Origin of the sequence: Vreelandella sp. F11, assembly GCF_042466685.1 — a bacterium.
GTDB lineage: Bacteria > Pseudomonadota > Gammaproteobacteria > Pseudomonadales > Halomonadaceae > Vreelandella.
In genome coordinates, this window is the sequence record NZ_CP170448.1 from 4,686,828 (window position 1) to 4,741,964 (window position 55,137).

58 protein-coding genes (2 of these 58 running past the window's edge) are annotated in these 55,137 nt (G+C 55.1%); 24 read left to right on the plus strand and 34 right to left on the minus strand.

Annotation, left to right across the window (positions count from 1 at the left end; genetic code table 11):
- The 20 genes from ACFIOZ_RS21390 to ACFIOZ_RS21485 all read right to left on the minus strand — a co-directional run.
- On the minus strand, positions 1-238 hold the 5' portion of the coding sequence (locus ACFIOZ_RS21390; protein WP_386081148.1) for a PAAR domain-containing protein. 26 nt of this gene lie to the left of the window's left edge; only the first 238 of its 264 coding nucleotides appear in the window; it begins with the start codon at positions 236-238; its stop codon lies off the left edge, out of view.
- Positions 235-1,149: a hypothetical protein gene (locus ACFIOZ_RS21395; RefSeq protein ID WP_386081149.1), complete on the minus strand. Its 915-nt coding sequence runs from the start codon at positions 1,147-1,149 to the stop codon at positions 235-237. The genes ACFIOZ_RS21390 and ACFIOZ_RS21395 overlap by 4 nt, the downstream gene beginning before the upstream one ends.
- Before the next feature lie 31 nt (positions 1,150-1,180).
- The gene (locus ACFIOZ_RS21400) at positions 1,181-1,444 is read right to left on the minus strand and encodes a PAAR domain-containing protein (protein ID WP_386081151.1); all 264 of its coding nucleotides are present in this window, start codon (positions 1,442-1,444) and stop codon (positions 1,181-1,183) included.
- Positions 1,441-2,349: a hypothetical protein gene (locus ACFIOZ_RS21405; protein WP_386081152.1), complete on the minus strand. Its 909-nt coding sequence runs from the start codon at positions 2,347-2,349 to the stop codon at positions 1,441-1,443. Before ACFIOZ_RS21405 ends, ACFIOZ_RS21400 begins: the two co-directional genes overlap by 4 nt.
- Positions 2,350-2,380: 31 nt before the next feature.
- On the minus strand, positions 2,381-2,644 hold the full coding sequence (locus ACFIOZ_RS21410) for a PAAR domain-containing protein (RefSeq protein ID WP_386081153.1): 264 nt from the start codon (positions 2,642-2,644) through the stop codon (positions 2,381-2,383).
- Positions 2,641-3,717, minus strand: a complete 1,077-nt coding sequence (locus ACFIOZ_RS21415; protein WP_386081155.1) for a hypothetical protein — start codon at positions 3,715-3,717, stop codon at positions 2,641-2,643. The genes ACFIOZ_RS21410 and ACFIOZ_RS21415 overlap by 4 nt, the downstream gene beginning before the upstream one ends.
- A gap of 38 nt (positions 3,718-3,755) precedes the next feature.
- The gene (locus ACFIOZ_RS21420; protein WP_386081157.1) at positions 3,756-4,019 is read right to left on the minus strand and encodes a PAAR domain-containing protein; all 264 of its coding nucleotides are present in this window, start codon (positions 4,017-4,019) and stop codon (positions 3,756-3,758) included.
- On the minus strand, positions 4,016-5,047 hold the full coding sequence (locus ACFIOZ_RS21425; protein WP_141440273.1) for a hypothetical protein: 1,032 nt from the start codon (positions 5,045-5,047) through the stop codon (positions 4,016-4,018). The genes ACFIOZ_RS21420 and ACFIOZ_RS21425 overlap by 4 nt, the downstream gene beginning before the upstream one ends.
- Entirely contained in the window at positions 5,032-6,894 is a 1,863-nt protein-coding gene (locus ACFIOZ_RS21430; protein ID WP_141440272.1) for a hypothetical protein, read from the minus strand. The genes ACFIOZ_RS21425 and ACFIOZ_RS21430 overlap by 16 nt, the downstream gene beginning before the upstream one ends.
- Positions 6,891-7,481 carry a hypothetical protein gene (locus ACFIOZ_RS21435; RefSeq protein WP_386081158.1) on the minus strand — a complete coding sequence of 197 codons (591 nt, stop codon included), beginning with the start codon at positions 7,479-7,481 and terminating at the stop codon, positions 6,891-6,893. Before ACFIOZ_RS21435 ends, ACFIOZ_RS21430 begins: the two co-directional genes overlap by 4 nt.
- Positions 7,460-8,263 carry a DUF4123 domain-containing protein gene (locus ACFIOZ_RS21440; protein ID WP_386081160.1) on the minus strand — a complete coding sequence of 268 codons (804 nt, stop codon included), beginning with the start codon at positions 8,261-8,263 and terminating at the stop codon, positions 7,460-7,462. The genes ACFIOZ_RS21435 and ACFIOZ_RS21440 overlap by 22 nt, the downstream gene beginning before the upstream one ends.
- 3 nt (positions 8,264-8,266) lie before the next feature.
- On the minus strand, positions 8,267-10,231 hold the full coding sequence (tssI, locus tag ACFIOZ_RS21445) for a type VI secretion system tip protein VgrG (protein ID WP_386081162.1): 1,965 nt from the start codon (positions 10,229-10,231) through the stop codon (positions 8,267-8,269).
- A gap of 423 nt (positions 10,232-10,654) precedes the next feature.
- Positions 10,655-11,287 (minus strand): protocatechuate 3,4-dioxygenase subunit alpha, encoded by a 633-nt coding sequence (pcaG, locus tag ACFIOZ_RS21450; protein WP_386081163.1) that lies wholly within the window; start codon positions 11,285-11,287, stop codon positions 10,655-10,657.
- Positions 11,288-11,303: 16 nt separating this feature from the next.
- Positions 11,304-12,035: a protocatechuate 3,4-dioxygenase subunit beta gene (gene pcaH, locus ACFIOZ_RS21455; RefSeq protein ID WP_386081165.1), complete on the minus strand. Its 732-nt coding sequence runs from the start codon at positions 12,033-12,035 to the stop codon at positions 11,304-11,306.
- Positions 12,036-12,067: 32 nt separating this feature from the next.
- Positions 12,068-13,237: an alpha/beta fold hydrolase gene (locus ACFIOZ_RS21460; protein WP_386081167.1), complete on the minus strand. Its 1,170-nt coding sequence runs from the start codon at positions 13,235-13,237 to the stop codon at positions 12,068-12,070.
- 11 nt (positions 13,238-13,248) lie between these two features.
- Positions 13,249-14,451 carry a 3-oxoadipyl-CoA thiolase gene (gene pcaF, locus ACFIOZ_RS21465; protein ID WP_386084156.1) on the minus strand — a complete coding sequence of 401 codons (1,203 nt, stop codon included), beginning with the start codon at positions 14,449-14,451 and terminating at the stop codon, positions 13,249-13,251.
- A 26-nt stretch (positions 14,452-14,477) separates the two neighbouring features.
- Positions 14,478-15,251, minus strand: coding sequence for a CoA-transferase subunit beta (locus ACFIOZ_RS21470; protein ID WP_386081169.1), 774 nt, complete (start codon positions 15,249-15,251; stop codon positions 14,478-14,480).
- The gene (locus ACFIOZ_RS21475) at positions 15,251-16,084 is read right to left on the minus strand and encodes a CoA transferase subunit A (RefSeq protein WP_386081170.1); all 834 of its coding nucleotides are present in this window, start codon (positions 16,082-16,084) and stop codon (positions 15,251-15,253) included. The genes ACFIOZ_RS21470 and ACFIOZ_RS21475 overlap by 1 nt, the downstream gene beginning before the upstream one ends.
- A gap of 174 nt (positions 16,085-16,258) precedes the next feature.
- Complete coding sequence (locus tag ACFIOZ_RS21480) at positions 16,259-17,557, minus strand: class-II fumarase/aspartase family protein (RefSeq protein ID WP_386081171.1); 1,299 nt, start codon at positions 17,555-17,557, stop codon at positions 16,259-16,261.
- A gap of 227 nt (positions 17,558-17,784) precedes the next feature.
- Positions 17,785-18,450 (minus strand): TetR/AcrR family transcriptional regulator, encoded by a 666-nt coding sequence (locus ACFIOZ_RS21485; protein ID WP_089691076.1) that lies wholly within the window; start codon positions 18,448-18,450, stop codon positions 17,785-17,787.
- Positions 18,451-18,618: 168 nt separating this feature from the next.
- Between ACFIOZ_RS21485 and ACFIOZ_RS21490 the strand changes: the two genes are divergently transcribed.
- The 7 genes from ACFIOZ_RS21490 to ACFIOZ_RS21520 all read left to right on the plus strand — a co-directional run bounded on the left by ACFIOZ_RS21490 (position 18,619) and on the right by ACFIOZ_RS21520 (position 26,094).
- Complete coding sequence (locus tag ACFIOZ_RS21490; protein ID WP_386081174.1) at positions 18,619-19,659, plus strand: DctP family TRAP transporter solute-binding subunit; 1,041 nt, start codon at positions 18,619-18,621, stop codon at positions 19,657-19,659.
- Positions 19,660-19,747: 88 nt separating this feature from the next.
- Positions 19,748-20,245, plus strand: a complete 498-nt coding sequence (locus ACFIOZ_RS21495) for a TRAP transporter small permease (protein ID WP_386081176.1) — start codon at positions 19,748-19,750, stop codon at positions 20,243-20,245.
- Complete coding sequence (locus ACFIOZ_RS21500; RefSeq protein ID WP_386081178.1) at positions 20,242-21,507, plus strand: TRAP transporter large permease; 1,266 nt, start codon at positions 20,242-20,244, stop codon at positions 21,505-21,507. The genes ACFIOZ_RS21495 and ACFIOZ_RS21500 overlap by 4 nt, the downstream gene beginning before the upstream one ends.
- Positions 21,508-21,535: 28 nt before the next feature.
- A complete protein-coding gene (locus tag ACFIOZ_RS21505; RefSeq protein WP_386081179.1) occupies positions 21,536-23,407 on the plus strand; it encodes a bifunctional sugar phosphate isomerase/epimerase/4-hydroxyphenylpyruvate dioxygenase family protein in 1,872 nt (623 codons plus the stop codon).
- The gene (locus ACFIOZ_RS21510) at positions 23,404-24,282 is read left to right on the plus strand and encodes a shikimate dehydrogenase family protein (RefSeq protein WP_386081181.1); all 879 of its coding nucleotides are present in this window, start codon (positions 23,404-23,406) and stop codon (positions 24,280-24,282) included. The genes ACFIOZ_RS21505 and ACFIOZ_RS21510 overlap by 4 nt, the downstream gene beginning before the upstream one ends.
- Positions 24,283-24,356: 74 nt before the next feature.
- Complete coding sequence (locus tag ACFIOZ_RS21515; RefSeq protein ID WP_386081183.1) at positions 24,357-25,307, plus strand: AEC family transporter; 951 nt, start codon at positions 24,357-24,359, stop codon at positions 25,305-25,307.
- 43 nt (positions 25,308-25,350) lie between these two features.
- Positions 25,351-26,094, plus strand: coding sequence for an SDR family NAD(P)-dependent oxidoreductase (locus tag ACFIOZ_RS21520; RefSeq protein ID WP_386081185.1), 744 nt, complete (start codon positions 25,351-25,353; stop codon positions 26,092-26,094).
- A gap of 1 nt (position 26,095) precedes the next feature.
- Here the strand turns inward: ACFIOZ_RS21520 and ACFIOZ_RS21525 are convergent, their stop codons facing one another.
- The 3 genes from ACFIOZ_RS21525 to ACFIOZ_RS21535 form a co-directional block, all read right to left on the minus strand.
- Entirely contained in the window at positions 26,096-27,601 is a 1,506-nt protein-coding gene (locus tag ACFIOZ_RS21525; protein WP_009286283.1) for a tripartite tricarboxylate transporter permease, read from the minus strand.
- A gap of 27 nt (positions 27,602-27,628) precedes the next feature.
- Positions 27,629-28,135: a tripartite tricarboxylate transporter TctB family protein gene (locus ACFIOZ_RS21530; RefSeq protein WP_039857776.1), complete on the minus strand. Its 507-nt coding sequence runs from the start codon at positions 28,133-28,135 to the stop codon at positions 27,629-27,631.
- 76 nt (positions 28,136-28,211) lie between these two features.
- Positions 28,212-29,198, minus strand: a complete 987-nt coding sequence (locus ACFIOZ_RS21535) for a Bug family tripartite tricarboxylate transporter substrate binding protein (protein ID WP_386081188.1) — start codon at positions 29,196-29,198, stop codon at positions 28,212-28,214.
- 230 nt (positions 29,199-29,428) lie between these two features.
- Here ACFIOZ_RS21535 and ACFIOZ_RS21540 point away from each other — a divergent pair, with 230 nt between their 5' ends.
- Positions 29,429-30,208 (plus strand): IclR family transcriptional regulator domain-containing protein, encoded by a 780-nt coding sequence (locus ACFIOZ_RS21540; RefSeq protein WP_386081190.1) that lies wholly within the window; start codon positions 29,429-29,431, stop codon positions 30,206-30,208.
- On the opposite strand, the gene aroQ is transcribed toward ACFIOZ_RS21540, so the two are convergent.
- Positions 30,201-30,644: a type II 3-dehydroquinate dehydratase gene (gene aroQ / locus ACFIOZ_RS21545; RefSeq protein ID WP_386081192.1), complete on the minus strand. Its 444-nt coding sequence runs from the start codon at positions 30,642-30,644 to the stop codon at positions 30,201-30,203. The two genes, ACFIOZ_RS21540 and aroQ, sit on opposite strands and share 8 nt — an antisense overlap.
- A gap of 294 nt (positions 30,645-30,938) precedes the next feature.
- Between aroQ and ACFIOZ_RS21550 the strand changes: the two genes are divergently transcribed.
- Positions 30,939-31,793, plus strand: coding sequence for a DUF72 domain-containing protein (locus ACFIOZ_RS21550; protein WP_386081194.1), 855 nt, complete (start codon positions 30,939-30,941; stop codon positions 31,791-31,793).
- 154 nt (positions 31,794-31,947) lie between these two features.
- Positions 31,948-33,291, plus strand: a complete 1,344-nt coding sequence (locus tag ACFIOZ_RS21555; RefSeq protein ID WP_386081195.1) for a sodium-dependent transporter — start codon at positions 31,948-31,950, stop codon at positions 33,289-33,291.
- Between the two features lie 94 nt (positions 33,292-33,385).
- Here ACFIOZ_RS21555 and ACFIOZ_RS21560 read toward each other — a convergent pair whose 3' ends face one another.
- Positions 33,386-33,601 carry a PA3496 family putative envelope integrity protein gene (locus ACFIOZ_RS21560; protein ID WP_022521120.1) on the minus strand — a complete coding sequence of 72 codons (216 nt, stop codon included), beginning with the start codon at positions 33,599-33,601 and terminating at the stop codon, positions 33,386-33,388.
- Between the two features lie 239 nt (positions 33,602-33,840).
- Between ACFIOZ_RS21560 and hexR the strand changes: the two genes are divergently transcribed.
- The 3 genes from hexR to ACFIOZ_RS21575 all read left to right on the plus strand — a co-directional run bounded on the left by hexR (position 33,841) and on the right by ACFIOZ_RS21575 (position 38,326).
- Complete coding sequence (gene hexR / locus ACFIOZ_RS21565) at positions 33,841-34,695, plus strand: transcriptional regulator HexR (protein ID WP_022521119.1); 855 nt, start codon at positions 33,841-33,843, stop codon at positions 34,693-34,695.
- Between the two features lie 206 nt (positions 34,696-34,901).
- Entirely contained in the window at positions 34,902-37,100 is a 2,199-nt protein-coding gene (uvrD, locus tag ACFIOZ_RS21570) for a DNA helicase II (protein ID WP_386081199.1), read from the plus strand.
- 131 nt (positions 37,101-37,231) lie between these two features.
- Complete coding sequence (locus ACFIOZ_RS21575) at positions 37,232-38,326, plus strand: TRAP transporter substrate-binding protein (protein WP_386081201.1); 1,095 nt, start codon at positions 37,232-37,234, stop codon at positions 38,324-38,326.
- A gap of 75 nt (positions 38,327-38,401) precedes the next feature.
- Here the strand turns inward: ACFIOZ_RS21575 and ACFIOZ_RS21580 are convergent, their stop codons facing one another.
- Positions 38,402-38,818 carry an acyl-CoA thioesterase gene (locus tag ACFIOZ_RS21580; protein ID WP_386081203.1) on the minus strand — a complete coding sequence of 139 codons (417 nt, stop codon included), beginning with the start codon at positions 38,816-38,818 and terminating at the stop codon, positions 38,402-38,404.
- A 211-nt stretch (positions 38,819-39,029) separates the two neighbouring features.
- Between ACFIOZ_RS21580 and ACFIOZ_RS21585 the strand changes: the two genes are divergently transcribed.
- The 7 genes from ACFIOZ_RS21585 to ACFIOZ_RS21615 all read left to right on the plus strand — a co-directional run bounded on the left by ACFIOZ_RS21585 (position 39,030) and on the right by ACFIOZ_RS21615 (position 45,581).
- Positions 39,030-39,914 (plus strand): PstS family phosphate ABC transporter substrate-binding protein, encoded by an 885-nt coding sequence (locus ACFIOZ_RS21585; RefSeq protein WP_386081204.1) that lies wholly within the window; start codon positions 39,030-39,032, stop codon positions 39,912-39,914.
- A gap of 134 nt (positions 39,915-40,048) precedes the next feature.
- Positions 40,049-41,167 carry an ABC transporter permease subunit gene (locus ACFIOZ_RS21590; protein ID WP_386081206.1) on the plus strand — a complete coding sequence of 373 codons (1,119 nt, stop codon included), beginning with the start codon at positions 40,049-40,051 and terminating at the stop codon, positions 41,165-41,167.
- On the plus strand, positions 41,164-42,588 hold the full coding sequence (gene pstA / locus ACFIOZ_RS21595; RefSeq protein ID WP_386081208.1) for a phosphate ABC transporter permease PstA: 1,425 nt from the start codon (positions 41,164-41,166) through the stop codon (positions 42,586-42,588). Before ACFIOZ_RS21590 ends, pstA begins: the two co-directional genes overlap by 4 nt.
- Positions 42,582-43,397, plus strand: a complete 816-nt coding sequence (pstB, locus tag ACFIOZ_RS21600; RefSeq protein ID WP_386081210.1) for a phosphate ABC transporter ATP-binding protein PstB — start codon at positions 42,582-42,584, stop codon at positions 43,395-43,397. Before pstA ends, pstB begins: the two co-directional genes overlap by 7 nt.
- A 31-nt stretch (positions 43,398-43,428) precedes the next feature.
- Complete coding sequence (phoU, locus tag ACFIOZ_RS21605) at positions 43,429-44,154, plus strand: phosphate signaling complex protein PhoU (RefSeq protein WP_088698318.1); 726 nt, start codon at positions 43,429-43,431, stop codon at positions 44,152-44,154.
- Between the two features lie 78 nt (positions 44,155-44,232).
- A complete protein-coding gene (gene cysZ / locus ACFIOZ_RS21610) occupies positions 44,233-44,949 on the plus strand; it encodes a sulfate transporter CysZ (RefSeq protein ID WP_386081212.1) in 717 nt (238 codons plus the stop codon).
- Positions 44,950-45,086: 137 nt separating this feature from the next.
- Positions 45,087-45,581 carry a copper chaperone PCu(A)C gene (locus ACFIOZ_RS21615; RefSeq protein ID WP_386081214.1) on the plus strand — a complete coding sequence of 165 codons (495 nt, stop codon included), beginning with the start codon at positions 45,087-45,089 and terminating at the stop codon, positions 45,579-45,581.
- A gap of 93 nt (positions 45,582-45,674) precedes the next feature.
- Here the strand turns inward: ACFIOZ_RS21615 and ACFIOZ_RS21620 are convergent, their stop codons facing one another.
- From ACFIOZ_RS21620 to ACFIOZ_RS21650, 7 genes are all read right to left on the minus strand, one after another.
- On the minus strand, positions 45,675-45,998 hold the full coding sequence (locus tag ACFIOZ_RS21620; protein ID WP_386081216.1) for a hypothetical protein: 324 nt from the start codon (positions 45,996-45,998) through the stop codon (positions 45,675-45,677).
- Between the two features lie 573 nt (positions 45,999-46,571).
- Positions 46,572-46,874 carry a hypothetical protein gene (locus ACFIOZ_RS21625; protein ID WP_386081217.1) on the minus strand — a complete coding sequence of 101 codons (303 nt, stop codon included), beginning with the start codon at positions 46,872-46,874 and terminating at the stop codon, positions 46,572-46,574.
- A gap of 644 nt (positions 46,875-47,518) precedes the next feature.
- Complete coding sequence (locus ACFIOZ_RS21630; protein ID WP_386081219.1) at positions 47,519-47,827, minus strand: hypothetical protein; 309 nt, start codon at positions 47,825-47,827, stop codon at positions 47,519-47,521.
- Positions 47,828-48,132: 305 nt separating this feature from the next.
- Positions 48,133-49,419, minus strand: a complete 1,287-nt coding sequence (phoR, locus tag ACFIOZ_RS21635) for a phosphate regulon sensor histidine kinase PhoR (protein WP_386081220.1) — start codon at positions 49,417-49,419, stop codon at positions 48,133-48,135.
- A 2-nt stretch (positions 49,420-49,421) separates the two neighbouring features.
- The gene (gene phoB, locus ACFIOZ_RS21640; RefSeq protein ID WP_386081221.1) at positions 49,422-50,111 is read right to left on the minus strand and encodes a phosphate regulon transcriptional regulator PhoB; all 690 of its coding nucleotides are present in this window, start codon (positions 50,109-50,111) and stop codon (positions 49,422-49,424) included.
- 126 nt (positions 50,112-50,237) lie between these two features.
- On the minus strand, positions 50,238-51,128 hold the full coding sequence (gene ubiA, locus ACFIOZ_RS21645) for a 4-hydroxybenzoate octaprenyltransferase (protein WP_386081223.1): 891 nt from the start codon (positions 51,126-51,128) through the stop codon (positions 50,238-50,240).
- A 35-nt stretch (positions 51,129-51,163) separates the two neighbouring features.
- On the minus strand, positions 51,164-51,787 hold the full coding sequence (locus ACFIOZ_RS21650; protein ID WP_386081224.1) for a chorismate--pyruvate lyase family protein: 624 nt from the start codon (positions 51,785-51,787) through the stop codon (positions 51,164-51,166).
- A 107-nt stretch (positions 51,788-51,894) separates the two neighbouring features.
- Here ACFIOZ_RS21650 and ACFIOZ_RS21655 point away from each other — a divergent pair, with 107 nt between their 5' ends.
- From ACFIOZ_RS21655 to ACFIOZ_RS21670, 4 genes are all read left to right on the plus strand, one after another.
- The gene (locus tag ACFIOZ_RS21655; RefSeq protein WP_386081226.1) at positions 51,895-53,085 is read left to right on the plus strand and encodes an NAD(P)/FAD-dependent oxidoreductase; all 1,191 of its coding nucleotides are present in this window, start codon (positions 51,895-51,897) and stop codon (positions 53,083-53,085) included.
- Between the two features lie 101 nt (positions 53,086-53,186).
- Positions 53,187-53,459, plus strand: coding sequence for an HU family DNA-binding protein (locus tag ACFIOZ_RS21660; protein ID WP_064232353.1), 273 nt, complete (start codon positions 53,187-53,189; stop codon positions 53,457-53,459).
- Positions 53,459-53,815 carry a hypothetical protein gene (locus ACFIOZ_RS21665; protein ID WP_386081228.1) on the plus strand — a complete coding sequence of 119 codons (357 nt, stop codon included), beginning with the start codon at positions 53,459-53,461 and terminating at the stop codon, positions 53,813-53,815. The genes ACFIOZ_RS21660 and ACFIOZ_RS21665 overlap by 1 nt, the downstream gene beginning before the upstream one ends.
- 13 nt (positions 53,816-53,828) lie before the next feature.
- Entirely contained in the window at positions 53,829-54,743 is a 915-nt protein-coding gene (locus ACFIOZ_RS21670; protein ID WP_386081230.1) for a LysR family transcriptional regulator, read from the plus strand.
- On the opposite strand, the gene epsC is transcribed toward ACFIOZ_RS21670, so the two are convergent.
- Positions 54,740-55,137 carry the 3' portion of a serine O-acetyltransferase EpsC gene (gene epsC / locus ACFIOZ_RS21675; protein ID WP_386081232.1) on the minus strand. Its footprint extends 157 nt past the window's final position, so 398 of the gene's 555 nt are visible here — the last part of the coding sequence; the start codon falls outside the window, past its right edge — the gene reads right to left on this strand; it ends in the stop codon at positions 54,740-54,742. The two genes, ACFIOZ_RS21670 and epsC, sit on opposite strands and share 4 nt — an antisense overlap.

Sequence of the window (55,137 nt, forward strand, 5' to 3'; positions counted from 1 at the left end):
ACGCCGTAATAATCTCGCCACCATGATCGGTTTTGCAGCCCAAGTACGCGGTGGGCTTACCATCGTGATTGGAGTGGCTGGAACCTTCGATGATGGTGGCGCCGCAGCCGGTTTTATCACCCACCCGCGCCACGGGCTGGCCCTCTACGTTAGAGGGCGAACCGGTGACAATTTCCGTGGTGCCGTGGCCGGGAATGGGGCAACGGTGGAGGTCGCCTTTACGGGCAACGGGTTTCATCGGCAGATTTCCCACTGACCATCGCGTTGAATAAAGTAGAGTCTTACGTTTGAGACTTGTTCATCACTTCCTGCATGCCCAAATCGAATCGGCGCTGCTACCCCCTCACGGGTAAGCCAGGCCACACGATTATCCGCTCTCAAATTCAATGTCATCGGCTCTTCTGGAAAAGGATCTAGCTGGAAAAGGTTAGGATTATCAAAGAACATGGTGAAACTTGCTCGCTGGCGCACGTAGGCTTCGGATTCTCCTGAAGCTAAAGCAAGCTCTTCAATCATGGTTTTCGATGCGTCTATTAGCGCATTGTTATCTTGGGCCTCAAAGAGTGTATATAGTCGGCGATATTCACGGGCCAGGCTATCGCGGGTAGCGTCACTGTCGCTTAATACGTCGCCCTCTTCCCAGCACCAAGTGGGCATCGGCTGTCGGTTATTAAAAGGCACCTCCAGTCTGAAATAGTCATCATCCCAATGAATGGCACTAGCCACCACACGCAATGGAGCTTGATCATCTACGTTAGTAACTTCTGGTTTAAAACCTTCCAGACCAGGTTGTATAACAACCTCGAAGGCGGTTTTGGCTTCAGTATTGGGATTTTGCCCTGGCCCCCAATACTCCATGGAGAGGCGCAACTCATGCTGCTCGTCAAATGGTTTGTCAGAGGGCACTGGCCAGGCATAAAATTGAATTTCATTACGACCATTACGTATATATTGTGATGCTGGCAGCATCGTATTCTGATGTCCCGGCACTCCTGAGAAATTGAGCATTATCTCTTGCATGTCCACTGAGGATGCTAATCCATTAACGCTCCAGCGTACGCCAAACTGGTACTCGGTTTCCTGTGCAATTAAGGGCACGCTAATCAGCGTCAGCGCAACAATCCAAAAGTAAGCCACCCATTTTTTCATGCTGTTATATACCTTCAACTGACGTGATGCACTAAGGCTGAACCTTGGCACTGCTCGACGCCGTAATAATCTCACCGCCGTGATCCTTTTTGCAGCCCAGGTAGGCCGTAGGCTTTCCATCATGGTTGGAGTGGCTGGAACCTTCGATAATAGTAGCGCCGCAGCCGGTTTTATCACCCACCCGCGCCACGGGCTGGCCCTCTACTTGAGAGGGCGAACCGGAGACAATTTCGGTGGTGGCGTGGCCGGGTATGGGGCAGCGGTGAAGGTCACCTTTATGGGCAACGGGTTTCATCGGCAGATTTCCCACTGACCATCGCGTTGAATAAAGTAGAGTCTTACGTTTGAGACGTGTTCATCACTTCCTGCATGCCCAAATCGAATCGGCGCCGCTACCCCCTCACGGGTAAGCCAGGCCACACGATTATCCGCTCCCAAATTCAATGTCATCGGCTCTTCTGGAAAAGGATCAAGCTGGAAAAGGTTAGGATTATCAAAGAACATGGTGAAACTTGCTCGCTGGCGCACGTAGGCTTCGGATTCTCCTGAAGCTAAAGCAAGCTCTTCAATCATGGTTTTCGATGCGTCCATTAGCGCATTGTTATCTTGTGCTTCAAATAGGGCATATAGTCGGCGATATTCACGGGCTAGGCTATCACGTGTAGCATTACTGTCTCTTAATACGTCGCCTTCCTCCCAGCACCAAGTGGGCATTGACTGACGGTTGTTAAAATTGACTTCTAGCGTGTCGTATTCTTCATAGCGGTTAAAGCGAATATCATTCTGCAGCGGCTGCAACGGCGCTCCAGGGTCTAGAAAGACAACTTCAGGATCAGCATTATCTTCTCCAGGCATCATAACTACTTCAAAGGCAGTGCTGGCTTCGGTATTAGGATTTTTACCGGGCTGCCAGTAAAGCAATGAAACCTTCAACTCACTATCGGGTTCATATTCAAGTGGCCATGAATTTAAATTAATTGTATTCTTACCATTCTTAATATACTGGGAAATTGGCAATCGTGTATCTAAATGGCTCGGTGTCCCTGAAAAATTCAACATGATGTTATGAATGCGTAACGAGCTAGGAACTCCATTCACAGACCAGCGTACGCCGAAGTGGTACTCTACTTCTTGTCCCATGGAAGGCGCACTAATCAGCATCAGCGCAACAATCCAAAAGTAAGCCACCCATTTTTTCATGCTGTTATATACCTTCAACTGACGTGATGCACTAAGGCTGCACCTTGGCACTGCTCGACGCGGTAATAATCTCGCCACCATGATCGGTTTTGCAGCCCAGGTACGCAGTGGGCTTACCATCGTGGTTGGAGTGGCTGGAACCTTCGATAATGGTAGCGCCGCAGCCGGTTTTATCACCCACCCGCGCCACGGGCTGGCCCTCTACTTGAGAGGGCGAACCGGTGACAATTTCCGTGGTGCCGTGGCCGGGTATGGGGCAGCGGTGGAGGTCGCCTTTGCGAGCGATGGGTTTCATGAAGCAACCGTTGCGAGACGCCAATCGCCTGATGCTGTGCGATAAAACACAACTGGCAGTCGATGGAATCGATCAGGCTCATTGGGGTATGACCAGCGGATTGGGGTGGGTAAGATGCGAACTAAACGCCCATTACCCATAAATTCTAAACTATCACCAGCAGGATCGTCAGCAAGGCGCAACGGCTCTAGCTGCGGAGAACCAGGCTCCTCACGGAGACCTGCAAGCTGTGAGGCGATAGGGAGAGATTCTGTATATTCTCTGGCGTTTTTCCCCCCAGCCATTAGTAGCCCAGCGCGATCCCACATTGCCTCACCTTCACGTAAGATTGCGTCAGTCTTACCTTCTTCAAATAGGCGATGTAACCGCTCATAGGCTTGGCGTAACTCATGGCGAAGTCGTGGGGTATCTTGCAGCGGCGTGGCCTCATTCACCCAGTGAAAATCGGGAATGGTATCCAGTAAGCGGAAGCTCATATCGACCCGTTCAGCAGCCAGTAAATCACCATTATCAATGACTAATCTGTCTGGCGAGTTAACCTGAAACTCCCCACGTGTACGCAGATGTTCGGTTTGATGTATCGTCTCGCCAAGCGGATTGGCAGGATTGTTGGGGAAATCTACCAGCTCACCAGTATCCATATCGTAACGCAGCTGCAGCGTATTAATGCGTTCCTTCTGCTGGGTGCTAGTATTGATCGCCTCAATGGAGACATCGACATAAAAAGTCGATTTGGGCCCTTGGATAAACTCGCCCGTTTCAGGATCCTGCTCTATTAACGGTGCATAAATGAACGACACCGTATTTTGCCCTTCCCTTAGGCTCGTGCTAATCGGGTACGAAATAGAGTACTGCTCTGTCAATTTATGAGAGCGCACATTTATATCATTAATTCTTAACGTCCACGCGGCACCTTGGGTATGAATATTCACCCAGTACTGGCGATCAATTGGCTGCGCCATGGCGCTGGTCGATAGGCTGACCAAGCAAGCGATGACGAGACAAACGAGGCCCCAAGTGCTGTATTTTCCAAATGAGGCGCCTACCACTAACCGACTAACGACTCCTTTCAAGATATCTCTCCTTGTAACTCCATCGTTCCGCCTAAGCGCTACGGCTGAACCTTGGCACTGCTCGACGCCGTAATAATCTCGCCGCCGTGATCCGTTTTGCAGCCCAGGTAGGCGGTGGGCCTACCATCGTGATTGGAGTGGCTGGAACCTTCGATAATGGTGGCGTCGCAGCCGGTTTTATCCCCCACCCGCGCCACGGGCTGGCCCTCTACGTTAGAGGGCGAACCGGAGACAATTTCCGTGGTGCCGTGGCCGGAAAGGGGACAGCGGTGAAGGTCGCCTTTGCGGGCGATGGGTTTCATATGCCCGTTGCCACGTCAGCGATATGCCACTGACCATCGCGAGATTTATAAAACACTACAGGGAAACTAGTGTAGTTTTCACTACCACTCGGCGGGTACTCCCAGAGGATAGGGGTAGGACGAATACGTACTAGGCGATTATTAGCAAGGAACTCTAGTTGATCCTCTTGCGGTTTTTCTTCCCAATAAAGCGGCACTAGTTCTTCACCATTGGGACCTACTCTCTCAAAAGCTGCCAATCCATTTTCGGTATTTTCAATAAAATCTCGTGCGGAAGTTTGCTCAGTTAGCATGTAACTCGTCCGCCTCCAAACTGGCTCAACTGCACGAAAAATAGCCTCCGTATCATTGCGACTAATCAACCCATGGATATGGCGATAGGCATCACGAAGCTCACTCCGTAGTTCAGGTGTGTCTTCGAGTTCAACCGCTTCATTTTTCCAGTGGAAGGGTGGAATGGGGTCGTCAACGATAAAGGTGATATCCAGTCGGTAGCCATCTAGAGCCCACCCTCCGCCAAAAATGATGTTCTCAAACTCGGACAATTGTGGACGACCATCACTACGAAGATGCGGTTGATTTAATATCCGCTCCTCTCCTCCCGCTGTTTGTTCCAGGTGTTCAAATTGACTTTCTTCTTCGTTGTAACGCATGCGCACTAAATGAATGCGCTCGCGTTCGCCTGTTGTCCATTGATTACGGCCAATGGCAATGTCAATTGTGACACCATCATGCAAAGCGTAATTGTATTCGCCCGTTTCAGGATTTTGCCCCGTTACGGGCGAGAAAAGCAGTGACAGCGTATTTTCCCCTTGACGTAGATTCAGTCCAATGTTGGGTGAGTAATCTGCATAGGCCACCTTGTCATTATCGCGTACAAAAATATCATTAACTCGTAAAGACCACGCGCTTCCCTCAGTATGAATATAGACGTTGTAGCGATTTTCAAAATTATCAGCCATAACATGTCCTTGCCAAAAAGTAGTAAGAAATACCAGTACAGAAAAACGTATTAGTAAGCTTGCCATTGTGGCTCCTGAGGTCGCCAAATAGTATAAGACTGCCCCTCCTTGGGGGGCTCTCCACGTTGTTGGGCAATTTCCTCCGCCTCGTCACGTGAATCGTTAATATGTTGTTCTACATGTTCGAATAAATCAGCGACCTGAGTTTCTGTATTAGACTCATTGCCGATAATTGGGCCTGTTTGCCTAACGCTACTATCTCTATTTCGAACCCTGATTTCACCATAAGCTGTTAGAGTAAGCACCACGCCCTCAAACTCATAGCTGCACTGGCGTTCGCCATCTTGGTTACGCACGGCCCAGCACCAAGATGTATGCAAAGAACCACTGGCTCCGGCACGGGCACTGAATATCCATGCTTTAGCTTCTACCTCTATGGCCAGTTCAGCTTTGCCATTGATTCTGAGTTCTCCGCCAAACTGTTGCTGGATAGCATTATTCACAACATCAAGATCACCATTTGCTGGAAGAATGATGCTCATGCCGCTATCAATCGAATGGGTCAGACTACCGGTGGCTGCTACTTCAAGGTAGGCATCGAGCGTGGCTGTGATGTGCTCACCGGCTGCCATACGTGCTCGCGCCTCACGAATGGCAGAAGCCCCTGGACCAGTAAACGCCATCGCCAGAGCATCTATGAAATCAATTTTCCCCGAAATACCAATACTGAATACAGACCTTAGGCTGGTGATAGAGAATTGCAGGTCTGGTGATCCAGTTTTAGCTTCCAGCTCAAACCCTTTTGGCTCAAAGGTAAGTGACTTAGTCAACCGCACCCCCGAGGCATATTTAGTTCTGTCTAATCTGCGACGTTGTTGATCGCCATCCGCAACATAGCGATCCAATGTGCCAATGATGCGGGCCATAATGCCAATTAGGCCAGGCGCTTCGCCTCCGCTATCCAGCGCCTGCCCCGTATTGGCCGAGCCGCCTGCGGTACCTTGAGCCGATATTTCATAAGAGGCAAACTGTCCCTTCAGGCTACCTTTGGCCTCGGCTGAGGCCGTTACGCCAGCGGTCGTAAACCCGATATGACTAGCCAACTCAAGTTTTCCATCCAGCTTGGAGTAGGGTATGGGAACCACGAGGCAGCGCATGCCCATGGGAGGATCAGTAAGGCACTGCATGGGTGCAAAAGATGCTCCCTCGCCCCCTCTTACAGTAGAAGCAATAGCAAGCATCGCATCCATAGCAAATAGCGCATGCAACACGTTTTCCGGCACATATTTTTTCAATGCCAGTGTCATATTGAGAGCGTGATAATAGCCAGTGGCTACTTCCACTTCTTGCTCTTCAATCTGCTGACGGCCATCTACCAAACCACTTGTAGTCAGTCGAGGACGATCAAGATGTCCTGCTTGGCACCCTTGCCCCTCCCATTTCGCTTGCACCTTAGCGACTAAATGCATGCCTTCCTGCTCCTTTGCGATGACTAAGAGAGTGGTCGCAAAGCGGGGCTGAGGTCCAGCTTCAATACGTTCGGGGGGCCAGGTAACCTTTCGTGAGCTGTCGCTGCTATCCGAAATAGTGCCTGAAATGAAGCAGCAGGGTTCGTTGGAACGACACTCAACACATGCTGCCGCAAAGTCAGGATCAAGCGTGTCACCATCACCAGGCTCTGGAGGCAAAAGACTTCCCGTAATTGGCTGACCATTGTTACCACCCAGCTCAACCCAGCGGTTAGCCCAGGCGTCCATCACAGGTCTCTCGGCGGCACTCGCGCCGTTATCGCCTCTTCGTTGAAGGGCTTTTGTGATTTCATTTTCCACCGTCCGGCGCTCACCTTCCGAGAAGCGGTCACCATCCGACGCTAAGATATATAACAGGTCTTCTGCTGTCGGGTTGTATGTCATGGAGCATTCCCTAGTGAAGAAGCGTCTTGACGCCACGTTATATCGCGTTCACGTGAGGCCGCTTGCCGCTGCATAAAATCATGCTGTAGGCGTGCGCCCGGTAGCCACTGCTCAATCCATTGGCGTTTTTGCCAAGCGAGCTTACTGGCATCGTTCAATACATTGACAACATCTGGATAGTTCTGAGTAAATTCGTTACCAAGTGCTAGAACACACTTTGCTAACGTCTTGGTCTGTTTTTTCGATGTCATACCATGCTGTTTTCCAAAGTGGTATGCCCTTTCAATAGAGGCCAATACATCATCCATTGAGAGCGAGGGATAGTACCCCCATAGCTCACGCGCCATATACAGTTTGGCTCGCCTGTTTTGGAGTTGGCCAAAAGACACAAACTCTTCTTTCCCTATCGCAAACTGCCGCCCCTGGCCGTTGGCGGCACGGGCATCGTCGCTAAGGCCGATGCGTATCAGGCGCCCTTTCACTTCACTGGCATCGGCGTCGAGCTCAATCTCAGGGGTTAGTGCCAGTTCAGTGGGAAATACCATTAAGGGCGAGGCAGGCACTATCACCGTTTCGAGTGGCGCCATAAAAGCGGCCAGCTTCCAGGGTTCCAGGGTTCCAGGGCTTGGCTCATGTCTAGCGCCACCCGGGGGTCGTAGAAGCGGAAGTAGACCGGGGCCTGGTCGTTGGCGGGGGTCCACAGCATGGTGAACTTGCGCAGGTGGCTGCGCAGTTGCTTTAGGGTGGCGTTGGATTGCAGCAATATCCCCCAGTGCTGATCCTGGGGCAGGCCTTCCAGCCAGGTGCGAATCTCGCTATCGGCGTCAATACGCACAAGCCACGGGGCGTTGGCCTGGGTGGCGATGTCCGTGGAGGCGTAGAGACAGGTGTGCTGGTCATCGGCTTGGCTAAGGCGCTGCACTGCTTCGCGGCAGTTAACACCGTCGATGACCGCCCATAACGGTGGCTGATGGGGGGCAAACAGCGCTTGCCAGACGGTCTCTTGATAATTCACCGGCGGGAGAACCGCTGCTGGTTCAGGTTCAGGCGCGGGTTCCGGCAACAGGGGCAGCATCTCGCCATACGCCACCGGGCGTTGCGACGAGGTGGTGTGGGCCAGTTCCACCAGCCCGTGGGCGATACCTTCTCGGCGGCAGCGCTGAAGCAGGGTTTCAATAGCATCCAGGCGTATTAATCCCAGGCCGTCATCGTGGCACTGCTGCTGTAGCAGCGCCCTGACCTGATCAGCGTCTTCGGCCAGCACCGCGGCCACAGTGACAGCTTCATCAGCGGCCTCTTCCCAGCGCCGGGCACTGGGGGAGTAGGCCATCACATGGCAGCGGGCGAGCCAGTAGTCGGCCATGGCCATGGGTTATTCCCCTTCGAGCGGGCAGTGGGAGACAAACGGGCTGCCCTCCCCTGCGGCGGCTTCCAGCACGGCGGGTATGCTGGGCAGCGCCGCCGCACTGGGCGATGCCGAGCCGACATTAAGTACCGGGGTGACATCCACGCTGCCACCGCCGACCACCAGCGCAGCACCACCGGCGACCAGGGTGATTTTGCTGGCATCAAGTATCAGCTCGCCATCGGCTTTGAAAGTAATATCGCCATTGGCGTGGGTCTGGTAGCTGCCGCCGACCGTTAGCCCGCGATCACCGTCCACCTGTTCGGTGTGGTTAGTGTGCACGGTGATATCGCGATTGCCGTCGATGGTTTCGACGCGATCCTTGGCGACCGCCAAGTGGGAGTTATTGCCAATGGTGGCGGTGTCGTCGAACTCGACCCGCTTCTGGCGGGAGTTGAGGACATGCAGCTCCATATTCTTCTGGGCATGCATGTAGATAAACTCTTCCCCGGCCTTATCTTCAAAACACAGTTCGTTAAAGCCTTCGCCTTGGTGGGTCTGGGTTTTGATCGTGGTGCGGGTTTTGTGCTCTGGGAGGAGATACGGTGGCGTATTCACGGCATGGTAGGTACGCCCGGTAATCAGCGGCTGGTCCGGATCGCCTTCAAGGAACGAAACTGTGACCTCATGCCCTATCCGCGGTATGGCGATGCTTCCGTAGCCCACCCCTGCCCAACCTTGGGATACCCGCACCCAGCAACTGGCTTTTTCATTTGGCTCCGCGTAGCGATCCCAAGGAAACTGCACCTTGACCCGGCCATACTCGTCACAGTAAATCTCTTCCCCTGACGGCCCCACCACAAACGCCACCTGAGGGCCGTCCACGCGCGGTTTGGGATTAGGGGTTGCCCGCCAGGCCGTGTCACCAAGCCCCAGCACCAGGGTGTTGTGGTAGCGGGTCATCCCGCCCTTATCGCTACTGGAGATACTGTCCTCTTCCAGCGCTTGGGGCTGTTCACCGTAATGGGTGACCTCGATAAGCTGCCAGTCGCGGTTAAGGGCATCCGCGTCGTGGTCGGTGAGGGTAAAGCGCGCCCCTGGAGCAAGCTCGGGTAGGTCACTCTCGGCATGTGCCGTGATGGCTTCGCGGCGCAGGTATTCAAGCCGTGTGCGGGTAAACGGCTTGCCGGAAGCGTCCCGCTTATAGCGCCCTGGGTAGTCGTAGTGTTCATAGTCGGCGCGCTGGCCGTGCTGCTCAATATCGCGGCCCTGATGCTCATGCAACTGCGCATAGCCAGGGTTCTTGAAGGTGTAGTCCTTGAGCATGGCAGAGGAACTGGCCACTCGCGCAGTCTGGCGCAGTTTACGCACATGACGGGTAGGCGGTGTTCCCCCGGCACGGCTGTGGTAGGTGCGTTCACCGAGAGTGCTGAGCATTTTAGGATCGTCGCTAAAGACCAGGCGGTGGGATCCTGCTTCAAAGGTATGGTAGTAAAATAGCCCCTCTTCAGCCGCGAGGCGTTCGACAAAGGCGAGGTCGGTCTCGCGATACTGAACACAATATTCACGTTCGACTGGCTCGCGCGTAACATCAAACGTTATGTCGCTAATGCCGCGCTCCTGGCAGAGGGTGGTGATAATCGCGATGGGCGTGACTTGTTGGAAAATACGCGAGTTGTGCCGCAGCGAAAGACGCCAAAGGGCGGGACGTAGCACTAAGGAGTAGAAGGTGCGGCGATGACCGCGATCGCCCTGGGAAAATTCGCTGATAATGCCATGGATTTGGCGCAGCGCTTCTCCACTGTGCCAAACAGTGAGCGTGGCGTCACGATCCAGTAGCTCGGCGGCATTGAGTTGACCATTGCGGCTGGCAAAGTTGAGCGTTAGCTCAAAGGGGCTTGAAAGGGACTCACGGTGGGTAAAATCCACCACGGCGACATCGTCTACGCCGGGTAGTGTGAGCGTAAAAGACAAACCGTTGCCGTTCGCCATCGCCTCTTTCCTTGGATCGACCATTGCTAATAAGAGGGGCTTAGCGTAGCGAGATACCATGAAGGCGCAACCGTGTGCAGAGGTGCCGTGGCGATGGCTGGGATGCTGACCGATTACTCAATAGCCAAAAAAATCGACATTAACCAAATATAATCAATAACTTGAATTAAAGTTGCTTATTACCTATTGCATATTTGTAAGATATTTCTTACAAAACTTTCCGAAATAGCTTACAAAAAAATTTCCTTCCAGAGCCATTTAAACATCAGGTTGCTGCTTAGAGTCTGATACCCACGACTGCTAAAAACCACTGCGACAAGCCCCATCCAATAGCACTGACGACTTAGCTTGATCATCTCAACAGCCACACAAAAAAAGCGCCATGACAATGTCACAGCGCTTTTGTAGGGCGAGAACAACTACTCAAAAATCAAAAAACACCGTCTCGCCTTCACCCTGTAGTCGGATATCCAGCCGGTAGCGCACCTTGCCATCCACCTCTTCGCGCTTGGCAATCAGCGTTTGGCGTCGCGCCGGTGACTCAATGCGCGTCAGCACCGGGCACTGGGCGTTCGCTTCAGCTTCGTCATCGAAGTAGAGCCGTGTTTGTAGGTGAATATTCACCCCGCGGGCAAATAGCGTGAGGTTAATGTGCGGCGCCATTGGCTGGCCGCTGGGGTGCTTCACTGCACCGGATTTGATGGTGGTTAGCGACCACTCGCTGCCGTGATCAAAGGTGGTCGCGGTGCGGCCAAAGCTATTGAACGGTTTGCTCAGGTCGTAATCGGCTTGGTAGTGGCCGTTCGCATCCGCTTGCCACGCCTCTACGAAGGCATCGCGCACTAGGTCGCCGTTGCCGTCGATAACGGTGCCGACGACTTCGATATGCTCGCCCTCGGCTTCAGGCTTGGCCATCTCGTTCCAGATCTCTTCGTCGCGCACCGGGTTGCCCGCTGCCGCAAGGGCAAGGCCAATATGTACGTAGGGGCCTGCGGTTTGCGAGGCGGTTTCCCGTAGCATCAGGTCGCTGGTCGGCTGGCTATTAGGCTGATTCATGATGTATCCCCCGCCCTTATTGATTTTCGAAGAAGGTTTGCAGCTCACCGCGTACGACCACATCAAAACGATAGGCGAGGAAGTCCATCGGCTTACTATGAGCCATATCCAGCCGCCCAATCATCGTCTCAACCGCAAGAGGGTCTTTCAGTGTGTGCACGATTGGGCAAAGCGGGATCAGCGGGTCGCCTTCAAAGTACATCTGAGTGATTAACCGAGTGGAGATTGAGGGCCCAGTTACCGAGACGTGAATATGCGCCGGCCGCCAGCTATTCATGTCATTGGGCCACGGGTAGGGGCCGGGCTTGATGGTACGGAAGCGGTACATCCCCTGCTCATCGGTCAAACAGCGCCCTACACCGCCAAAGTTAGGGTCTAGCGGTGCCAGGTACTTATCGTTCTTATGCCGGTAGCGCCCACCGGCGTTGGCCTGCCACATCTCAACCAGGGTGTGCGGTATCGGCTTGCCAAACTGGTCGACGACTCGGCCAAACATCATAATCCGCTCGCCTTGGGGTAACCCACCCTGGCTCGCATCCTGGCGGAAGTTCAGCAGCAGATCGTTATCATGAGGCCCCATGCGCAGGTGGCTAAAATCCGGACCGGTCAGTTCAGACACAGTCGGTTGCTGCATACTCACCAACGCCTGCTGTGGTGAACGTGCCACCGAGGTTTTATAGCCCGGCGCATAGGCGGGCGGATGCCAGTTACGGTCACGGGCCACAAAGCGCTTATTGTCGTGGGTCATCGCCCTTACCTCTCATCAATTATTGTGATTCGCTACTCGCCCCAGCCCAGCTCTTTAGCGAGGGCAAAGGCGTGATTGGCCGCTGGTACGCCGCCGTAAATCGCTACGTGCATCAGCACCTGACGCAGCTCGGCCTCAGACAGTCCAATACGCTTGGCGGTTTTTAAGTGCAGCGTTAGCTCTTCACGGCCGAGGGCGGCGAGAATGCCGGTGGTGATCATGCTGCGTTCGCGGCGGGTTAGGTCGTCGTTGGACCACAGCTCGCCCCAAGCCAGACGTGTAATCATCTGCTGGAAGGGCGCATCCAGGCTGTTGGCGTTAGCGGTGGAGCGCGCTACGTGCTCCTCGCCTAATACCTGTTTGCGAGTCTCCAAGCCAGTGGTATAAGCCACGCCGTGATTGGCCACGTCGCCTAAATCAGTCGCCAATACGGCGAGTAGTTTTTCAGCAAATTGCGCCGGGGCTTCTACCGAAGGCACGTGACCCACACCGTCAAATATCTCCAAAGGTGCGCCGTCGAGTTCCGCAGACAGGGCTTCCAACGTGGCGGGCGGCGTGGCCATATCGTCACTGCCGCCAAATAGCTGCAACTTAGTTTTCTTACCTGAGAGCTTTCCGGTAAAGGTATCGCGGCCAAGCATTTCACACAGCTGGGCGTAGGACTCATCGTCGCCACGGCCCATCTGGGTGCACCAGCCCGCTTTCAGCGCGGGGCTTACTTCAAACGCCTTGGGTGCAAACCAGCGCGGTACAATCTCTTCAGACATGGCCGCCAAGCCCTCCTGGCGCACTCGCCCTGCACGGGTATTCCAGAGATCTGGGTTGCCGATCACTGCGCCGGTGTTGGTCAGCGTAGCGGAGAACAGGCGATCGCTATGCTCGGCAATCAACTGCTGGCCGACAATGCCACCAATGGAAGTCCCGGCAAAGTGGAAGCGCTGCGCGCCCGCAAGTTCTACCAATGCCAGAGCCTCAGCGGCTAAATCAGCGGGGGTGATCTGCTTACCACTGACCGCCTGGCTGGCACCGTGGCCGGGGAGATCCCAGGTCAGCACCCGATAGCGGGGCAGCAGTGCGGGAATCACGTCATCCCATACTGCCTGGCTCATGCCCAACGGGTGCGCCAGTACGACCAGCGGGTTCACTTCTGCGCCGAGCAGGCGGTAAGCCACACTGCGGCCGTTAATGGTATGAAATGCCATGACGGTCTCCGTTAAACGCGTTCAATCAGAGTGGCAATGCCCTGGCCCACACCCACGCACATGGTACATAGCGCGTAGCGCTTGCCGCTGTTTTGCAGCTCATGAGCGGCGGTCATTAACAGACGCGCACCGGACATGCCTAGCGGGTGGCCAAGGGCAATCGCGCCGCCGTTGGGGTTCACGCGGGGGTCATCGTCTTTAAGGCCCAAGTCGCGCATACAGGCCAGCGCCTGGGCGGCAAACGCTTCGTTGAACTCAAATACATCAATCTCCTCCATCGAGATGCCGGTGCGCTTGAGCAGTTTCTGCACCGCCGGTACCGGGCCATAGCCCATAATACGTGGCTCAACGCCAGCGGTGGCCATGCCGATAATTTTTGCCATCGGCGTTAGGCCATGCTGCTTAACTGCCGCCTCACTGGCCACCAGCATGGCTGCCGCGCCGTCGTTGACGCCAGAGGCATTGCCTGCGGTAACGCTGCCGCCCTCCCGGAAAGGAGTGGGTAAACCGGCCAGTTTTTCCAGCGTGGTTTCCCGCAGGTGCTCATCCTGGTCAAAGATCAGCGGTTCCTGCTTACGGCGGGGAATCTCAATGGCAGTGATTTCCTGGGCAAAACGCCCCGCCTTTTGAGCGGCAGCGGCCTTCTGCTGGGAGCGCAGTGCAAAGGCGTCCTGATCTTCCCGGGAGATAGCGAACTGCTCGGCGACGTTTTCTGCCGTTTCCGGCATGGAATCAATGCCGTAGGTTTTCTTCATCAGCGGGTTGACCAAGCGCCAGCCAATGGTGGTGTCTTCAATCTTTTGACTGCGGGCGAAGGCGCTATCGGCCTTGCCCATCACGTAGGGAGCACGTGACATGGACTCCACACCACCTGCCAGCGCCAGCGCCATCTCACCGGCTTTAATGGCACGAAACGCCGTACCCACTGCGTCCATACCCGAGCCACACAGGCGGTTCATGGTCGTGCCGGGCACGGAGGTAGGAATGCCTGCCAGCAGCGACGACATCCGTGCCACATTGCGGTTATCTTCACCGGCCTGATTGGCGCAGCCCATAAAGACTTCTTCAATCGCAGCAGGGTCGAGATCCGGCGCTTCTGCCAGTACGGCTTTAAAAATCGTCGCGGCGAAATCATCGGGGCGTACGCTGGCCAGGGTGCCACCAAAACGTCCCACGGCGGTGCGGCGGGGATGACATAGAAAGACGTCTTGCATCACAACATCACTCATCAATAGCTCCTTTATGCGTCCGCGTGGGCCCGCTCAGTGCGTGCTTTCAGCTCACGCAAAATCGTCAGCTCGTTTTCGCTGGGCTCTGGGGTGCTCTCAAGCTGCTCGGCAAAGCGAATCTCCCAACCAGTGGCATCAATAACATCTTCACGGCTCACACCAGGGTGCAGCGATACCACCACCAGCTCTTTGGTCTCCGGGTCGGGCTTCATCACGCACAGGTCGGTAATTACCCGGGTGGGGCCCTTACCGATATTGGGCACGTTGGCGCGGCCTTTGCCGTCGCGGCCAAAGCCAAGCGTGGTGACAAAGTCGACATCTTTCACAAAGGCGCGCTTGGAGTGCTTCAGAGTGATAAAGACTTCACCCGCGTTGGTGGCAATTTCCGGCGCACCGCCGCCGCCCGGCAGGCGCACTTTAGGCGCTTTATAATCGCCGATCAGCGTGGTGTTAAGGTTAGCAAAGCGGTCGATTTGTGCGGTGCCTAAAAAGCCTACGCTAACTTTGCCGCCCTGCAGCCAGTAGCGGAACATTTCGGGCACTGCCACGGTGGTCAGCGCTGATTCACACAGTTCACCGTCGCCGATGGAGAGCGGCAGCGTATCGGGTTTGGTTTGCAGCGTGCCAGACTCATAAATCAGCACCACATCCGGGGCGTGGGTCAGACGTGCCAGGTTGGCGGCTTCAGAGGGCAGCCCGATGCCCACAAAGCAGGTCATGCCATTTTCCAGCGCCCGCGCAGCGGTCACCGACATCATTTCAGAAGAGGTATATTCGAGACTCATTAGCTGTTCTCCCCTGCATGATTTTGGACGGCGTTAAAGACGTTGTCGTCGAGCCACTGGGTAAAGGTGTCACGATCCCGGGCGATGGCATCCCACTCCTTGTAGAAGCGGTTGCTGCGGCCGTAGTAGCCGTGGGTATAGGAGGGCAATGCGCCTTTCTCGGCTACCGAGATGGCGCTGATGGCCCAGCTGGGAATTACACAGGCGTTAGGATGGGCGTTGAGGTCATCGACGATCTCCTCCACCGTGACGATACTGTGTTTGGCCGCCAGTACCGCCTCTTTCTGTACGCCCACGATACCTTCTACCAGAACGTTACCCTGACGATCCGCCCGCTGGGCGTGAATGATCGAGACATCCGGGCGCACTGAGGGTACAGCGGCTAGGCGCTCACCGGTAAACGGGCACTCGATGAATTTGATTTGATCGTTCACGCTGGGCAGTTCGCTACCGATATAGCCGCGAAAAACTGCCAGCGGAAGACCGGCTGCACCCGCTTCAAACGCGCAGGCCATGGCGGCGTGGCTGTGCTCAAGTATCTCGATCTTGCGCGGCCAGCCTTTCTCAACCGCATCACGCAGGCGGTGCAGTGAACCCACGCCGGGGTTACCGCCCCAGGAGAAGATCACCTTTTTTGCGCAGCCCGCGCCAATCATCTGGTCGTAGATGATATCCGGGGTCATGCGGATCAGCGTCAAATCACGCTTTTTCTGGCGGATCACTTCGTGACCGGCGGCAAACGGAATCAGGTGGGTAAAACCTTCCATGGCCACAGTGGCGCCGTCTTCGACGTAGCGCGCTACCGCGTCATGCAAGCTGAGAAACTCGGCCATGATGGGTGCCTCTTAACGGTTAGCAGAATGTTCGTTAAGCGAACATAGATCCTCTATACGAACAATCTACTGCTGAACGCTAATGGGGTCAAACGCATCAGCAACCACCAAACTCCCCTGCCGAACCCACTATCTACTCCAAAGCTGAACATAACGTTTTGTTTTTAAATAGACTTAACGCGCTTCCAGCCATTTTTTGGCACGCGTCACCTGGACTGCGCTGCTACCAAGGTATAAAGCAGGGTCACAGGCATTACACAGTGCATCAGTGTCTACGTTTCCTTTCACATCAGGATGCTCGGCAAGCACCTCTGAATAGGGCCGTGCTTCCCGGCGCGAGGTTTCTGCCGCTTCCGCGCTAACCGCTTTGGCTCTCTCCCCCCCTAGCGTAGGCGCCAGCAACCGTGCCACAGGCTCGGCCATAATGCCGCCGCCAGTGGCCGCCAGGTTGCGCAACATGTTGTCGGGGTACACCTCAAGCCCCTCCAGCAGCACGACCAATTGCTCAAGCGCGCCCTCTACCAGCAGAGCGCTCTCCAGCAACGGCGCCCACTCCGCGTGCCACTCCCCCAAGCCGCGCTCTAGGGGCTGGGCGGCAGCATTGATCAACACGCTGGTGTGGCCATGCACCTGCCGCGCGGCGCCACGAATCAGCGCGCTGCGTACCGGGTTACGCTTATGGGGCATGGAGGATGACTCCCCCATCCCTGGCGCGGAGGGTTCCGCCACTTCACCGACTTCGGTTTGTGTCAGCAGCGCTACATCCAGGGCGATTTTTTCAATAGCCCCAGCGACAGCATCTAACGCCGTGCCAAGGGCATGAATCGGGTAGCGGTCGGTATGCCAGGGCAGCACCGGTACTGCCAAGCCTAAACGCTCGGCAAGCGCATCCATCCACTCAAGCCCTAGGGTGTCCCAGCCCGAGTGCACCCCCACCGCGCCACCAAACTGCACGGGCAGCTCCACCTCACCTAAACGGCGGCGGCTCTGCTCCAGGCCGATGGCCCAGTGAGCGACCTTGACGCCAAAGGTAATAGGAAGCGCCTGCTGCATCAGAGTGCGCCCCACCATGGGCGTGTCGATGTGGGTGTCCATTAGTTTTAACGCCGCCGATCGACAGCGCAGCAATAACTCATCTAGCGCCGCCAAGCGTGGCTTAAGCAGCAGCATCAGCGCGGAGTCGACTACGTCTTGGCTCGTTGCACCTTGGTGCCAGTAGCGTTTGTGCTCATCGGCGAGCAGCGCACGGCTCTGTTTAACGAAGGGAATCGCTACATTGCCACCGCTGGCGATACCCTCGGCGATCTCAGCAGCAGACAAGTGGGCGTGCTCAAGCTGCTCTCGCATTTGCTGGCTAACACCACCAGGTACGGCTCCGCTGGCTTCCTGAACCTCGGCCAGAGCCAACTCAAAGACCAGCATGGCACGCACCATAGCGTCGTCGTCACACTCAGCGACAGCGCGCTGACTCATGAAAGGGTGCTTTAAAAATGCAGAGGGCATGGCGGTAGGCTTCCTATTAACGCTGTCCAGAGCTCAAAAATAGCTTATAAGCAGGGCTCAAGACAAAATTTGTACACATGTTCGCTATTCGAACTATACGTTAACTAGGTAGGTGTGAACTCACAAACGTCACCTTACTTTGAAAGGTACGCTTGCGGATCCACATGAGCGGTCTTTTGCACGCAATTAAGGCGTGGCTAGTCAGGGCACACGTAACGCAGCACCATGTCGGTAACATGCTCCTCTAATTTTTGCTGATTCTCAGGCGCGGCTTGGTGCCAATCAAAAATCCGCGAAAAAGTGTGCTGGTTTGAGACATTGAAAAAAGACAGCGCGCTAATCAGCCAGTGCAGTTCCCGAGGATCCAGGCCTTCGCGAAAACACCCCTCCTCGACACCGCGGCTATAAACGTTGGTGAGCACATCAATCACCCCAGCATTGAGTGATTGAATCAACGCTGACTGCGCCAAAAAGCGGCCATGGTGAATATTTTCGATCATTACCAGGCGAATAAAGTCAGGGTTTTTGGCGTGATGACAAAAGGTAAACCGCACCAGCCGACTAAGCGCCTCAAGCGGGGCCAGGTGGTCAAGATCCAGCTCAGCCTCCTGCAGGCGCACTTTCTGGTAGGCGGCTTCCAGGGTGTGCAGGTAGAGCGTCTCTTTATCATTAAAGTAGTAGTAAATCATCCGCTTGGAGGCGCGGGTTTTCTCGGCGATCTCATCGATCCGGGCTCCAGAGAGGCCTTTTTCTGAGAATTCCCGGGTAGCCACCGCAAGAATATCGGCGCGCACGGATTCGGGGTCATTTTTGCGCCGTCGCCGAGTGGCAGGGGGGCTGGTCTTGGTCGAAGGGGCTGTCATAGAGCGTGCCTTTTATTGTCGTGGTCGTCTTTTGTCTAGTATGCCACAGCTTGACTGAACGTACCATTTCGTACATTGTTGATTACGACAGGATGAAAAGGCCAAGCACGCCATCGTTTATGGCTTTTTCAAACCCCATGACAACGGCCCGATAAGAGGACAACAACAATGTCTCCAGTGTTTTCAGTAAAACAAATATCCATGAAGCGCACGCTGACGGCAGCCGTCGCTGCCGCCACCCTCATTGCCGCAGCAAATGCTTCCGCCCAAACGCTTCGCTTCGCCCACGTTGACCCAGATGACTGGACTACTTCGAAAAAAGGCGCAGCGGGTCAGGTGTTTAAAAACCTGGTGGAAGCCGAAACTGATCTTACCGTGGAGGTCTACCCCGCTGGAGCGCTAGGTGGTGAAACCGAGCTGATTGAAGGCGCCCAGGATGGCACCATCAGCATTGCGATGGTCTCCGGCGCCTACGCCAATTTCTGCCCGGCGGTTGCTGTGACGGATATCCCGTACACCTTTCCGTCAGCGCCAGTAGCGTGGCAGGTAATGGACGGCGAATTTGGTACCGCACTGGCCGAGCACTGCTTGCAACAGACCGGCCTACGCACGCTGGCTTACGGCGAAACGGGCTTCCGCCACTTCACCAACTCCGTGCGCCCGATCAATTCGCCTGAGGATATGCAGGGGCTGAAGTTCCGCGTGCAAACCATTCCGCTCTACCTGGAGATGGTTAGCGCTTTGGGTGGTGAGCCTCAGGGTATCGCCTGGGGTGAAGTACCGACAGCGCTTGCTACCGGCGTCGTCGATGGCCAGGAGAACCCCATTTCGGTGATCTACGGCAACAACTTCTATGAGTTTCAGGATTACTTGACCCTGGATCGCCACGTTTACGGTGTCGATCACCTGTTGATTAACGATGAGATATTCCAGTCGCTTAGCGAAGAGGAACAAGCCGCGGTGAAGCGCGCCGCCGTGGTCGCTGGCACCACCGGCCGTGCCATCCAGCAGTTCAACTCAGCCGAGGGGATCACCAAACTGGCAGCCGAGGGCATGGAGATCACCCAGCCTACCGCTGAACAGATGGAGGCCTTCCGCGAAGCCGCCCAGCCGCCGGTTCAAGCGTACCTGACCGAAGAGCTTGGCGATGATGCAGAGTGGATCGAGCGTCTCTCTTCCGCAGTGGAAGAGGCGTCCGCACGCTTCTAAACCCCGCCTGAACAAAGCGCTTTGCGAGTGGGCCTTAGATGGCCCACTCGCGACCCTGCGTGCCTGACTATCGATTGAAGGTGCTCTTATGTCTCCTCTCCTCGCCCGCTTACACCGAGGTCTGATCCTGTTCAATGGCAGCTTGGCAGGACTTGCCATGGTGCTGATTTTTCTGTTGGTCGCAGGCAATGCCTTTGCGCGCTACACCTATGGCGGCTCCATTACCTGGGGAGAAGACACCGCCATCTATTTGATGATTTACGGCCTGATGTTTGGCATGTCCTGGGCATACCTGCAGGACAAGCACATCGGCTTTGACCTTATTCGACGTTTACTGCCGCCGCGCTGGGTGCGCTGGCAGGCTGTGGCCGTCGACTTGGTGGTGCTCGTGGTGGGCATTGGCTTGATGGTATCAGCCGTTGAGTTTATCTCCGCACGGGGTGGCCGCACCTCATCAAGCACCGGCATGCCTATGTGGCTGTTTCAAGCTTCCATGCTCATCGGTGGTGGGCTGCTCAGTTTCTCTGCGCTGGTGATGGGCGCGCTGCGTTTGAGCCAGCACACCAGTGAGGAGGTCTCCTCATGATTTTTATACTGCTTTTAGCCCTTGTGCTACTTGGCGTGCCGTTTGCCTTTGCCATCCTCGGTTCGCTGACGGTGCTGATGAGCACCGGCGATTTGCCCTATCACATACGGATCGTCTCCCAGCAGTTTTTCGGCGGCATGGAGTCTTTCCCGCTACTGGCCATACCGCTGTTCATTCTGGCTGGCGAGCTGATGAACGAAGCGGGTATCACTCACCGGATTATAAACCTGGCCACCGCCATTGTTGGCCGTCTTAAAGCCGGGCTAGCGCACGTGAATATCTGGGCCTCGGTGATTTTTGCCGGTCTTTCCGGCTCGGCGATTGCCGATACCTCCGCGTTAGGGCGGGTGTTTATACCGTCGATGGAGAAAGAGGGCTATCCACGCGATTTTGCTGCCGCGCTGACGGCTGCCTCTTCGGTCATCGGGCCAATCATTCCGCCGAGTATTCCGGTGATTATCTACGCGCTCACGGTTTCTGGTGTGTCGGTGCCAGGGCTCTTTTTGGCCGGTATCGTGCCGGGCTTTTTGCTGGCGCTGGGGCTCTCCATCTACGTCTACTTTTTCGCCGACGACCTGGGCGCGACACAAACCAAAAAACAGTCACGCCGCCATGCTCTTCTGCATGGTTTGCTGCCCGCCCTCATGCCGGTATTCGTGGTCGGGGCGATTCTTGCCGGTATCGTTACCCCGACAGAGGCGGCGGCCTTTGCCGTGGTCTACGCGCTGCTTCTGGGCGTGGTGCTCTACCGCAATATCAAACTGGTGAACCTGCCCGCTATCTTCGCCCGGGCCATGCGCGACAGCGCCGTGATTATGGTCATTATGGGCGCCGTAGCGGCGGCCAACTGGGTACTAACCTTCGAGCGCGTGCCCAACATGCTCACCGAGTGGGCGTTGATGAGTATCGATACCCAGTGGACCTTCCTGATTGCCGTCATCCTCCTGCTACTGGTGGTGGGGCTGTTCCTGGAGGGTATCGCGGCCATTCTGGTATTGGTACCGATCCTTCATCCCATCGCCATGGCGCTGGGTATCGACCCGCTGCACTTTGGCATCGTGGTGATCTTCAACCTGATGATGGGGCTGATAACGCCGCCCATGGGGCTCTGCCTGTTTGTCGCCGACTCTGTCTCCGGTGTGGGTATGGGCCCGATTATCCGCCGCATTCTGCCGATGCTTGCCGTGCAGTTTTTGATTCTGCTGCTGATTACTTTCGTCCCCGCGCTGGTCACCTTCCTGCCGCGCCTGGCGGGTTACTGATATTTCTCAATGCAAGGAGCGTGATGCCATGTACTCATCCATTGCCACGGTTTGCCTAAGCGGCTCGCTGGAAGAGAAGGTAGACGCCATCGCTCAGGCCGGCTTTGAGGGGCTTGAGCTGTTTGAAAATGACTTGACCGCCTTCGCCGGCACGCCGCGTGAAGCGGGCGAGCTGATTCGCTCGCGCGGCTTAAAGCTGGTCACGCTGCAGCCGTTTCGTGATTTTGAAGGGCTGCAGGGGCGCGCCCGGGTGCGGGCCTTTGACCGAGCCGAGCACAAGTTCGACCTGATGGAGGAGCTGGGTACAGATCTGCTGATGGCGTGCAGTACCGTCCACCCTGATTCGCTACCGGGGTTAAGCCGCGCTGCCGACGACTACTATGAGCTAGGCGAGCGTGCCGCGCGGCGACACCTGCGCGTGGCCTATGAGGCGCTGGCCTGGGGCCGCCATATTCACGACTACCGGGACAGCTGGGAAGTGGTGCGCCGCGCCGCCCACCCCAATGTCGGCCTGGTACTGGATACCTTCCATATCTTCTCCCGCCAGACGGAGCTGGGCACCGTTGGCCGCATTCCGGGGGATCGCATCTTTCTGGTTCAGACCGCCGATGCGCCGCGTCTCTCCATGGATCACCTGTCGTGGAGCCGCCACTATCGCTGCTTCCCCGGCCAGGGTGAGCTGCAGATGGATAAGTTCATGGCCATGCTGGAAGAGACCCGCTACGACGGCCCGCTCTCCCACGAGATCTTTAACGATGTTTTCCGCATGGGGCACAGCGACCAGACGGCTCGGGATGGGCTGCGCTCCTACCATTTGCTGCGTAGCATGCAGGGCGACAGCGGTATCCCCGCGCCGCAGCCAATCGAGTCAGTCGCCTTTCTGGAAATCGCCGTTGAGTCTGCGGATTTAGCGTCGCTGCGGGAGCTGCTCAGCGCCCTGGGTATGGCTTGCGTAGGGCGTCACCACACACTTAATGCCGAACGCTGGGCCGCGGGCGACGTCAACTTGGTGCTCAATACCGAATCGAGCTTTACCGGCCGCACGCCAGGACGCGATGCCACCGCAGTAACGGCGATTGGCCTGCGTGTGGCAAATGCCTATGAGGCGTTTAAACGTGCAGACAAACTTGGCTACGCTATTGTCGAGCCTGAAGAAGTGGGCGCCAGCCACCGCATGAGTGCGCTGCGCAATGTGGATGGCAGCCTCTCCTACATTATTGACGACTCGCAGCTAAGCCGCACCTGGGATCGCGAGTTCCCTGTCGATGTACAGCCGGTTCCTCAGGGGGCGCTGGTGGATATCGACCATATCAGCGTGGCGCTCTCCTACCACGACTACCTCTCGCTGATGCTGCAGTACCGCGCTATTTTCCAGCTGGCGCCAACACCCTCCTTCGATGTCACCGACCCCCGCGGGCTGATCCAGAGCCAGGTGCTGCAGAACTACAATGGCCGCTTTCGCCTGGCGCTTAACGCCAGCGCCTCGCCGGACACCGCCAGCAACCGCTTCGTGCGCCAGTACGGCGGCTCGGGGATCCACCACGTCGCCCTGCGCACCAACGCCATGCGCGACACCAGTGCAGCACTCCAGCAGGCGGGCACGCCGGTGCTGCCGATTCCGGGCAACTACTACCGCGACCTGGCCGCGCGCTTCGACCTACCCGCGCAAACCCTGCAATGGATGCAAGCGCACCACATCCTCTTTGACCAGGACAGCGACGGTGACTTCCATCAGTTGTATACCCAGCCCGGCCGTCAGGCGTTCTTCTTTGAGCTGGTTCAGCGTGAAGGTTACCAAGGGCTGGGCGCGCCGAATGCCTTTGTGCGCGTGACCGCACAACAGCGTTTGGAAGCGGCTATTAGCACTCGTCATCAAGACAAGGGAGAGAGCCAAGCATGATCAAACTGGGACTGGTAGGCGAGGGTATCGCAAAATCACAATCCCCCGATCTCCATGAGCGCTTGGGGGCATCATTGGGAGTGCCGGTACGCTACGATTTAGTCGATAGCCTGGGGGTGACGGGTTTTGACTTTCCCAGCGCTATTCAAGCACTGCGCAGTGAGGGCTACCGGGGCACCAATGTCACCTTTCCATTTAAGGAGAGAGCCGCACAGCTGGCCGATATTCGCGGTGAAGGGGTGCGCCGGGTAGGCACCGCCAACACGCTGCTGTTCGATGAGAGCGGTCTACGCGCAGAAAATACCGATTACACCGGTTTTATCAGCGCCTACCGCCACTCTTTCGGCGACCAGTCCGCGGGTGAGGTACTGCTGATTGGCGCCGGTGGCGTGGGCCGCGCAGTGGCTTGCGCGCTGGGAGAACTTGCCGTTAGCCATATCCATATTCTTGAACATGACAGTGCCCGGGCAGAGAGCCTCAGCCGCGACCTTAACGCCATGGGCATTAACGCGGCATGCATCACATCAGAGCAGGCGCAGCGAGAACTGCCCCATTGGCAGGGCGTGGTCAACTGCTCCCCCATTGGTCACATCAACCACCCCGGCTGCCCCATCGATACCGCTGGGCTGGGCACCCAGCACTGGGTCTTCGATGCGGTCTACATCCCCGCCCACACCGAGCTGTTAAGCGCCGCACACCAGGCGGGCGCCAAAACACTTTCGGGTGTTGATCTATTTGTGTTCCAGGGCGTGGATGCGTTTCGTTTTTTCACCGCGAACCTTATCGCTCCTGAACAGATCGATCCGCAGGTGATACCGCTGCGTACGCATTATATCGAGCAGCTCGTCACGCATTCAGCTTATATAGGGTCATAAAGCGCCAGAGAAATAGCGTACAATTATTCGTCATTCGAACAAGACCGTTTACCTTCATGCGCTAAGGGGCCGCTATGCTCGCCATTCTGGGAATTACGACGCCTATATTCCTACTCATTGGCTTAGGGTATATAGCGAGATGGAGTGGCATTATCCAGCGCGAACAGGTGCAGGGAGTGGGCGTCTTTGTGCTCTACTGCGCGCTGCCCGCGCTGGTGATCCGCGCGCTCACCCAGCAGCCTCTGGAAGAGGTTTTCAAGCTCAACTATCTGGTGGCGTACGGCCTGGGCTCTATCGCCGTTTTCGGTGCGGGGTTACTGCTCTGCTTAAAACTACAGCGCCAACCACTGAACGCCAGCGCCATGCAGGCGCTCGGCATGTCGGCCGCCAATAGCGGCTTTGTGGGTTATCCCGTGGCCGCCATGGTCATCGGCTCGCCTGCGGCGGTGCTGTTAGCGCTCAATATGCTCGTTGAAAACCTGCTGGTTCTTCCCGCAGCCCTGATTCTGGCCGAAATGGGTAACCACCAAGGTGCTAGCGTATGGAAAACAGTTAAGCAGACAGCCCTAAGTCTCATCAAAAACCCCGTATTATTAGGCTTACTGATCGGCATTTGCCTGGCCGTTTCCGGCATCAATATTCCCGCGCCGCTGTTTAAAGCCATCGATATGCTGGCCGAAGCGGCAGGCCCTGCGGCGCTGTTTGTGATCGGCGGCGCGCTGTTTGGCTTGCAGGTTAAAGGTATGGCGAGCGACGTAGCTCAAATTGTCATCGGCAAACTGCTTATTCACCCCCTGCTCATCTTCATCGCCTTCTCTTTTGTTCCTGGCATTGATCCGCTTTATATGGCCGGTGCCTTGCTGTTTGCTGCCGCGCCGATGATCAGTATTTACCCCCTGTTTGGCCAGCGCTATGGTTTAGGTGGCGTTAGCGCTGCGGCAATGCTGGTAGCGACGATCGCTTCCTTTTTCACCCTTAGCCTCATCATCGGATTAATGTCACTGTTAGGATTACTAACGTTTTAAATCCTGATACACCAACGGCTTACCTTACATAAGGACAATAAAAATGGGCCAACCCTCTGATCAAAGCAACTCTTCTCAACCGCTCTACGCCTTGGTTACCGGCGGCGCAAGAAACATCGGCCAAGCCATCTCACTGCGTCTTCAGCAGGACGGCTATCGCGTTATCGTAGTGGATATCGTTGAACCAGAAGCGGCCTCTTTGCAAGCAGACGCCTATCAGGTCGACCTTGCAGACGCCGACGCTACACGCCAGATGATGGTAGACATCGCCAAGCGCTATACGGTGACCCGCCTAATCAACAACGTGGGTATTGTTGCCCCTGCGCTGCTTGAAGAAGCAACGCTTGAAGACTTCGATAAATTAATGCAGCTGAACGTGCGCTCAGCGCTGATCTGCACCCAAGCCATGCTACCTGCCATGAAGGCACAGGGAGCGGGGCGTATCGTCATGAATGCCAGCCGTGTGGTACTCGGCAAGGAAGCACGAACGATCTATAGCGCCACCAAAGGCGCGCTGCAATCCATGGCCCGCACCTGGGCACTGGAACTGGCAGAGCACGGCATTACCGTTAACTGCGTCGCCCCTGGGCCTATCGCCACCAGCGCCTTCTGGCAGAACAACCCGCCCGACTCTGAGCGCGCCCGCCGCATTATCGATAACATTCCGCTAGGCCGAATGGGCCAGCCCGAGGATGTCGCCCAGGCGGTAAGTTTCTTCTGCGACGAGCGTAGCAGCTTCATTACCGGCCAGACGCTGTTTGTCTGCGGCGGAGTGACGGTCGGTTAAATCAGTTTTGGCGTGACTCGTCAGTGCTATCCCGCGCGCCACGTCGGGAGGCGGCAAAGCGATAAACCGCCAGGCCGATGGATCCCACCGTCAGCGCAATGAAGGCCCAGGTAATCGGGCCACGCACGAAGATCGACAGGTCATTGGAGCCGATAAGCAGAGAACGACGCAGGTTGTCTTCGAACATCGGCCCCAGAATGAAGCCAATCAGAAACGGCGCCGCCGGTATGGCGGCACGATTGAAGATATATCCCAATACCCCAAAAGCCAGCATCAGCCACACGTCAAACGTGGCGTTATTGACCGCATAGGCGCCGTAAACACAGAACATCAAGACGATAGGAAAGAGAATTGATTTGGGGATATCAGCAATTAACGAGAAGTACTTAATGGCAACGTTACCCACCACCAACAGGATGACCGAGCTGCACATAATCCCCAGGAACAGTGCATAGATCAGCGACAGATTTTCCTGGAACATAAGCGGGCCAGGCGTTAACCCATGCACCATAAAAGCCCCCAGGATGATGGCGGTGATGACATCCCCTGGAATACCGAGCGATAACAGCGGAATTAGCGTCGCCCCGGCAACGCCATTGTTACCGGCCTCAGCCGCTGCCACCCCTTCTACCTCGCCCTTGCCGAAATTTGCTCTGTTAGGAGAGCGCCGTCGGGCATCGCTGTAGGAGATGAACGCTGCCGCCGTCGCCCCGGTGCCGGGGATGGCGCCAATAATCACGCCAATTAAGCTGCCGCGCACAATACTTTTCATACAACGCTTGAGCTCAGAGAAGGCCAAACCAGCACCACTTGCCTTCGCTTTAATATGAGGGATCGCTTTCTTACGATAAAACTCGATAATCTCTGGAATAGCAAAGAGGCCAATCAATAGAGGGATAAAAGAGATGCTGTCCATCAAGTTGTAGTTATCGAAGGTAAGCCGCTGTGAACCGAAGACCTCATCCAGCCCTACCATGGATAACAAAATACCTAGCAGCGCTGCCATCAAACCCTTGATCATAGAGCCGCTGGCTAGCGAGATGATAATGGTAAGAGAAAAACAGATCAGCCAGAAAAATTCGGGAGCCCCGAAATTCAGTGCAATTTTGGCCAAGTAGGCGGCAAAAAAGATCAACGCTATGTTGGAGATAAAATCGGCAATGACCGATGAGTAAAGCGCAGCCTTTAGCGCTTTTTTTGCATGCCCCTGCTGAGCCATCGGATAGCCGTCTAGCAAGGTACAGGCCGAAGCGGGCGAACCCGGCGTTCTGATTAGAATGGCAGTAATCGAGCCACCGTACATCCCACCCTTATAGATGCCTACCAACAGCAGGATAGCGGCAACTGGCTGCATGGAGAAGGTAAAAGGGAGTGCCAAGGCCACCGCCATGGTGGCGGTTAAACCAGGGATGGATCCCACCACCACGCCGATCACCACACCTACGGCGATGGCCAGAAAGTTATCCAGGCTAAAGAATATGCCAACCACTTCCGAAAAGTTTTCCATAGGACACCCAGAAAAATAAGTAGCGAATCAGAAACCGAGCGGCATTATCGGTAGTGGCACGTTCATTACTTCTACAAATAAGAGCGTCACAATAATAGGAAACAGAAATGCCAGGCTATATACCCACCAGGTGCGAACCGGGTGTGCTACGAAAAGAACGAGTGTTGCCAAAATACCGCAGAACACGGCGCCCATCGCCTCAAACAAGGCAACATATATCACCAGTGACAACACCATTAGCACGAAACGCCGCGTAGAGCCTTTCTCAATCGCCCGCTCATCCTCCTCGGCTCTCTGTTCCACAATGAAGGCCTGAAGAATAAGCAGAACCGAAAACAGCAGGATCAGCCAGCCGATAATCGTCGGCAGCCATCGCGGCGACATCATTGGGTTTTGTAGGATCGGCGGTTCGTTTATATAGTTGGGTACCAGATAAAAGACCAGCACTATGGCAAACCCCAGCAATACGATGCCGCTGATGAGGTCGCTGGTATCTTTTATTTTTACTCTGCGCTTGGAACCCGAGGGTGTCATCGCGGCCTTCTCCTGGGCAACAAGAGAGGCGAGGGTAGCGACCCTCGCCTCTCTGTTATAACGGAAGAGTAGCTAGTTACTGGCTAATACCTGCCTGCTGTGCAACGCCCTGCCAACGTTCGACTTCATCGGCGATAAACTGCTTAAACTCTTCGCCAGACACCTGACCCGGTTCGGCGCCCAGCTGATCAGCAAAGTCCAAAAACTCTTCACGTTCCATCACCTTAGCAAGGGCATCCCGCATAACGCTTTGCGCTTCTTCAGGGAAAGAACTGTGTGCCACTAAGCCAAACCATGCCGTTGTGACGAACTGGTCGAGGTTATACTCGCCCACTTCCGATAGCGTGGGTACATCAGGCAAATACTCTGACCGCTCAGCAGAGGTAACCGCCAGAGCGCGCAAGTCACCCGAGCGAATATGCGACAGGACGGTCGGCATGTTCTCAAAGGAGACATCGACATCGCCGCCCAATAGCGCAGGAAGCGCCGCACCACTGCCGGCAAAAGGCACTGCCGTCATATTGGTCTCCGTCAACGTCTTGAAGAGCTCACCGGACATATGGATGGAACTGCCCACGCCACTGTGGCTGAAGGTCATGTTCTCTTCCTTTGCGGCTTCAACGAACTCGACGACACTTTCATAAGGGCTGTCGGCAGGCACCACCATGACATTGGGGATATCGATCATGTTTTGCAGGAAGACAAAATCTTCGACAGGATCGTAGCTAAGATCGGGATAAATAGCTGCACCGATAGTGTGGCCGGGTGATGCCATCAGAATCGTATGGTCGGCGTCACGCCCACCGCGGGCAAGACGACCGGTGCCCACCGTAGAACCCGCTCCAGGGCGGTTCTCCACAACCACGTTAGCATCAAGCTCTTGCTGAAGAAGATCCGCAACCCGGCGGGACAGTACATCCGTGGTGCCACCTGGGGCGTAGGGGACGACAAGACGAATATCGTCAGTAGGCCACTCATTGGCGCTGGCGGGGGTGACCGCAAGGCCCAGCGCCAAAGCGCTACCGAAGGCAGCCAGACATGATGCGCTAAGGAGTTTATTCATTGTTATCTTCCTGTGCGTTGCTAAGCGATTGTTTATACCTAATTATTGTTCGTAAGGCGTACACGTATTCGTAGCGTCCAGCTTGAGATTACGTTGTTGCTAACCCTTTAAAAAACACAACTTTAGTAGCAAGAGATGAGATTGTTGGCTGGGAGAGCGAGACACGTTCGCACTGCGAACTTTTTTACGTTAATCTTTTACCTCAGGTTTTAGGATAATGGGTAGTAAAAATGCAGGAAGAAATGCTGAGTGAAGATAGTCGCGACTTTGTGACGGCGCTGGCTAGCGGCCTGGAAGTTATCCAGGCATTCGATCATGAGCACCCGCGTATGACACTAAGTGAAGTCGCCGCGCGCACGGGAATGAATAGAGCCAAAGCTAGACGTTTCTTGCTTACTCTGCATGCACTGGGGTACGTACGAAAACAGCAACGCTACTTTGAATTGGCGCCCCGCGTGCTACAGCTCGGCTATGCCTTTTTATCGGCTAATAATTATCGCGATGTTATTCAGCAACACCTCGAAGACATTACCGCTGAAACCGGGGAGTCGTCCTCCCTTGGTGTACTTGATGGCAATGATGTTATCTACGTAGCCCGCTCGGCAGCAAAGCATCGCTTGATGGCGATTACGCTTTCAGTGGGCACCCGGCTACCAGCGGCTCATACCTCCATGGGGCGCATGTTACTCGCTCAGCTTAGCGATACGGATCTTGATCACTTTCTTTCGTCGGTTGCTCTAGAGTCATACACCGACAAAACGGTGACAGATGTTAGCGAACTACGGAGCCAGATAGTAAAAGCGCGGCAGCAGGGCTATGCGATTTCGGATCAAGAGCTTGACTCCGGCTTGCGCTCCATTGCCGTTCCTGTCTATGACGCCAAGCAGCATTTAATGGGCGCGATCAATATCAGCACTAACGCTGCTCGGGTCGATCTTGATACGTTGATTAATGTTTACTTGCCTGTTTTACAAAACAAAGTGGCCCAAGTAAGCGCGCATATTAACTAGCCCCTACCATCACTGCCTCTAGCGCAGCTCGATAGCCTTGAACCCCGAGGCCAGCAATGACGCCATCAGCGCGCAGCGAGACGTAAGAGTGATGCCTAAATGTTTCCCGCTTGTGCACATTAGATAAATGCACCTCAATCACTTTGCCATCAAAGGCATTAAGGGCATCAAGAATGGCCACTGAGGTATGTGTATAGGCGGCGGGGTTGATAATAATCGCTTGGGTGCCATCAAGGCGTGCGGCATGAATGGCATCGATTAGTTCGCCTTCATGATTGCTCTGCAGGCAAGTGATGTCCCAGTCAGCCATCACCGCTTTCTCCCGTAAAGTGTTGTTCACGTCGTCTAACGTCTCGTACCCATATATTTCTGGCTGACGACTACCCAGCAAGTTCAGATTGGGGCCATGTAATACCAGTACCTTTCCTTGACTCATAACTCTCTTCTACCTTAAGCGTTAGTGGGTAAATTGACGTAGCTCTCTGTTCTACCACTCAACCCGCCAACTGCGCCAGTGTCCGTTCCAGCCATGCTTGCTGGCACTGGGCATACAGCTCCATCGCATCGATTAAGCTAATCCCTAGAGCCTGCTCAAACGCCTGCTGGCTTGCACTGCTGGCATAGTAATAGTAGCCACGTAAAAGCCATATAAGCCACCATAAGCGCTTAACGGGCTGGCAGCTAAAACTGTTACATTAGCGCTGTTCTTATAGATATAGGCATGGCATTCATGACGCTTCCTCTTTATCTAGGCTTGCCTATGTGGGCCAATCAAGACTGGCTTGGCAACCTTTACCCACGCCATGCCAAAACCGAGCTGTTAAGCGATTACGCGGCGGTATTTTCCAGCGTAGAGGGCAATACGACCTTTTATAGCGGCACCCCAAAGCAGGAAACCATTGCTTCCTGGGCGCGCCAGGCTCCTCCCCACTTTCGCTTCTGTTTTAAATTGCCTGCCAGTGTAACCCACGACCAACGGCTAACGCGGTTAGAAGATGCGTGGGCTTTTTTAACAGCGCTAGAACCACTGCATGATCGCCTTGGCCCCACCATGGTGCAGTTACCAAGAGATTTCGGGCCCCAAGAGCTTCCTCAACTCGAAGCGCTACTGGCTTCCTGGCCCGTCCATTTGCCTTGTGCGGTAGAGGTTCGCCACCCCGAGTTTTTCCACAAGGGAGCCGCCGAGACTGCTCTTAACCGCCTGTTGATAACTTATTCGGCCAACCGCGTGATGCTTGACGTTCGTCCCGTCTTCTCCACCCCGGCAAATGGCCATCTAGGCCTGGCCCACGCCCAGCAAGAAAAGCCGAAACTCCCGCTACACGTGCTTTCCACGGCAAATTTTCCTGTCATTCGTTTCATTGGTCATATTGACAAAACGATTAATAGCAACTACTTCACCGCCTGGAAAGAGCGCCTAAAGCTGTGGATAAATCAGGGGAAAACCCCTTTCTTATTTGTGCATACTGCGGATAACCGCGAGTCTCCCCACATGGCCCGCTTACTCTATAACGCACTAGGAGAAGTGTCGCCATTGCCCCCACTTGGCCCCTTCGCGGGTGAAAAGCAAAGCCAACTGTTTTAACCCACCTTTTTAGGTCAGCTAACTGGCATGCTTGCGGTCTATCAGATAAATTGCGCTTACTTTCGGAAAAAGATGCCGACAACGACTCATTTTTCCGAAAAAACGGTGCATCGCACCGAAAAACTCATTACAACTGATTAAAAGAAGGTGTGTCATGGCAAAACTTGCACATGCGCAATGGTCATCAAAGATGACTTTTGTGCTGGCTGCCGCTGGCTCGGCGGTTGGCCTAGGGAATATTTGGCGCTTCTCTTACATGGTGGGCGACAGCGGCGGTGCCGCATTTGTGCTGGTCTATTTAGCTTGTGTGGCGCTAGTGGGCTTACCCATTTTGGTAGCAGAGTGGATGATTGGCCGCCGCGGTCAGAAAAACCCTATCAACACCATGGCAGAGTTGGCCGCTAATCACGGCAAATCCCCCGCCTGGGCGCTAATCGGTATTAGCGGCGTGTTGGCGGCCTTCTTAATTCTGTCGTTTTACAGCGTGATCGGCGGCTGGTCGCTGAACTACACCTTAAGCTCGGTGCTCGGCACCTTTAATGGCCAGGATGCTGACAGCATCGGCGCGCTATTTGGAGGCATGCTGGGCAGTCCTACCACCCTGCTGTTATGGCACACTGCGTTTATGGTGCTCGTCGTTGGCATCGTGGCACGCGGGGTCACCAAAGGCTTGGAGAGCGCGGCTCGCCTAATGATGCCGGCGCTGATTGTACTAATGCTGGTGTTGGTCGGCTATGGCATGGCCAGCGGCTATTTCGGCGAAGCGCTGGCCTTTATGTTCCGCCCGGATTGGAGCGCGCTTACCGGTGGTGTGGTATTAGCAGCCATGGGGCAAGCCTTCTTCACCCTGTCTCTGGGCATGGGCATCATGATGGCTTACGGCTCCTACCTGGGTGAAGACGTTAACCTGATCAGCACAGCACGTACCGTGATCATTTTAGACACCGCTATTGCACTGCTAGCGGGCTTAGCGATCTTCCCGATTGTATTTGCTAACGGCTTAAGCGCAGGTGAAGGACCTGGCTTGATCTTTGTCACGCTGCCGCTGGCATTCGGCAATATGGCGGGCGGTACGATTCTGGGGCTGATGTTCTTCCTGTTATTAACCTTCGCTGCGTTAACTTCAGCGATTTCACTGCTGGAGCCGGTGGTGGAAACCCTGGAAGAGCGCACATCCATGAGCCGCATCGTATCGACCTTGGTTAGCGGCGTCGCCGTATGGCTATTAGGCGTCGCAGCGCTGCTTTCATTCAACGTGTGGTCGGAGGTGCTGTTTTTAGGCCTTAATATTTTTGACCTGCTGGATACCTTTACCAGCAAAATCCTTCTGCCGCTGACAGGCTTGGGTGCCATCGTGTTTGTGGCTTGGTGTTTGAAGCGCGAAACAGTGGAAGCCGAACTCGGACTTTCAGCCACTGGCGTGAGCGTATGGAACATCATCGCGCGCTATGTAGCGCCCGCTGGCGTTATTGCTGTGTTCGTAACGGGGCTAATCTAAGCTGAGCCACCAAGGCCCTGCTAATTAACCGGCAGGGCAGCGTGGTTCTGCGCAGATATATAGTTGCGCCCCTAATCTCTTGGCATCCTAAAACTTAGTGCAATTCGCTCTCTTGCCGATCTTCATCGGGCAAGGGGGCGATATCCCGCGATAACTTTTGAAACTCACGATGAAGCTCAATACCCCGCCGCGCTCTCAAGCTGCGTTGGGCAGCGCTGCGCTGGCGCTGAGCATGCTCATCGACTTCCATACTCATGAAGATGTCGAGCAATTCGCTTTTAACCGAGGTGATTCGTTCGACGTTTCTCATAATCGACGTTCCTCCAGATGAATATGCCTTCGTCCACCTGCATCCGTGACGACTGTTATGATGCAGTGCGGCACTTCAATTATTACTATACCCTACTTGACAAAATGATGACCAATCTTAAAAAAACTGACTAACGACCTTTAAACGCTGCTAGAACACTGCCTAATAGTTCGTGGCCCGATGGACTCATTAAGGCATACTGTTGACTACCTGCTGGTTGAGCACCCAAGGAGCTGAACGTGAGTCGCGCCCTGTTCGATGAAATGAGACGCCGCATGGAGCACTTTCGACGCTCCGAACAAAAAGTGGCGCGGTTTGTACTGCGCAACCCCGAAGAGGTCATCCACATGCGCATTGTGGATCTGGCCACCGAAGCCACCGTTAGCGAACCTACCGTGGTGCGCTTTTGCCGTGCGCTGGGGTGCAATGGCTTTCAGGACTTCAAGCTACAGCTGGCACAAATGCTGGCCAGCGGCAGTCAGTTCGCGCAGTTCTCCATGAACGATAGCGACTCGGTCGCTGAGTTTTCCCACAGCATCTTCGACTCGACGGTGGGCACGCTGCTCTCAGTGCGCGACCGGCTGGATAACGACGCCCTGGGCCGCGCAGTCAACGCCCTGGCAATGGCCAACCGGGTTGAGTTCTACGGCTTTGGTGCCTCTGGTGCTGTAGCCTTTGATGCTCAGCACAAGTTTTTCCGCCTACAGATTTCCACTTCTGCCTACGCCGACCCGCATATGCAGAATATGTCGGCGGTGACCTTGAACGATGGCGATGTGGTGGTGGCCATTTCACAAACCGGTCGAACCAAAGCGCTGGTCGCCAGCGTACGCCTGGCTCGCGAAGCGGGTGCGACCGTCATTGGCCTGTGCCCCAGCGGTTCACCGCTGGCCGAAGAGGTCAGCCTGCCGCTGTATATCGATGTTCATGAAGACACCGAAATTTACACCCCGCTTAGCTCGCGAATTGCCCATTTGGTGCTCATCGACGTGCTTGCCGTAGGCGTGGCAAAAACCCGCGGGCCGAAACTCGCCGAGCAGCTTAAAGCGGTTAAAAAGAGCCTTAATACGCTGCGCTTTCCAGAAGAATCCTAGCCTTTGCCTATACCGAGTGCGAGGGCAGGTTGAAGCGAGGGTCTTTTGACAGGGATGTCAAAAGTAGCGCCCACGGATGGGTTCACAGCGCCCTCGCGGAAACCTGCCCTCGCACAGAGGCGAGAAGATTGCCACACCTGTATACACAGCCAGTTCCCTGGCTGTGCTAGACTAGCCGCCTATTTTTTGATCCGGCAGCGGCTACTATGGACGACGTCACGGCGATTCTCGATCAGCTCAACTCCGCCCAGCGCGAAGCAGTGAGCGCCCCCCAAGGTAATCTGTTGGTGCTCGCAGGCGCAGGTTCTGGCAAAACCCGTGTGCTGGTGCATCGCATCGCCTGGCTGATGCAGGCGGAAGGATTGTCGCCCTACGCGCTGCTGGCCGTCACCTTTACCAACAAAGCCGCCAAGGAGATGCGCACCCGCCTTGAGGCGCTACTGAGCATCTCAATGCGCCATGTCTGGGTGGGCACCTTTCACTCTATCGCCCACCGGCTGCTGCGTACCCACTGGCAGGACGCCCGACTGCCGCAACACTTCCAGATCATCGATTCCGACGATCAGCTCCGCCTGGTCAAACGGCTGCTAAAAGATTACTCCATCGACGACGAACGCTATCCGCCCCGCCAGGTGCAGCACTTTATCTCCGGCTGCAAAGAGGAGGGATTACGCCCGCACCAGGTCAATGTGGATGGCGATGCCTACATGGGCCAGATGGTCGAGCTCTACGAGCGCTACCAGCTCACCTGTGAGCGCGGCGGTCTGGTCGATTTTGGCGAGCTGCTGCTAAGAAGCCTGGAGCTACTGCGTGATAACCCCGCGCTGTTGAAACATTATCAGGAGCGCTTTGGCCACGTGCTGGTGGATGAGTTTCAGGATACCAATACCCTGCAATACGCCTGGCTAAAGCTACTTACCGGCATGAAGACACCGATGACCGCCGTGGGTGATGATGACCAGTCGATCTACGGCTGGCGCGGCGCCAAAGTAGAGAACATCAGCCGCTTTGAGCAGGAGTTTCCGCAGACCCACACCGTACGCCTGGAGCAGAACTATCGCTCCACCAGCGCCATTCTGGAAGCGGCCAATACGCTGATCAGCCACAACAGCGAGCGCATGGGTAAAAACCTGTGGACTGATGGCATCGAAGGCGAGCCGATCTCGATCTATGCCGGGTTTAACGACCTGGAAGAAGCCCGTTATATCGTCGACACTATCAAAGAGAAGGTCGATGAAGGCTTCAACCGACGGGATATTGCCATTCTCTACCGCTCAAACGCCCAGTCACGACTGCTGGAAGAGACGCTGATTCGCCAAGGCATGCCCTACCGTATTTACGGCGGCCACCGCTTCTATGAGCGCTTGGAAATCAAAAATGCCCTGGCCTACCTGCGCCTGATGCTCAACCGCGATGACGACGCTTCACTAGAGCGGGTGATCAATGTGCCCACCCGTGGCATCGGCACACGCACGGTAGAGATTGTTCGCCTGCGCGCCCGTGAACAAGGCATTCCGCTATGGCAGGCGCTCCACGATGCGATTAACGACGGCACCTTGAAAGGCCGCGCAGCCAATGCCGTGCAAACCTTCGCCAACCTGATCGAGCAGCTCGATAACGATGCTTCCGGCATGGCACTGCACGAGATTATCGACCACGTCACAGTGCATACCGGTTTGATCGAGCACCACAAAAGTGAGCGCGGCGAGAAAGGCCAGGCGCGGGTGGAAAACCTGGAAGAGCTGGTCACTGCCGCCCGCGCCTTTACCCAGGGCGATGTGTTTGAAGCACCTGAGGCGGGCGAAGGCATGGCGGCGTTGGAAGCGTTTCTCTCCGAAGCCGCCCTTAACGCTGGCGACCACGAAGCCGAGGAGTTTGAAGATAGCGTGCAGTTGATGACGCTGCACTCCGCCAAAGGTCTGGAGTTCCCGGTGGTGTTTATTGCCGGTGTGGAAGAGGGACTGTTTCCGCACAAGATGTCCCTTGAAGAGCCGGGCAGGCTCGAAGAGGAGCGGCGGCTCTGCTACGTCGGCGTTACCCGCGCCATGCAGAAGCTCTACCTCACCCACGCCGAAACCCGCCGCTTGCACGGCAAAGAGGTATTTCCACGCCCATCGCGCTTTTTGCGCGAGCTGCCACCACACCTGCTCGAAGAGGTTCGCCTGCGCGGGCATATTTCCCGCCCGGTTACCGCCTCGCGTACCTCCTTTGCTCAGCAAAGCGTCGAGGGCAGCGACGAAATGCCTAGCCTCCATGTCGGCCAGGGAGTTGAGCACCCCGTATTTGGCGAAGGAATTATCCTTAACGCGGAAGGTGAAGGTGCCCGCGCCCGTGTGCAGGTCAGCTTTGAAGGCGAAGGGGTCAAATGGCTGGTGCTCGGCTTTGCCAAACTAACGCCACTTTAAAAGCGCAAACGAAGGGTGTTGGGGTCAATAGCTTGCCGATTAAAACCCGCTTAGCGCATACTGGCGGACGGACACTGCGCCTTTTTGCGCGCTGACAAAAAAATCCTATAATTTCCGGAGTTTTGCTCGCCATGCAACGCCGTAACTTCCTCAAATCCGTCGGCCTGGGTGCCGCCGGTGTCGCTGCTGCCCCTTTTGTCACCACCTCAAGTGCACGCGCACAAGAAACCATTACTTGGGACATGGTCACTTCGTGGCCGAAAAATTTCCCTGCCCTGGGTACGGGTGCGAATGATTTCGCCCGCCGGGTAGAACAGCTCTCTAACGGCCGCATGCAGATCCGCGTCCACGGCGCGGGTGAACTGGTGCCCGCCCTCGAAGTATTCGACGCCGTAGCAGCCGGAACCGCTGAAATGGGCCACTCTGCCTCGTACTACTGGCGCGGAAAAGTCGCTGCTTCGCAGTTTTTTACCGCTGTACCGTTCGGTATGACCACCACCGAAATGAACGCCTGGTTGTATCATGGCGGTGGCCAGGAGCTGTGGGATGAGATCTACGCCAATCACAATCTGAAGCCGTTCGCCGTAGGCAATACCGGTGCACAGATGGCAGGCTGGTTCAAAAAAGAGATCAATTCGCTAGAGGATATGCAGGGGCTAAAACTTCGCCTGCCGGGTCTGGCGGGTGAAGCGATGAACAGCATCGGCGTTAGTACGGTTACTATGCCAGGTTCAGAAATTTTCACCTCGCTACAAACCGGCGCACTGGATGCCGCTGACTGGGTAGGGCCTTACAACGACTTGGCGTTTGGTTTGCACCAGGTGGCTGACTACTACTACACCTCAGCGTGGAACGAACCCTCTGCGGTACTGGAAGGCACGATCAACCTGGATGCCTGGAACGCACTGCCGGAAGACCTGCAGGACGTCATCCGCGAGGCCGCACGGGCGTCTAACATGGCCATGATCAGCGAATTCGCCTTCCGCAACGCCCAGGCGCTGGATACACTGGTCGATGAGCATGGCGTTCAGCTACGCACTTTCCCCGAGGACGTGATGGCAGCGCTTTACACTTCATCGCTGGAAGCGATTCAGCGTCAGGTCGACAGCGACGAAGAGTCACGCCGTGTTTACGAATCTTATTCTGCTTTCCAGAAGCTGCTACGCCCGTTCAGCGATGTGGGTGAGTACGCCTACCTTAAGAACCGCGATAACGTCGACGGTTAAGGCAAGTAAACGAAGCACGGCAAAAGGGCGCACTAAGCGCCCTTTTGCTATTTAACTCAGGTATTTTGAAGTTAACTAGTCGCTATGCACCGCGCGAATGCGCCCATTATCGTCCAGCGCTACCATCACAAAGCGCGCCTCGGTGACTTTTTGGCGCTCCTCTAGGCGTTGCCCATGGGGAGGACGCACCCACACTTCCACATCAATCTTGATTGAACTATGGCCAATGTCTTGTACCTGGGTGTAAACGCTGATCATTGAGCCAACGCGCACCGGGCTTAAAAAATCCATGGCTTCAATCGCCACGGTCGCCGTTCGCCCACCCGCTTCACGCCCGGCCGCCAGCTCGGCCGCTTGATCCATTTGATTGACCAGCCACCCACCGGGTATATCACCATAAAAATTGGTATCTTGGCGGGAAGCCAGTAATTTTAACGTTAGTTGGCCTTGAGGGGCGGGTACATCGTCCAAATCGGTTTCCAGGAGAGTCATGAGTTAGTCGCTTAGTCAGTTTATTGTTGTAAACGTTGCAGAGAGTCACGTTGTTTAGGTCTGTTGCTGCATCGCAACACAAAGAAGTAGTTTCAGTTAACCATAAGAGGACGCTCGTTTGAATACTCGTTGGACGACTCTTTTCAATAATGGAAGGGTAACTTGCGCTGTTCGGCACACTTTATTGCGCTGGGCGGTGGTTGTTACGCTGATGTTGTCCCCCTCCCTGACCTGGGGGCAACCCGCCGCTATCAGCGGTACTTTGGGCGCAGTGGGCTCTGACACCATGGCAGGGCTAATGCTGCGCTGGGGTGAAACCCTCACCACCCGCTACCCAGAGGTAAAGCTGCAGTTTCAAGCCAGCGGTTCGGCCAGTGCCCCCACGGCGCTGGTAGCAGGCACCACACGGCTGGGCCCGATGTCTCGCCCGATGACCGGCGAAGAGCGCGATCACTTTATCGAGCGCTATGGCTACCCACCGCTGGAATTGAAGATCGCCCGTGACGCGCTTATCGTTGTTGTACACCGACACAATCCGCTACGCACACTAACCCGTCAGCAGGTGGATGCGATCTTCTCAACCTCGCGGGCCTGCGGTGGCGAGACGCCGATCAGGCGCTGGGAGCAACTGCCAGCGACCCAAGACTGGTCATTTGGCAGCATTGCGCTGCATGGGCGAAATCTTGCCTCGGGCACGCATGAGCTGTTTCAACAGCGGGCCTTATGTGGCGGGCGTTTTCGCAGTGATATCAGTGAACACCCCGGTTCTTCGGCAGTGGTCGCCGCAGTTGGTGAATCAGCCAATGCGATGGGCTACGCTGGGTTTAACCACCTCACCCCTGCCGTGCATGCATTGAGCCTCTATAACGATGAGGGCATTGCGATCCACCCCAACGAAGCGGCGATACAGAGCGGTGATTATCCGCTGTCGCGCTATCTTTACCTTTATGTGAACCTACCACCAGGAGAGCGGCTCCCTCCCGCCGAGCAGGCGCTGCTCCGATTGATTATGTCCGATGAGGGCCAGCAGATTGCACGCGCATCCGGCTTTGTACCGTTAACCTCTAGTGTCCTCAACGAACAGCAAAGGTGGTAAACCACTGTCATCTAAATGACACATAACTGTCTTAGGGTAGGGAATCTGTCCATGTACTGTTTTTTGCTGCTGCTTGTTTGTTCACTCTATGTTGGTCAGCGCTATGATTACCTCGGTTTTGCCATGATATCCACATGACCCCACCTCGGTTACCCTCTTCTCGACAGCCGCTTAGAGCGCTGAAAGACCGCATAGCCACCGGTTTGATTACCGCTGGCGGTATAGGCGTGCTGCTGGCCATCCTGGCTATCGGTGTTTTTCTGGTGTGGGAAACCCTGCCACTACTGGCGATCGGCGATACTTTAGCGCTGGCAAAGCTCTCTCCCCTGGCATGGGGCACCCTTAAAGCCGCGTTAGCCGCACTGCTGTTCGCCATCCCCGTCGCCTTGGGTGCAGCTATCTACTCTGCGCTGTTTATGTCAGCGCGGCTGCGCTCGCGGATCAAGCCCGCGCTCGAAATGATGGAGGCTATCCCCGGTGTGGTGGTGGGCTTTATTGCCGGGCTTATTTTGGCACCTTGGGTTGAGCGCCACCTCGCCAGCGCGTTAGTGCTGATCATTTGGCTCCCGCTCAGCGCCGCGCTTGCCGGTTTACTCTGGCAACTGGCCAAATCACGCCTTCGCCGCCGATTAGCATTTTCCTGGGCAGGCCTTTGGCTAGTGCCCTGGCTTATCTTCATGGTGGCGATAGCGCTATGGCTCGCGCCGTGGCTGGAGCAGCAGTGGCTAGGCGGTGATCTGCGCCAGTTACTCGACCAGCGCTATGGCATGGATTACGCCGCCCGGAATGCGCTGATTGTTGGTATTGCCATGGGTTTTGCTGTTATCCCCAGTATCTACTCACTGGCGGAAGACGCGCTGGCCGATGTGCCCTCGACCTTAATAGAGGGCGCCCAGGCGCTGGGGGCCAGCCGCTGGCAGGCGCTGTGGAAGGTGGCGCTGGTGGCAGCGGGTCCGGGTATTTTTTCAGCGATAATGATCGGTGCGGGCCGGGCGGTGGGCGAAACCATGATCGTGCTGATGGCCAGCGGCAATACCGCCCTGTTCAGCACCAGCCCCTTCGAGGGCATGCGCTCCATGGCCGCAGCTATCGCCATCGAGCTGCCTGAAGCGTCTCCTGGTGGCCAGACCTATCATCTGCTGATTTTGGCCGCACTGGTGCTGTTTATCTTCACGTTTCTGGTCAACACCCTTGCCGAGGTCGTCCGTCAACGCCTGCGCCGCCGCTTCCGCCAGATAGGGGGGGCATTATGACCTCTGTTTCAACCGACGCGGCCTCTCGCCGCCCTCGTTTTAGCTGGGCCAATGGGGTGTGGCCCTGGCTATGTGCGGCCAGCGTAGCGCTTTCCCTGCTAATGCTCGGCGCCCTATTAACGCTACTGCTAGTGCGCGGGCTCGGGCACTTCTGGCCCGCTACGCTGGAAGAAGTCACCCTTAGCTCAGGCGAGACGTTTGCAGGTCAATCCATACGTGAGGTGGCGCTACCGCAGCAGCCGGGGGATGAACGCCTCTACTTTACTGGCAACCAGGATATAGAGGGCGCTCGCTGGCGTTGGGTGGCAATCGATGACATTGCAGAGCGTGCCCAGCCAGACGACTTGATTCGTCTTGATCGTAGCCCCTGGGGCGACTTTATAGGCCATTTAGTGGCCATCGAGCAGCACGGCCAGCGCTGGGAGGGGGACGCAGCCTGGCAACGGTTAACCGCTTTATTAGCGCTTCCCGCCAGTCAACGTCAGGCAGGGCAGCTGCTGCTTACCACCGTGGATGGCCGCACCCTGCACCAACCACTGGCCAGCGTGGTGAGCGCACAAGCCCCCAATGCTATGAGCGGGTGGCAGAAAACGCGCGCCTGGGGGGAGGCAGTGTGGCGGTTTTTAAGCGAGGGCCCACGAGCAGCCAATACCGACGGTGGCGTCTGGCCCGCCATATTTGGCACGGTGCTGATGGTGATCTTAATGTCAGTGATCGTTACGCCCTTTGGCGTGCTAGCCGCCATTTACCTCAATGAAATCGCTCACCAGGGGCGGCTGACCCGGCTGGTACGTATTGGCGTTCGCAATCTGGCCGGGGTTCCGTCAATTGTGTATGGGGTATTTGGCTTGGGGGTGTTTGTTTACGGCATCGGCGGTTCGCTGGATGAGTGGTTTTTCAGCGATACACTGCCCTCCCCCACCTTTGGCACCGGCGGCCTGCTATGGGCGTCGCTTACCCTGGCGCTACTCACCCTGCCGGTGGTGATAGTGGCCACAGAAGAAGGGCTGGCGAGGATCCCTGAGGCGCAGCGGGAAGGCGCCGTGGCGCTCGGCGCTACGCGCTTGGAGATGCTCACCCGCATCGTGCTGCCCATGGCGGCGCCCGCCATGCTAACAGGGGTCATTTTAGCGGTTGCCCGTGCAGCTGGCGAGGTGGCACCGTTGATGCTCGTCGGCGTCGCCAAGCTGGCGCCGCAGATGCCCATCGATGGTGAGTTTCCTTACCTACATTTAGAGCGCAAGTTCATGCACCTTGGCTATCATTTATTTGATACCGCCTTTCACGGCGAAGATGTACAAGCCGCTATTCCGCTGGTCTACGCCACAGCACTACTTTTAGTGCTAATTGTGCTGGTGCTTAACCTAACTGCCATATTTCTGCGTCATTATCTTAGGCGTCAACGGGGAAACGAATGCTAGCGTCATTACATTCAGCCAATACCTCTCAGGCACCAGTGGCGCACTTTTCGTCCGAGCATAGCTGCCTGAACATCGATCACTTTAACCTCGCTTATGCGGGGAAAGAGGCGTTGCGCGAGTTGACCCTCAGCATTCCACGGCATCGTGTCACGGCCTTCATCGGCCCGTCGGGTTGCGGTAAGTCGACGCTGTTACGGGCCATTAACCGTTTGCACGATCTTAATGAGTCGGTATCCCACAGCGGTAAAATTACGCTGGAAGGGCAAGATATTCATGACCCGCAAATGAATGTGACTGAGCTGCGACGGCGTGTCGGGATGGTATTTCAAACACCCAACCCCTTCCCCATGTCGATCTATGAAAACGTGGCCTTTGGCCTGCGACTGCAACAGCGCCTCCCTAAACGCAAAAGGGACGACATTATTGAGTGGGCATTAACCTCCGCGGCCCTATGGGATGAAGTGAAAGATCGCCTGCACCGCTCCGCCTGGCAGCTTTCCGGTGGTCAGCAGCAGCGCCTGGTGATCGCACGCACCTTAGCCGTACAGCCCGACGTGCTGCTGCTTGATGAACCTGCGTCAGCACTCGACCCGATTTCAACCCTCAAAATTGAGGAGTTAATCCGTAACCTCAAATCAGAGCTAACGCTGATACTGGTTACCCACAATATGCAGCAAGCAGCACGCGTATCAGATTACACCGCCTTTTTGCACCAAGGTGAGCTTGTTGAATACGGGCCTACCGATCAAGTCTTCACTAATCCCCGTTTGCAACGTACCGAAAACTACATCACCGGCCGCATCACCTAGGCCTTAGCGACGAAAACGTCAGGAGTGCTCCATGGATATTACTAGCGACTCTCACAGCCAGCATATCTCTCGCCAGTTCAACCAGGAGCTGGAAGAGCTGAAGACCCACCTGATGGCCATGGGCGGTCTGGTGGAAAAACAAGTGCAGGATGCTGTCTTTGCCCTCTTGGAGGGGGATACTCGCTTAGCCGAGCAGGTGCGTGACAATGATCGTCAGGTCAACGACCTGCAGCTGCAAATCGACGACGAATGTACCCGCGTGCTGGCGCGCCGCCAGCCTGCAGCATCCGATCTACGCCTGGTGCTGGCCGTCATTCGCGCTACTTCAGACCTTGAGCGCATTGGCGATGAAGCCAGCAAAATCGCCCGCAACGCGCTGCTACTAAGTGAAAATACCAGTACTATTCGAGGCTTGGTGGAAGTACGTCATATCAGCGAGCACGTGCGTAAAATGCTTCGCGATGCGCTCACCGCCTTTGCCCGCTTTGATACCGACCTGGCCATGCAGGTCGTGCGCGAAGATGAGCTGGTTGACGACGAGTACAGCAGCGCTATGCGTTCGCTAATGACCTTTATGATGGAGGACTCGCGCTCAATTACATCAGTGCTCAGCATCATGTGGGTACTACGCGCACTGGAGCGGGTGGGTGACCACGCCGATAACCTCGCGGAGTACGTGGTTTATCTCGTCAAAGGACTGGATATTCGCCATAGCGACACCGACGACCTGGATCCGAAGGTACTAAAAAAGTCTTGACCTGATAGGGCTTTCCTCCTGCAATACGTCCAGGCTGCTAAGCGGTCTGGACGTTTGAATCACGAGGAGCTCCCCACCATGCTGGATGCTGTCACTGCGCTTAGCCGAGGTACACGCTGTGTGTATCAGTCGGGTATGCGCCGCTATATTTTCCTGCCGATTTTAGTCAATCTAATTGTTTACGTAAGCATGTTCAGCTTTGTGCTCAACCGCTTCGATGGCTGGTTAGCACATTGGATGAGCATGGTACCTGCCTGGCTTGATTGGCTAGCGTGGCTAATCTGGCCCCTGTTTGTGATTTGCCTGCTCGTCGTGGTGTTTTTTACCTTCACGCTGGTGACCAGCTTAATCGCAGCCCCTTTTTACGGCTTCTTAGCCGCGAAAGTTGAAATTCAAGCCACGGGGCGTGAGCCTCTGGATGACCGAAATCTGACCAAAACAGCCCTTGATGCCCTGGGTCGCGAATTTGTTAAGCTCGCCTATATTCTGCCCCGAGCTGCGGGCCTGTTTGTGATCAGTTGGATTCCCGGCGTGAATTTAGTTACTCCACTACTCTGGGCGCTGTTTTCTGCCTGGGTAATGGCCATCACCTATTTGGATTACCCAATGGATAACAACAAGGTGACGTTTACCGATATGCGTCAACGACTCGCTAAGCGCTGGTGGCAAAGCCTTAGCTTTGGCGGACTGGTCACGCTCATCACCTGGATTCCACTGGCCAACCTGTTTCTGATTCCCGGTGCCGTAGCCGGTGCCGTGCTGCTCTGGGATGACCATTACCGAGACGGCATGTAATGACACACGAAAAGGCCCACGCGGCATCACGTCGCAGTAGAAGCACAAAGTGTGTATTACCCAGGCTACGCCTGCTTTGCTACCTTTACGTTCTGCTTGTCTATTCTGGACTCAACCAACAATAAAGGAATCACCGCATGTTAAAACCCTTGGCTCGGCTGGCTGGCGTACTCTTGATGGGCGCCATGTTTATTTCAATGGCGACGGTGGCACTCGCCCACGACGTACAAACAGACGCTCTGCGTATCGCGCATCCCTTCGCCACCCCGACCCCTCCGGGTGCCGAGAATGGCGCCGCCTATGTAGATATCACCGCCTTTTCTGACACGGTTACTCTTATCGGCGCGAGCAGCCCGGCAAGCAGCAGCGTTGAACTGCACGATATGCAAATGAACGACGACATGATGCAAATGCGGCATGTGGATGAGATTCGTATCCAGACAGGGGAGACTTATACCATGCGCCCTGGTGGCGGCTTTCACTTAATGCTGCTTGGTTTAACCAAGCCGCTGAAGGAGGGGGAGCGATTCCCACTCACTCTCACCTTTGCGGAGCAAGGTGATGTGGCCATTGAAGTCTGGATACAGAGCGCTCAAGAGGGTAGCGAAGCCGCGGAGGGACATCATCACTGATGTCGGTTGCTTATAACACATCGCTAAAAACCCCGCCGAAGCGGGGTTTTTAGCGAGTTACGCTTACATTAGCAGTTACACTTATTTGACTATTTACCACTCCGTGCTATCGCCTTCATCCCGGGTCAAATCTTCTGGGCGGATATTTTCACCGCGATGATTTCTTGCTCCGGCATCAGAAGCGCTGCTTGATGGCGAGAAATCTAAACTATCGCTTTCATCGCGATTCAAGTCATTAGCCGAGGCATTAGCTGCGTTCGACGGTTTATGTGACGTTGGCTTATCGATCACATTCTGACCAGCGGAACGGTCTTTGTTCAATTCAATTGATGAGTTCGCCATTGCCAGTGGGCTCGCGAGTAGACCAAAAGCAGTCGCTACGACAGCGAGTTTTTTACCCATTTCTTTCGATAACATGACGCTCTCCTCATTATTTCTTTATACCGCTTCATGGTAGTAAAAGCGGCCACTACATCATTAATAAAGCACTCTGCATACCAGACCCCACAAATAAATAAAAAATACTAATAAATCATTATCTTATGGGTGAAATATTGTGCAAAAAATAAGCTCTCGCAAGCTTATTTTACCAAGAACAATTGTGCAATAATTACACATGCGCCGCTATATTTATACAAAAACCAGCATCGGTATTCCAGCGAACGGGCTGAGAGCGTGCGATGAAGGGATGAATCTAGCAACGCGTAAGTAGCACGTTGAGCGAAGAGAGGAGCATCAAGAGAGCCTTGCATCCCCAAAAAATCAGACCCCGCATCAGCAGGGTCTAAGGACACAATACTAGGACAATGACTAACGCTAGCTTCCTTTCCTTTTGCGGGACTCCAACCTTGGAATTTAACCCTGACTAGCGCTCTGATTGTCGTTTGATTCACTCCGTGAATTGATGAGCATCCCTGTGGTGTGACACGCGTCGGCGTGTTTAGATCACTCTCTCATCGTAATATATTTCTTCAAAATTGCAAACTTTTGTTACCAAACGTTTCCATCACCCTCGTCCTGGGTTAAATCTTTCGCTGTGAAGTCTGCTTGAGTGCTAGTGCGGTGTGACTCTGCCTTGATAACCTTTGGATAATCACCTTCGTCGTACATCAAGTCAGATGGGCTAAACTCAGCTTGATCGTTCGTGCGCTGCGATTGAGCTTGAATCGGCTCATCATTAACGGTCAAATCTTGATTCGCTTTGATAGAGATATGTGCAAAGGCAAGCGGGCTTGCCAGCAAACCCAAAGAGAGACCGACAACGGCTGCTTTTTTAACAAATACGTTAAACATACTATTTACTCCTGGTGACTATTTGATACCGCTGAAGTGAAGTGAGAGGGGCACTTTGGCTGATATCTCACTGCGGTTAGCTTCACTGCCTTGGTAATGCATATGCAGTGCCAAGCTCATAAATTTAAAAATTATTAGCCAAAAATCATAAACTTAAACCATTTATATTGTGCACAATAATATGCCACTAAAAACAAAAGCACGCTAATAACATGTGCACTAATGACACATGCGCAAAATTGTCTGTGCCTTTATGACACACTGATCAAAGCAACCCAGGCACAGCTGCTAATAGGCCGCTAGACGTTAGCGTTTATAGAAAAACGAAAAGAGTATAGGAAAGGTGTGGCAGTGAAGGCGAGGGGGCAGAAGTAATAAGGAAAAAACAGAGGAGAGAAAGCAGACAGCAAAAAATTAGGCCCCGCACTGCGGGGCCCGATATCAGAATTGATTATAGGTAATGACTAACGCTAGCTTCCACTCCTTGTGCGGGACTCCAACCTTGGAATTTACCCTGACTAGCGTTTTGATTTCCTATTGATTCTTCCGTGAATCTGAACAACATCCTTATCTATAACATCCTGTTGATCACTTCTTCATCCCATGAAAAAGCATTCAATGATATCTAAAAAGTCATCAATGATTTAGCTACCGCCATTTTCTTCAACAAGATCATCTGCATCATATTCAGCATCGCTTGAGTGACTGCTGGATTGAGGCTCCATGTCGCTAGCATCGTCGCCTTCGTCATGGGTTAAATCGTTAGTCATGCTATCACTGCTGCTAGAGCTACCAGTACCCTGTGCATCCATTGGCTGCTCATCAGCCGTGATGCCTTGGTTCTCATCAATTGCAGTGTTTTCATCTGTTTGTGCAAAAGCCAATGGGCTTGCCATCAGACCAAAAGATACACCTAAAATGCCAGCTTTCTTGAGTAAATCCTTGGACATCATATTCCACCTCCGATCGCTGTTTGTTACCGCTTGGTTAAGAAAGAAGGGCTAACCAGTAGCCAGCATTTCCTGCGGTCGTCTTCCTTACTCAACAACTTGCAGATGGCATGCCAAAAGTCTCAATAAAAATATAAATTAAATAAAATCAATAACTTATATTATTAACGCTATACCAAAGAGATACTACCCAAGCCATTAATTTGCGCTTAAAGCTGTATAAAAATGACACATGAGTAAGTTTTACCAACCTTGCATGCCAATATTGCACACTTCTACAAACGTTGTGCGTCGGATCCCTTGCTAAATTAAACCAGACGCGAGGAGGGGAAGGCGCAGCGGAACAGGGCGCCCTTGCCGGGGAGGGATTCAATTTGCAGTTGCGCATCGTGACGCAACAACACGTGCTTAACGATGGCCAAGCCTAAACCCGTGCCACCGGTCGCCGTGCTGCGCCCTTTATCGACCCGGTAAAAGCGTTCTGTTAAGCGGGGTATATGAACAGGGTCTATGCCTTCACCGTTATCTTCTACATCGATATAGCCGCCGCCTGAAGCGTCAGCTTTCCAGCGCAGTGTGATTTGGCTACCTGCTGGCGTGTAGCGAACCGCATTAAAGGCAAGATTAGAGACGGCGCTACGGATTTCCTGCTCACTGCCTAATAACCGGGCGTCGCTCTCGAGCGCAACGGTGATGGTATGCCGTTGATGCGACAGGGCTAGCGCATCAGCACAAACGCTTTGCAGCAGAGGCGCAAGTGACAAGGGGTGATGATCTTGACCGCCTTGGTCAATCTCCAACCGCGAGAGCAGCAATAAATCATTGACCAAATTCTGCATACGTTGGGTCTGCTCCTGCATCTGCTGGATACTGCGACCCAAGCGGGGAGGAAGCTGATCGGCGATATCACTGTAGGTTTCTAAATAGCCGGAAAGCACGGTCAGAGGAGTGCGCAGCTCGTGGGAGACGTTGGCGACGAAGTCGCGCCGCATCTGCTCAAGACGATGTAAGCGGGTAATATCGCGAGCCATGACCAAGCGCTCGTCGTCGCCGTAGAGGGTAATTTGATACTGCAGGATTCGTCGCTCATCAATCGGCGAGGTGAGCGTTAACGGTTCACTGTAGTTACGCGCATTAAAGTAGCTGATAAAACTGGGATCACGCAGCAGGTTGGTGATGTGTTGGCCCCTATCGTGGGCAGTTTGTAGCCCTAACATGGCGGTGGCCGCGCTGTTCCACCACTCTAAATCACCATGGCGATCAAGCATGACCACACTGTCGCGCATTGCTTCAGAGGACTCCTGGATACGTGCCAAAGTAGCCCTCAGGCGGCTTTGGGTAATGCGCTGACTTTTTTGATAGCGGTATAGGCGATCAAATAGCTCGCCCCACATTCCGCTGGCAGCAGGTGGCTCATCATGGGGGTGGAGGGTGAGCCACAGGTAAAGCTCTCGCAGTTGCCGCAGATGATAAAAAAGGCATATTGCAAGCCCTGCCGACAGCCCTAGCCCTGCTGAACCCAATAACCAGCCCAGACAGGTGCCCAGCGTGGCCAGCCACGCTAGCCGCCACAGCTCACGGCTCCATAGGCGCACATTTACACCCGAGCAGAGAAACGGTAACCGGTACCCCGAACCGTTTGAATCAGGTTTTGATGCACGTCGCCCAGCGCTTTGCGCAAGCGGCGAATATGCACGTCGACCGTGCGCTCTTCGACATACACATTGCCACCCCATACTTGGTCAAGCAGTTGGCTACGTGTATAAGCGCGCTCTTGGTGGGTCATAAAAAACTGTAGCAATCGGTACTCGGTGGGCCCCATTTCCAGCGCTTTGCCGTCGGCGCTGACCCGGTGGCTCACCGGATCAAGCAGCAGGCCGTTGATTTCAATCGGGTCTTCAACGCCACGCGGGGTCGCACGACGCAGCACCGCCTTTAGCCGAGCCACCAGTTCCCGGGGTGAAAAAGGCTTGGTGATATAGTCATCGGCACCGGCTTCAAGCCCTTGAATTTTATTATCCTCTTCGCCTTTCGCGGTGAGCATAATAATGGGAATCTCGGCAGTGGCTTCTTCACGCTTTAAGCGCCTTGCCAGCTCAATTCCGCTAGTGCCGGGCATCATCCAGTCCAGCAGCAGTAGATCAGGCTGGTGGTCGACCACCATGGCATGGGCATCCTGGGCGTTATCCGCTTCGAGCACGCGATAGTCAGCCATTTCCAGCGCTACCGCGATCATCTCGCGAATCGACGCCTCATCATCGACAATCAGAACGGTCTTGGCGGTCATACCAGAGCCTCACGGTGTTCAAAGTAAACGAGCTCAATGAAAACTAGTTTAAAGATAAACAGTTCAATGACATATCAGTGACGATAACACCATGACTTGATGACAATTATATGACATTCAAAAAAATTAGCCCGTCACAGGCCACCAACTGAGCGCGATACCGGCAAAAATCAGCAGCCCCGACCAGTGATTATTGAGAAACGCCTGGAAGCAAGCATCCCGCTCCTGGTGGCGAATCAAGCACTGTTGATGCAGGAAAGTCGCCGCCATGGCCGCGAGCCCTAGCCAAAAGAAACCACCTAAACCAACCCGCCAGCCTACCCATGCCAGCAACCCCAGGGTAGCTAACTGGAGAAGGCCAATGATCAAACGGTCTGCATTTCCAAACAGCACCGCTGTCGATTTAATGCCAATTTTTAAATCATCGTCGCGATCGACCATGGCGTACTGAGTATCGTAGGCCACTGTCCAGCACACATTGGCGCAGAATAGCAGCCATGCTTCCAGCGGCAAGTAGCCCAGCACGGCGCCAAAGGCCATTGGAATTGCCCAGGAAAACGCCGCCCCCAAAACCAACTGGGGAAAGTGGGTATAGCGCTTCATAAACGGATAAATAGTCGCCAGCAGTACCCCGCCCAGCGAGAGCAGCACCGTAAACCAGTTGGTGAGCAGTACCAGAATGAAGGCCGCGGCCACCAGGGCAATAAACAGCAGCTGCGCCTCGGTTTCGCTGATGCGGCCCGTGGCTAATGGACGGTTTTTGGTACGTTTCACATGGCCATCAAAGTGACGGTCAGCATAATCGTTGACTACACAGCCCGCGGCACGCATCACGTAAACACCGGCTACGAAAATCAGCAGCACATTTCGCCCGGGTACTCCTTCTGCAGCGACCCAAAGTGCCCACAGCGTCGGCCACATCAACAGCCATGTACCTATCGGTCGATTCAAGCGCATCAGCTGTAAAAAATCTGCCACGCGAGCCCACCCCTTTGGCCGCAACAATGAACGATCCATGCTTACCTCACGAAGAATAAGATGCAGGCGCTAGCCTAGCGCGAAGGCAGACCAAGATCATCAGCCATTGCACCCAAAAAGTACTCTTGAACTAATAACGACAGAGAGCCGTGCTTACAGCCGTAATAAAAAACAGAGCGACGGCCCCAAGCAGCGTTTCCTTGTATACCGCTCACGCTAGCGAAAGTCGGCGCTTGCGTCGTCGCCTCTAATGACCCACGGATTAAACCCGGCTGACGAAATAGCCAACTGCCTAGTGAGCGTTCACCCAGACGCTCCAACCGCTGGCCCTTGAGCTGCGTGAGCGGGGCGACCGAGCGTGCCACCACCCAGGGAGTTTCATCCAAGCAGAGCGCTACTTCCCGCAGCCAGGCGTACCGTTTGGCACCAATGCCCAGCGCCTGCGCCTCATCCTGTTGCGGCCAGCCGACGCCCTGGCGTAGCAGCCTTACACGAAACGGCTTATCTCCCCCCGCTGCCATTAAGCGTGCAGTTAACGAGTCGGTGGAGGCAACCCACTGCCACCAGGAAGCACTCATCGCCGGGCGCGCCGCATCAATCGGGCGCCAGCGGGAAAATAGAGGAGTTTGCCGAAAAGCAGCAGCCGTCACCGAGTTCTCCTGGGCAATTAACGGGCTGGCTAGTGTAACATGAGGCATTGGAGGCTTTGGTTTTAGCGACTTTTTTCATAAAACGGTTGAGCGCCTCTCATTATTGGCAGCCTTTTTTTAGTCATTTTTTCTTTAGCAACTCTTTTGGTGTCTGCATGCCCGCACCCCAAGCACAAAAACCTTCGTTTCACGCTGCGCTGGTGATTATTGGCACCGGTATGGCAGGGGTTGGCCTTGCGCGGGCGCTGCGCCGCCTGGGCGACCCACGCTCAATCACGCTGGTGAGCGCAGACAGCGGTGATGACTACAGCAAGCCGTTACTCTCCACCGGCTTCGCCAAAGGCTTGGAGCCTGACCAATTGGCCCAGCGGAGCGCCAGCGAACTGGGCGAAGAGCTTAATGCCGAGCTGGTTATCCACACCCAGGTAAGCGCACTGGATGTGGATAACCAAAAAGTTTTTCTTGAAGATGCCACTGTGCTTGGCTACGACACACTGGTACTGGCCACCGGTGCTGCTCCACGGGTGCCCTTCACTCTCGATCCCAGCGTGGCGTCACGCTGCTTTACGATCAATGACCTAGACGACTACCGCCGCTTCTATAAAGCGTTGGGCCACGGCCCATCCCGGGTAGCAATCATTGGCGCTGGGCTGGTTGGCTGTGAATTTGCCAACGACCTCCACGCCGGAGGCCATTCGGTCAGCATTGTCGCCCCCGAAGGAACCCTGCTTCCTCGCTTGCTGCCACCGCCCTTGGGCATTGCCCTAGGCGACACCTTTAGCGAAGCAGGTATCCAACTTCACCTTGGCCGTTCAATTGTTTCAATAGCCGCCGAAAGCAGTGATCACATCGCATTGCGCTTGGACAACGGCGACAGCGTCAGTGCTGATCTCGTGCTAATGGCCACCGGTCTGATACCCCGCACGGCGCTTGCCGAGGCCGCTGGCTTAAGCGTATCGCCTAGCGGCATCGTCGTTGATCGCCAATTACGCACATCGCACCACAATATCTACGCTCTGGGCGATGTAGCCTGCGTGGACGGCGTTAATGCCATGTACGTACAGCCGCTGCAAGCCAGCGCTAAAGCTTTGGCAGCAACCCTTTCAGGCAAACCCACGCCGGTTAGCTTCGGCGCTTGGCCGGTGGTGGTTAAAACGCCGCTGTTACCGGTGGTTGCCTACCCACCAACGACCACCCCGGAGCGCTGGCGAATTGAAGGTGAAGGCGGTGATATCAGTGCCTTGGCTGAAAATAAAGACGGACGTTTGATTGGTTTTGCGTTGACAGGTGGCTGCGTGAGAAGGAAAGTGGAGCTTTCCAGAGCAGCACCTACGCTGCTAGGCTGATTTTCGTCGCGTTCACGACTAGGCTAGAGAAGCTAACCTAATCGGCTACGCACCCAACAACATGCATTTGTTTGATTTTTATTAACAAGGGGAGATTCCTTATGCGCAAACCTGAACTCGCTGCCGCCATCGCTGAAAGTGCCGACCTATCCAAAGATAAAGCAGGCCAAGTGCTAAACGTTATTCTGGATGAAATCACCAACAGTTGTGCCAAGGGCGAAGATGTCGCGCTGATTGGTTTTGGCACCTTCACCGTACGTGAGCGCGCAGCGCGTACCGGCAAAAACCCACAAACCGGCGCTCCGCTGCAGATCCCGGCCAGCAAAAACGTTGCCTTTAAACCAGGCAAAGGACTTAAGGACGCCGTTTCCTAATGAAGCTCAAGCTGACGCTGTGGCTGCTGGGCGTACTGCTCAAACGCGCCTTGCGCCGCAAACCGCGCTTTCGTGAACAGTTAGAACGCATTCGCGGCCTGGACTGGGGTATTGCCACGGAAGATCTAAGCATTTCCCGCCACTACCGGATGACACCGAAAAGCATCAGCACCGGTAAGGGATTGCCAGTGGACTTGGATCTTGAGCTGCGTTTCCGTGATCAGGATACCGCATTGAAAGTGCTCAAAAAGCCAACTCAGCAAGCCTTTCTTGACGGCATGATGGACGGCAGCGTGCGCTTGGTGGGTGACTCCGCCGATATGAATAAGCTGCAAAAACTACTCAAGTACTTGTAGCGCTTCACTAACGATGGACATACCTCATCAGCGCCTTGTGTACTTTCGCGTTACCCTGGAGTCTGGCTCAGTGCGCCGCGCAGCGGCGCGCTTGGACATAGCTCCCTCGGCGGTTAGCCGGCAGATAGTGTTGCTGGAAGAAGCCCTGGGAGCCACCCTGATGGAGCGTCAGCGTGACGGCATTTCGCCTACCCCGGTAGGCGAAATGCTGCTTGAGTACTGCGAACGTCGCGGTGCCCTTGATGAAGGCTTTATTGCGTCACTTGAATCCTACCAGCGCCTGGAAACCGGTAGAATATCGCTCACCGTCGGTGAAGGGTTCGTCAGTGATTTAGTAGCGTCCCCGCTACATGAGTTCACCCAGCTTTACGCGGGTATCCAGCTCGATATTCATATCGCCGGCACCTCGGGCATTATTGAAGCCGTGGTCGATGATCACAGCCATATCGGCCTAATGTTCCATGAACGCACCCATCCTCAGCTTCGCTTCTGGGCCTCCAGCCCCCAGCCGCTGATGGCTATTTTGTCGCCAGACCATCCCTTGGCCAACCAGCCTGCGCCGCTCTCTCTCGATCAACTGAGTGCCGAGCCCATGGCGATGTGGGATGCCAGCCACGGGGTGCGCCAAATGGTCGATCAGGCCTTTCAGCAAGCGCGGATTGCGCCGCGCCTGGCAATGAATACTAACTCTATGGTGGTGCTGGCACAGTACGTGCGCAGTGGCATGGGCATTACCCTGCTACCCGCGTTTGCTGTCGCCCACGACCTAGAGCTCGGCACACTCGTGGCGCGCCCGGTAGATAATCCGCTTTTTCAGCGCTCCCAGGCCCACATGGTCACCCGGGTAGGCCGCCAACAGCCTAAGGCATGCATACTATTGCTGCGCCATTTGCAGCGCTGGATGCAGGCGTTCCGCGATGTGAATTAGCGTGCAGTCGCAGGCAGCCCCACCACCGTCGCCCCAGCGGTTACGCTTTTTGTGACAATCGCCCCAGCGCCAATTCGTGCGCCCTCACCTATTTCAATATTGCCGAGTACAACGGCGTTTGCACCCAAAAAAGCATTCCGCCGTATTTTGGGGTGTCGATCACCATTAAGCTTACCCGTACCCCCTAATGTGACGCCCTGAAAAAGCGTTACACCATCCTCCACAATCGCTGTTTCACCAATCACAATACCTACGCCATGGTCGATAAAGATGCCTTTACCGATAGGCGCTGCAGGGTGAATATCGACGCTAAACTTACTGCTACTGCGAAATTGCAGATAGCTTGCCATGCTCTTTTGGTCGGATTGCCACCATGCATGACTAATACGATGGC

What these genes read in the sequence shown, in the direction of transcription:
- ACFIOZ_RS21430 (WP_141440272.1), bottom strand. Translation starts at nt 6,894, where the DNA reads ATGACATACAACCCGACAGCAGAAGACCTGTTATATATCTTAGCGTCG.
- ACFIOZ_RS21555 (WP_386081195.1), top strand. Translation starts at nt 31,948, where the DNA reads ATGGCAAAACTTGCACATGCGCAATGGTCATCAAAGATGACTTTTGTG.
- ACFIOZ_RS21670 (WP_386081230.1), top strand. Translation starts at nt 53,829, where the DNA reads ATGGACATACCTCATCAGCGCCTTGTGTACTTTCGCGTTACCCTGGAG.
- ACFIOZ_RS21400 (WP_386081151.1), bottom strand. Translation starts at nt 1,444, where the DNA reads ATGAAACCCGTTGCCCATAAAGGTGACCTTCACCGCTGCCCCATACCC.
- ACFIOZ_RS21580 (WP_386081203.1), bottom strand. Translation starts at nt 38,818, where the DNA reads ATGACTCTCCTGGAAACCGATTTGGACGATGTACCCGCCCCTCAAGGC.
- ACFIOZ_RS21420 (WP_386081157.1), bottom strand. Translation starts at nt 4,019, where the DNA reads ATGAAACCCATCGCCCGCAAAGGCGACCTTCACCGCTGTCCCCTTTCC.
- ACFIOZ_RS21525 (WP_009286283.1), bottom strand. Translation starts at nt 27,601, where the DNA reads ATGGAAAACTTTTCGGAAGTGGTTGGCATATTCTTTAGCCTGGATAAC.
- pstB (WP_386081210.1), top strand. Translation starts at nt 42,582, where the DNA reads ATGCTAGCGTCATTACATTCAGCCAATACCTCTCAGGCACCAGTGGCG.
- pcaG (WP_386081163.1), bottom strand. Translation starts at nt 11,287, where the DNA reads ATGAATCAGCCTAATAGCCAGCCGACCAGCGACCTGATGCTACGGGAA.
- ACFIOZ_RS21425 (WP_141440273.1), bottom strand. Translation starts at nt 5,047, where the DNA reads ATGGCAAGCTTACTAATACGTTTTTCTGTACTGGTATTTCTTACTACT.
- ACFIOZ_RS21395 (WP_386081149.1), bottom strand. Translation starts at nt 1,149, where the DNA reads ATGAAAAAATGGGTGGCTTACTTTTGGATTGTTGCGCTGACGCTGATT.
- ACFIOZ_RS21435 (WP_386081158.1), bottom strand. Translation starts at nt 7,481, where the DNA reads ATGGCGCCACTCGAAACGGTGATAGTGCCTGCCTCGCCCTTAATGGTA.
- ACFIOZ_RS21440 (WP_386081160.1), bottom strand. Translation starts at nt 8,263, where the DNA reads ATGGCCATGGCCGACTACTGGCTCGCCCGCTGCCATGTGATGGCCTAC.
- ACFIOZ_RS21620 (WP_386081216.1), bottom strand. Translation starts at nt 45,998, where the DNA reads ATGTTATCGAAAGAAATGGGTAAAAAACTCGCTGTCGTAGCGACTGCT.
- ACFIOZ_RS21660 (WP_064232353.1), top strand. Translation starts at nt 53,187, where the DNA reads ATGCGCAAACCTGAACTCGCTGCCGCCATCGCTGAAAGTGCCGACCTA.
- ACFIOZ_RS21575 (WP_386081201.1), top strand. Translation starts at nt 37,232, where the DNA reads ATGCAACGCCGTAACTTCCTCAAATCCGTCGGCCTGGGTGCCGCCGGT.
- ACFIOZ_RS21530 (WP_039857776.1), bottom strand. Translation starts at nt 28,135, where the DNA reads ATGACACCCTCGGGTTCCAAGCGCAGAGTAAAAATAAAAGATACCAGC.
- ACFIOZ_RS21665 (WP_386081228.1), top strand. Translation starts at nt 53,459, where the DNA reads ATGAAGCTCAAGCTGACGCTGTGGCTGCTGGGCGTACTGCTCAAACGC.
- ACFIOZ_RS21630 (WP_386081219.1), bottom strand. Translation starts at nt 47,827, where the DNA reads ATGATGTCCAAGGATTTACTCAAGAAAGCTGGCATTTTAGGTGTATCT.
- pstA (WP_386081208.1), top strand. Translation starts at nt 41,164, where the DNA reads ATGACCTCTGTTTCAACCGACGCGGCCTCTCGCCGCCCTCGTTTTAGC.
- ACFIOZ_RS21590 (WP_386081206.1), top strand. Translation starts at nt 40,049, where the DNA reads ATGACCCCACCTCGGTTACCCTCTTCTCGACAGCCGCTTAGAGCGCTG.
- ACFIOZ_RS21460 (WP_386081167.1), bottom strand. Translation starts at nt 13,237, where the DNA reads ATGGCATTTCATACCATTAACGGCCGCAGTGTGGCTTACCGCCTGCTC.
- ACFIOZ_RS21505 (WP_386081179.1), top strand. Translation starts at nt 21,536, where the DNA reads ATGTACTCATCCATTGCCACGGTTTGCCTAAGCGGCTCGCTGGAAGAG.
- ACFIOZ_RS21410 (WP_386081153.1), bottom strand. Translation starts at nt 2,644, where the DNA reads ATGAAACCCATCGCTCGCAAAGGCGACCTCCACCGCTGCCCCATACCC.
- phoU (WP_088698318.1), top strand. Translation starts at nt 43,429, where the DNA reads ATGGATATTACTAGCGACTCTCACAGCCAGCATATCTCTCGCCAGTTC.
- ACFIOZ_RS21615 (WP_386081214.1), top strand. Translation starts at nt 45,087, where the DNA reads ATGTTAAAACCCTTGGCTCGGCTGGCTGGCGTACTCTTGATGGGCGCC.
- pcaF (WP_386084156.1), bottom strand. Translation starts at nt 14,451, where the DNA reads ATGCAAGACGTCTTTCTATGTCATCCCCGCCGCACCGCCGTGGGACGT.
- ACFIOZ_RS21535 (WP_386081188.1), bottom strand. Translation starts at nt 29,198, where the DNA reads ATGAATAAACTCCTTAGCGCATCATGTCTGGCTGCCTTCGGTAGCGCT.
- ACFIOZ_RS21470 (WP_386081169.1), bottom strand. Translation starts at nt 15,251, where the DNA reads ATGAGTCTCGAATATACCTCTTCTGAAATGATGTCGGTGACCGCTGCG.
- ACFIOZ_RS21480 (WP_386081171.1), bottom strand. Translation starts at nt 17,557, where the DNA reads ATGAGTCAGCGCGCTGTCGCTGAGTGTGACGACGACGCTATGGTGCGT.
- ACFIOZ_RS21490 (WP_386081174.1), top strand. Translation starts at nt 18,619, where the DNA reads ATGTCTCCAGTGTTTTCAGTAAAACAAATATCCATGAAGCGCACGCTG.
- ACFIOZ_RS21625 (WP_386081217.1), bottom strand. Translation starts at nt 46,874, where the DNA reads ATGTTTAACGTATTTGTTAAAAAAGCAGCCGTTGTCGGTCTCTCTTTG.
- ACFIOZ_RS21500 (WP_386081178.1), top strand. Translation starts at nt 20,242, where the DNA reads ATGATTTTTATACTGCTTTTAGCCCTTGTGCTACTTGGCGTGCCGTTT.
- phoB (WP_386081221.1), bottom strand. Translation starts at nt 50,111, where the DNA reads ATGACCGCCAAGACCGTTCTGATTGTCGATGATGAGGCGTCGATTCGC.
- tssI (WP_386081162.1), bottom strand. Translation starts at nt 10,231, where the DNA reads ATGGCGAACGGCAACGGTTTGTCTTTTACGCTCACACTACCCGGCGTA.
- ACFIOZ_RS21540 (WP_386081190.1), top strand. Translation starts at nt 29,429, where the DNA reads ATGCAGGAAGAAATGCTGAGTGAAGATAGTCGCGACTTTGTGACGGCG.
- ACFIOZ_RS21405 (WP_386081152.1), bottom strand. Translation starts at nt 2,349, where the DNA reads ATGAAAAAATGGGTGGCTTACTTTTGGATTGTTGCGCTGATGCTGATT.
- ACFIOZ_RS21515 (WP_386081183.1), top strand. Translation starts at nt 24,357, where the DNA reads ATGCTCGCCATTCTGGGAATTACGACGCCTATATTCCTACTCATTGGC.
- pcaH (WP_386081165.1), bottom strand. Translation starts at nt 12,035, where the DNA reads ATGACCCACGACAATAAGCGCTTTGTGGCCCGTGACCGTAACTGGCAT.
- ubiA (WP_386081223.1), bottom strand. Translation starts at nt 51,128, where the DNA reads ATGGATCGTTCATTGTTGCGGCCAAAGGGGTGGGCTCGCGTGGCAGAT.
- ACFIOZ_RS21550 (WP_386081194.1), top strand. Translation starts at nt 30,939, where the DNA reads ATGACGCTTCCTCTTTATCTAGGCTTGCCTATGTGGGCCAATCAAGAC.
- ACFIOZ_RS21585 (WP_386081204.1), top strand. Translation starts at nt 39,030, where the DNA reads ATGTTGTCCCCCTCCCTGACCTGGGGGCAACCCGCCGCTATCAGCGGT.
- cysZ (WP_386081212.1), top strand. Translation starts at nt 44,233, where the DNA reads ATGCTGGATGCTGTCACTGCGCTTAGCCGAGGTACACGCTGTGTGTAT.
- ACFIOZ_RS21510 (WP_386081181.1), top strand. Translation starts at nt 23,404, where the DNA reads ATGATCAAACTGGGACTGGTAGGCGAGGGTATCGCAAAATCACAATCC.
- ACFIOZ_RS21495 (WP_386081176.1), top strand. Translation starts at nt 19,748, where the DNA reads ATGTCTCCTCTCCTCGCCCGCTTACACCGAGGTCTGATCCTGTTCAAT.
- ACFIOZ_RS21475 (WP_386081170.1), bottom strand. Translation starts at nt 16,084, where the DNA reads ATGGCCGAGTTTCTCAGCTTGCATGACGCGGTAGCGCGCTACGTCGAA.
- ACFIOZ_RS21520 (WP_386081185.1), top strand. Translation starts at nt 25,351, where the DNA reads ATGGGCCAACCCTCTGATCAAAGCAACTCTTCTCAACCGCTCTACGCC.
- uvrD (WP_386081199.1), top strand. Translation starts at nt 34,902, where the DNA reads ATGGACGACGTCACGGCGATTCTCGATCAGCTCAACTCCGCCCAGCGC.
- ACFIOZ_RS21650 (WP_386081224.1), bottom strand. Translation starts at nt 51,787, where the DNA reads ATGCCTCATGTTACACTAGCCAGCCCGTTAATTGCCCAGGAGAACTCG.
- ACFIOZ_RS21655 (WP_386081226.1), top strand. Translation starts at nt 51,895, where the DNA reads ATGCCCGCACCCCAAGCACAAAAACCTTCGTTTCACGCTGCGCTGGTG.
- aroQ (WP_386081192.1), bottom strand. Translation starts at nt 30,644, where the DNA reads ATGAGTCAAGGAAAGGTACTGGTATTACATGGCCCCAATCTGAACTTG.
- ACFIOZ_RS21560 (WP_022521120.1), bottom strand. Translation starts at nt 33,601, where the DNA reads ATGAGAAACGTCGAACGAATCACCTCGGTTAAAAGCGAATTGCTCGAC.
- ACFIOZ_RS21485 (WP_089691076.1), bottom strand. Translation starts at nt 18,450, where the DNA reads ATGACAGCCCCTTCGACCAAGACCAGCCCCCCTGCCACTCGGCGACGG.